Source organism: Martelella mediterranea, assembly GCF_021021415.1.
GTDB classification, from domain to species: Bacteria; Pseudomonadota; Alphaproteobacteria; order Rhizobiales; family Rhizobiaceae; genus Martelella; species Martelella mediterranea_C.
Genome location: NZ_JAINWJ010000015.1, coordinates 57,672 through 114,721 on the forward strand (window position 1 = coordinate 57,672; position 57,050 = coordinate 114,721).

The 57,050-nt window shown below is 63.2% G+C and carries 52 protein-coding genes and 1 tRNA gene (2 of these 53 cut by a window edge); 32 read left to right on the forward strand and 21 right to left on the reverse strand.

The annotated features are described in order from the left end of the window. Both K7H91_RS11470 and K7H91_RS11475 read left to right on the forward strand, forming a co-directional pair. Positions 1-119: the 3' portion of a 3-hydroxybutyryl-CoA dehydrogenase gene (locus K7H91_RS11470; RefSeq protein WP_269066170.1), read on the forward strand. The gene continues 865 nt to the left of window position 1, outside the view; the window shows 119 of its 984 coding nt (coding positions 866-984); its start codon lies beyond the left edge, outside the window; the stop codon is at positions 117-119. 160 nt (positions 120-279) lie between these two features. Further along, entirely contained in the window at positions 280-1,467 is a 1,188-nt protein-coding gene (locus K7H91_RS11475; RefSeq protein ID WP_230720368.1) for a multidrug effflux MFS transporter, read from the forward strand. Between the two features lie 76 nt (positions 1,468-1,543). Here K7H91_RS11475 and K7H91_RS11480 read toward each other — a convergent pair whose 3' ends face one another. Further along, the gene (locus tag K7H91_RS11480) at positions 1,544-3,169 is read right to left on the reverse strand and encodes an ATP-dependent acyl-CoA ligase (protein WP_230720369.1); all 1,626 of its coding nucleotides are present in this window, start codon (positions 3,167-3,169) and stop codon (positions 1,544-1,546) included. A gap of 519 nt (positions 3,170-3,688) precedes the next feature. Here K7H91_RS11480 and K7H91_RS11485 point away from each other — a divergent pair. Genes K7H91_RS11485 through K7H91_RS11500 form a run of 4 tightly spaced genes read left to right on the forward strand, consistent with a single transcriptional unit; the run spans position 3,689 to position 7,120 of the window. Next, entirely contained in the window at positions 3,689-3,889 is a 201-nt protein-coding gene (locus K7H91_RS11485) for a hypothetical protein (RefSeq protein ID WP_230720370.1), read from the forward strand. 8 nt (positions 3,890-3,897) lie between these two features. Next, on the forward strand, positions 3,898-5,079 hold the full coding sequence (locus tag K7H91_RS11490) for a thiolase family protein (protein WP_230720371.1): 1,182 nt from the start codon (positions 3,898-3,900) through the stop codon (positions 5,077-5,079). Next, entirely contained in the window at positions 5,079-6,323 is a 1,245-nt protein-coding gene (locus K7H91_RS11495; RefSeq protein ID WP_230720372.1) for an SDR family NAD(P)-dependent oxidoreductase, read from the forward strand. The genes K7H91_RS11490 and K7H91_RS11495 overlap by 1 nt, the downstream gene beginning before the upstream one ends. 14 nt (positions 6,324-6,337) lie before the next feature. Next, complete coding sequence (locus tag K7H91_RS11500; protein ID WP_230720373.1) at positions 6,338-7,120, forward strand: cyclase family protein; 783 nt, start codon at positions 6,338-6,340, stop codon at positions 7,118-7,120. Between the two features lie 24 nt (positions 7,121-7,144). On the opposite strand, the gene K7H91_RS11505 is transcribed toward K7H91_RS11500, so the two are convergent. Then, positions 7,145-7,852, reverse strand: coding sequence for a hypothetical protein (locus K7H91_RS11505; RefSeq protein ID WP_230720374.1), 708 nt, complete (start codon positions 7,850-7,852; stop codon positions 7,145-7,147). 85 nt (positions 7,853-7,937) lie between these two features. Here K7H91_RS11505 and K7H91_RS11510 point away from each other — a divergent pair, with 85 nt between their 5' ends. Beyond that, positions 7,938-8,870, forward strand: coding sequence for an NADP-dependent oxidoreductase (locus tag K7H91_RS11510; protein ID WP_230720375.1), 933 nt, complete (start codon positions 7,938-7,940; stop codon positions 8,868-8,870). 45 nt (positions 8,871-8,915) lie between these two features. On the opposite strand, the gene K7H91_RS11515 is transcribed toward K7H91_RS11510, so the two are convergent. Genes K7H91_RS11515 through K7H91_RS11530 form a run of 4 tightly spaced genes read right to left on the reverse strand, consistent with a single transcriptional unit; the run spans position 8,916 to position 12,797 of the window. Beyond that, positions 8,916-9,680, reverse strand: a complete 765-nt coding sequence (locus K7H91_RS11515) for an Asp/Glu racemase (RefSeq protein ID WP_330166001.1) — start codon at positions 9,678-9,680, stop codon at positions 8,916-8,918. 5 nt (positions 9,681-9,685) lie between these two features. Further along, the gene (locus tag K7H91_RS11520; RefSeq protein WP_230720376.1) at positions 9,686-10,600 is read right to left on the reverse strand and encodes a fumarylacetoacetate hydrolase family protein; all 915 of its coding nucleotides are present in this window, start codon (positions 10,598-10,600) and stop codon (positions 9,686-9,688) included. 15 nt (positions 10,601-10,615) lie between these two features. Continuing rightward, positions 10,616-11,737, reverse strand: coding sequence for a cupin domain-containing protein (locus tag K7H91_RS11525; RefSeq protein WP_230720377.1), 1,122 nt, complete (start codon positions 11,735-11,737; stop codon positions 10,616-10,618). A gap of 13 nt (positions 11,738-11,750) precedes the next feature. Then, a complete protein-coding gene (locus tag K7H91_RS11530; protein ID WP_230720378.1) occupies positions 11,751-12,797 on the reverse strand; it encodes a carbon-nitrogen hydrolase family protein in 1,047 nt (348 codons plus the stop codon). Positions 12,798-13,219: 422 nt separating this feature from the next. Between K7H91_RS11530 and K7H91_RS11535 the strand changes: the two genes are divergently transcribed. The 8 genes from K7H91_RS11535 to K7H91_RS11570 all read left to right on the forward strand — a co-directional run bounded on the left by K7H91_RS11535 (position 13,220) and on the right by K7H91_RS11570 (position 24,962). Further along, positions 13,220-15,376 carry an indolepyruvate ferredoxin oxidoreductase subunit alpha gene (locus K7H91_RS11535; RefSeq protein WP_230720379.1) on the forward strand — a complete coding sequence of 719 codons (2,157 nt, stop codon included), beginning with the start codon at positions 13,220-13,222 and terminating at the stop codon, positions 15,374-15,376. 7 nt (positions 15,377-15,383) lie between these two features. Then, positions 15,384-16,949 carry an indolepyruvate oxidoreductase subunit beta family protein gene (locus tag K7H91_RS11540; RefSeq protein WP_230720380.1) on the forward strand — a complete coding sequence of 522 codons (1,566 nt, stop codon included), beginning with the start codon at positions 15,384-15,386 and terminating at the stop codon, positions 16,947-16,949. Next, the gene (locus K7H91_RS11545; RefSeq protein WP_230720381.1) at positions 16,946-17,434 is read left to right on the forward strand and encodes an acyl-CoA thioesterase; all 489 of its coding nucleotides are present in this window, start codon (positions 16,946-16,948) and stop codon (positions 17,432-17,434) included. Before K7H91_RS11540 ends, K7H91_RS11545 begins: the two co-directional genes overlap by 4 nt. A 41-nt stretch (positions 17,435-17,475) precedes the next feature. After that, positions 17,476-17,985, forward strand: coding sequence for a MarR family winged helix-turn-helix transcriptional regulator (locus K7H91_RS11550; RefSeq protein ID WP_230720382.1), 510 nt, complete (start codon positions 17,476-17,478; stop codon positions 17,983-17,985). Positions 17,986-18,205: 220 nt separating this feature from the next. After that, positions 18,206-18,943 carry a DUF1223 domain-containing protein gene (locus K7H91_RS11555; protein WP_230720383.1) on the forward strand — a complete coding sequence of 246 codons (738 nt, stop codon included), beginning with the start codon at positions 18,206-18,208 and terminating at the stop codon, positions 18,941-18,943. A 197-nt stretch (positions 18,944-19,140) separates the two neighbouring features. Continuing rightward, the gene (locus K7H91_RS11560) at positions 19,141-23,145 is read left to right on the forward strand and encodes a peptidoglycan-binding protein (protein ID WP_230720384.1); all 4,005 of its coding nucleotides are present in this window, start codon (positions 19,141-19,143) and stop codon (positions 23,143-23,145) included. A 117-nt stretch (positions 23,146-23,262) separates the two neighbouring features. Next, on the forward strand, positions 23,263-24,189 hold the full coding sequence (locus tag K7H91_RS11565) for a sulfite exporter TauE/SafE family protein (protein ID WP_230720385.1): 927 nt from the start codon (positions 23,263-23,265) through the stop codon (positions 24,187-24,189). Next, positions 24,186-24,962 (forward strand): TIGR02186 family protein, encoded by a 777-nt coding sequence (locus K7H91_RS11570; protein ID WP_230720386.1) that lies wholly within the window; start codon positions 24,186-24,188, stop codon positions 24,960-24,962. The genes K7H91_RS11565 and K7H91_RS11570 overlap by 4 nt, the downstream gene beginning before the upstream one ends. Here the strand turns inward: K7H91_RS11570 and K7H91_RS11575 are convergent. The 6 genes from K7H91_RS11575 to K7H91_RS11600 form a co-directional block, all read right to left on the reverse strand. Continuing rightward, positions 24,943-25,845, reverse strand: coding sequence for a phosphotransferase (locus K7H91_RS11575; protein WP_230720387.1), 903 nt, complete (start codon positions 25,843-25,845; stop codon positions 24,943-24,945). The two genes, K7H91_RS11570 and K7H91_RS11575, sit on opposite strands and share 20 nt — an antisense overlap. Next, positions 25,845-26,555: a ligase-associated DNA damage response endonuclease PdeM gene (gene pdeM, locus K7H91_RS11580; protein ID WP_230720388.1), complete on the reverse strand. Its 711-nt coding sequence runs from the start codon at positions 26,553-26,555 to the stop codon at positions 25,845-25,847. Before pdeM ends, K7H91_RS11575 begins: the two co-directional genes overlap by 1 nt. Beyond that, positions 26,552-29,080, reverse strand: a complete 2,529-nt coding sequence (locus K7H91_RS11585) for a ligase-associated DNA damage response DEXH box helicase (RefSeq protein ID WP_230720389.1) — start codon at positions 29,078-29,080, stop codon at positions 26,552-26,554. The genes pdeM and K7H91_RS11585 overlap by 4 nt, the downstream gene beginning before the upstream one ends. 52 nt (positions 29,081-29,132) lie before the next feature. After that, positions 29,133-29,768: a YitT family protein gene (locus K7H91_RS11590; protein WP_230720390.1), complete on the reverse strand. Its 636-nt coding sequence runs from the start codon at positions 29,766-29,768 to the stop codon at positions 29,133-29,135. A gap of 85 nt (positions 29,769-29,853) precedes the next feature. Then, positions 29,854-30,159: an XRE family transcriptional regulator gene (locus K7H91_RS11595; RefSeq protein WP_230720391.1), complete on the reverse strand. Its 306-nt coding sequence runs from the start codon at positions 30,157-30,159 to the stop codon at positions 29,854-29,856. Between the two features lie 89 nt (positions 30,160-30,248). Further along, on the reverse strand, positions 30,249-31,196 hold the full coding sequence (locus tag K7H91_RS11600) for a methyltransferase (RefSeq protein WP_230720392.1): 948 nt from the start codon (positions 31,194-31,196) through the stop codon (positions 30,249-30,251). Positions 31,197-31,327: 131 nt separating this feature from the next. Between K7H91_RS11600 and K7H91_RS11605 the strand changes: the two genes are divergently transcribed. Further along, positions 31,328-31,594 carry a DUF6460 domain-containing protein gene (locus K7H91_RS11605; protein ID WP_230720393.1) on the forward strand — a complete coding sequence of 89 codons (267 nt, stop codon included), beginning with the start codon at positions 31,328-31,330 and terminating at the stop codon, positions 31,592-31,594. Continuing rightward, entirely contained in the window at positions 31,591-32,082 is a 492-nt protein-coding gene (locus K7H91_RS11610; protein WP_230720394.1) for a CAP domain-containing protein, read from the forward strand. Before K7H91_RS11605 ends, K7H91_RS11610 begins: the two co-directional genes overlap by 4 nt. 3 nt (positions 32,083-32,085) lie before the next feature. On the opposite strand, the gene K7H91_RS11615 is transcribed toward K7H91_RS11610, so the two are convergent. After that, positions 32,086-33,171, reverse strand: a complete 1,086-nt coding sequence (locus K7H91_RS11615; protein WP_230720395.1) for a quinone-dependent dihydroorotate dehydrogenase — start codon at positions 33,169-33,171, stop codon at positions 32,086-32,088. Further along, a complete protein-coding gene (locus K7H91_RS11620; RefSeq protein WP_230720396.1) occupies positions 33,168-33,518 on the reverse strand; it encodes a DUF952 domain-containing protein in 351 nt (116 codons plus the stop codon). Before K7H91_RS11620 ends, K7H91_RS11615 begins: the two co-directional genes overlap by 4 nt. A gap of 255 nt (positions 33,519-33,773) precedes the next feature. Between K7H91_RS11620 and K7H91_RS11625 the strand changes: the two genes are divergently transcribed. The 4 genes from K7H91_RS11625 to K7H91_RS11640 all read left to right on the forward strand — a co-directional run bounded on the left by K7H91_RS11625 (position 33,774) and on the right by K7H91_RS11640 (position 37,716). Continuing rightward, positions 33,774-34,421 (forward strand): response regulator, encoded by a 648-nt coding sequence (locus K7H91_RS11625; protein WP_230720397.1) that lies wholly within the window; start codon positions 33,774-33,776, stop codon positions 34,419-34,421. A 95-nt stretch (positions 34,422-34,516) separates the two neighbouring features. After that, the gene (locus tag K7H91_RS11630) at positions 34,517-35,191 is read left to right on the forward strand and encodes a S24 family peptidase (RefSeq protein ID WP_230720398.1); all 675 of its coding nucleotides are present in this window, start codon (positions 34,517-34,519) and stop codon (positions 35,189-35,191) included. A gap of 24 nt (positions 35,192-35,215) precedes the next feature. Continuing rightward, positions 35,216-35,632 (forward strand): tellurite resistance TerB family protein, encoded by a 417-nt coding sequence (locus K7H91_RS11635; RefSeq protein ID WP_018064394.1) that lies wholly within the window; start codon positions 35,216-35,218, stop codon positions 35,630-35,632. 206 nt (positions 35,633-35,838) lie between these two features. Continuing rightward, positions 35,839-37,716, forward strand: a complete 1,878-nt coding sequence (locus K7H91_RS11640) for a glycosyltransferase family 2 protein (RefSeq protein WP_230720399.1) — start codon at positions 35,839-35,841, stop codon at positions 37,714-37,716. 8 nt (positions 37,717-37,724) lie between these two features. Here K7H91_RS11640 and K7H91_RS11645 read toward each other — a convergent pair. The 3 genes from K7H91_RS11645 to K7H91_RS11655 form a co-directional block, all read right to left on the reverse strand. Beyond that, positions 37,725-37,798, reverse strand: a tRNA-Gly gene (locus K7H91_RS11645). A 71-nt stretch (positions 37,799-37,869) separates the two neighbouring features. Beyond that, entirely contained in the window at positions 37,870-39,246 is a 1,377-nt protein-coding gene (locus tag K7H91_RS11650) for an FAD-containing oxidoreductase (RefSeq protein WP_230720400.1), read from the reverse strand. Further along, positions 39,243-39,701: a DUF4126 family protein gene (locus tag K7H91_RS11655; RefSeq protein WP_026173401.1), complete on the reverse strand. Its 459-nt coding sequence runs from the start codon at positions 39,699-39,701 to the stop codon at positions 39,243-39,245. Before K7H91_RS11655 ends, K7H91_RS11650 begins: the two co-directional genes overlap by 4 nt. 334 nt (positions 39,702-40,035) lie before the next feature. Here K7H91_RS11655 and K7H91_RS11660 point away from each other — a divergent pair, with 334 nt between their 5' ends. Next, entirely contained in the window at positions 40,036-41,088 is a 1,053-nt protein-coding gene (locus K7H91_RS11660) for a DUF475 domain-containing protein (protein WP_230720401.1), read from the forward strand. A gap of 16 nt (positions 41,089-41,104) precedes the next feature. Here K7H91_RS11660 and K7H91_RS11665 read toward each other — a convergent pair whose 3' ends face one another. Beyond that, a complete protein-coding gene (locus tag K7H91_RS11665; RefSeq protein WP_230720402.1) occupies positions 41,105-44,608 on the reverse strand; it encodes a PAS-domain containing protein in 3,504 nt (1,167 codons plus the stop codon). 185 nt (positions 44,609-44,793) lie between these two features. Between K7H91_RS11665 and K7H91_RS11670 the strand changes: the two genes are divergently transcribed. Next, on the forward strand, positions 44,794-45,960 hold the full coding sequence (locus tag K7H91_RS11670) for a pyridoxal phosphate-dependent aminotransferase (protein WP_230720403.1): 1,167 nt from the start codon (positions 44,794-44,796) through the stop codon (positions 45,958-45,960). 205 nt (positions 45,961-46,165) lie between these two features. Further along, positions 46,166-46,432: a leucine zipper domain-containing protein gene (locus K7H91_RS11675; RefSeq protein WP_230720404.1), complete on the forward strand. Its 267-nt coding sequence runs from the start codon at positions 46,166-46,168 to the stop codon at positions 46,430-46,432. 130 nt (positions 46,433-46,562) lie between these two features. Here K7H91_RS11675 and K7H91_RS11685 read toward each other — a convergent pair whose 3' ends face one another. Then, on the reverse strand, positions 46,563-47,357 hold the full coding sequence (locus K7H91_RS11685; RefSeq protein ID WP_230720405.1) for a DUF1206 domain-containing protein: 795 nt from the start codon (positions 47,355-47,357) through the stop codon (positions 46,563-46,565). Between the two features lie 415 nt (positions 47,358-47,772). On the opposite strand from K7H91_RS11685, the gene K7H91_RS11690 reads away from it, so the two are divergent. From K7H91_RS11690 to K7H91_RS11715, 6 genes are all read left to right on the forward strand, one after another. After that, positions 47,773-49,116: an ABC transporter substrate-binding protein gene (locus tag K7H91_RS11690; RefSeq protein ID WP_230720406.1), complete on the forward strand. Its 1,344-nt coding sequence runs from the start codon at positions 47,773-47,775 to the stop codon at positions 49,114-49,116. Between the two features lie 106 nt (positions 49,117-49,222). Beyond that, positions 49,223-50,521 (forward strand): carbohydrate ABC transporter permease, encoded by a 1,299-nt coding sequence (locus tag K7H91_RS11695; protein ID WP_230720407.1) that lies wholly within the window; start codon positions 49,223-49,225, stop codon positions 50,519-50,521. Next, the gene (locus tag K7H91_RS11700) at positions 50,521-51,768 is read left to right on the forward strand and encodes a carbohydrate ABC transporter permease (RefSeq protein ID WP_230720409.1); all 1,248 of its coding nucleotides are present in this window, start codon (positions 50,521-50,523) and stop codon (positions 51,766-51,768) included. Before K7H91_RS11695 ends, K7H91_RS11700 begins: the two co-directional genes overlap by 1 nt. A gap of 2 nt (positions 51,769-51,770) precedes the next feature. After that, the gene (locus K7H91_RS11705; protein ID WP_230720410.1) at positions 51,771-53,060 is read left to right on the forward strand and encodes an MGH1-like glycoside hydrolase domain-containing protein; all 1,290 of its coding nucleotides are present in this window, start codon (positions 51,771-51,773) and stop codon (positions 53,058-53,060) included. Position 53,061: 1 nt separating this feature from the next. Then, positions 53,062-54,114, forward strand: coding sequence for an ABC transporter ATP-binding protein (locus K7H91_RS11710; protein WP_230720412.1), 1,053 nt, complete (start codon positions 53,062-53,064; stop codon positions 54,112-54,114). Positions 54,115-54,159: 45 nt separating this feature from the next. Further along, the gene (locus K7H91_RS11715; RefSeq protein WP_230720413.1) at positions 54,160-54,519 is read left to right on the forward strand and encodes a VOC family protein; all 360 of its coding nucleotides are present in this window, start codon (positions 54,160-54,162) and stop codon (positions 54,517-54,519) included. A gap of 3 nt (positions 54,520-54,522) precedes the next feature. Here the strand turns inward: K7H91_RS11715 and K7H91_RS11720 are convergent, their stop codons facing one another. Further along, complete coding sequence (locus K7H91_RS11720; RefSeq protein ID WP_230720415.1) at positions 54,523-54,978, reverse strand: thermonuclease family protein; 456 nt, start codon at positions 54,976-54,978, stop codon at positions 54,523-54,525. A gap of 56 nt (positions 54,979-55,034) precedes the next feature. Next, a complete protein-coding gene (locus K7H91_RS11725) occupies positions 55,035-55,325 on the reverse strand; it encodes a DUF1674 domain-containing protein (RefSeq protein ID WP_230720417.1) in 291 nt (96 codons plus the stop codon). 138 nt (positions 55,326-55,463) lie between these two features. Here K7H91_RS11725 and htpX point away from each other — a divergent pair, with 138 nt between their 5' ends. Together htpX and K7H91_RS11735 are read left to right on the forward strand one after the other, a co-directional pair. Beyond that, positions 55,464-56,411, forward strand: a complete 948-nt coding sequence (htpX, locus tag K7H91_RS11730) for a zinc metalloprotease HtpX (protein WP_230720419.1) — start codon at positions 55,464-55,466, stop codon at positions 56,409-56,411. Next, on the forward strand, positions 56,402-57,050 hold the start of the coding sequence (locus tag K7H91_RS11735) for an RsmB/NOP family class I SAM-dependent RNA methyltransferase (RefSeq protein WP_419197479.1). 716 nt of this gene lie beyond the right edge of the window; the window shows 649 of its 1,365 coding nt (coding positions 1-649); it begins with the start codon at positions 56,402-56,404; its stop codon lies beyond the right edge, outside the window. Before htpX ends, K7H91_RS11735 begins: the two co-directional genes overlap by 10 nt.

The following is a 57,050-nucleotide window of genomic DNA, read 5'->3' on the forward strand; positions in this document are numbered from 1 at the left end:
AGGGCTTCTACAATTTCAAGGACATTGATCCCGAGGCCTACAGGGAAAAGCGCCTCGGCGATTTTGCGGCGGCACTCAGGAATATGGGGCTGGCCCGCTCACCCGTACTGGATGGCTGAGCGCGTCGGCCCATTCGCCAGCGCGGAAGAGCCCCTCTCCCGAGACGAAACAGGCTTCTTCCAATATTTTATTTTATATGTATAACAATATCTCGGCGTATGGACCGGTCCTGTTGCTATCCTCGCCGGGTGACGCTTGTTTTCCGGGGGAGGCACGCCATTGGCGCAGACAAACAATCCAAATCCGCTGGTCATCGTCGCCACGCTAGGACTGTCGGCTGGCCTTGGTCCCGCCAGCATGACGCTGGTCACCCCATCGCTGCCAGCCATCGAGACGGCGCTGGGCGTGTCGTCCTTTATGATAGCTCTGGCGCAATCGGTGTTTCTATTTGGCCTCGCCGTGCCGCAACTGGTGTTCGGCGCATTTTCCGACCGGTTCGGCCACCGGCCTCCCCTGATCGTGGGGATGATCCTGTTCGCCCTGGGAAGCCTGATCTGCATGGTGACGCCGAACTTCGAATGGCTGGTCGCGGGACGGATTCTTCAGGCGGTCGGAGCGTCGTCGGGCATGGTGACCTCGCGGGCGCTCATGCGCGAACTCTACCCGACGGAACGCGCCGCCGCCATGCTCGGCTACATGACGGTCGGCATCATGGTGATCCCGATGCTCGCGCCGGTGGCGGGCGGATACATTCAGTCGAGCATCGGCTGGCGTGGGAACTTCGCACTGCTGTCGGCCATATCGATACTGCTCGTGGTGACGGTGAGCGCCATGGTGCCCAACGTCGTCTCCCGACGTCCGCCGCGGCCCCGTTCGACCGTCGAGATCTATGGCCGTCTGCTGCAGTCGAAAGCATTCCGCTATTTCACCTGGCAGGTCATCCTGCCGAGCTTTCTGGCGCAAACCTTCTTTGCAGCCGCACCGTTCGTGCTCGAACAGCATTACCGCCTGAGCCCCAATTCCTATGGCGCGCTCTTCGCCATCCCGGCAGTTGGCTTCATGCTGGGAAATCTCACCTCTGGCCGGCTTGCCGAGCGGTTGGGCGTCAACAGGATGATGGGGTTCGGCACTGCGCTCGCCTTCACGCTGTCGGTGCCGCTCGCCGCGATCTATGTGGCGGGATCACTCTCGGTGTTCTGGCTGTTCCTGCTTGTCGGCACTCTGACCTTGGGGCACGGACTGGTTGTGCCAAGCGCGACCGCCAGCGCCACCAGCGCGCTGGACACATCGTTCGGCAGCGCCGCCGGCATGCTGGGCTTCCTGCAATTCGCCCTGTCAGGCCTTGGTGTGCTCGTGCTCGTGCCGGCCGCAAATTTCGGACCGGCCTCGATCGTCTGGTCCTATGTGCTGGTAAGCGTGGTGACCTTCGGCATGTATCTGATGCGTGCCGTCACGCGCGACACTTGAGACAATGACACGCCGGAGAAGATCCGGTCGCCGCAATCTGACAGGCGACTGAACCTTACCCTGCGCGTTCAAAAGATCAGGCCTTTGCGGCCTTCTCGCGATCCCAGATGCCCTCCACAAGCCCCTGATCGCGGAACACGGTTTTCTTGATCTTGCCGTTTTCGGTATGCGGCATTTCGTCGACGAAGCGGATGAAGCGCGGGACTGCGAACTTCGCGAGCCGCATCTGTGCATAAGCGACCAGTTCTTCCGGTTCCAGCGCCTTGCCCGCCTTGATCTTGACGGCAACGGCCACCTCGTCCTCCCCCAGTTCCGAAGGCAACGGAAACACCGCGCAGCTATCGACGGCGGGATGCTTGTGCAGTTCCTGCTCGACCTCCCAGGAGGAGATGTTTTCGCCGCGACGGCGGATGGCGTCCTTCATCCGGTCGATGAACTTGAAGCTGCCGTCCGGTTCGCGCAGCACCCGGTCGCCCGAGTGAAACCAGAAATTCCGCCACGCCTCGACGGTCTTGTCCGGCATGCCGAAATAGCCGGTGGCGAACGAATAGGGCTGGGTCGGCCTCAGCAGCAGTTCGCCGGCCTCGCCGTCCGGCACCTCGCTGTCGTATTCGTCCACGATGATGGCTTCCGCGCCACTGCTCAGATAGCCCATGCCGCCCGGTCGATCCGAAGGAATGCGGCTCCAGAACACGAAATTGGTCTCGGTAGACGCGTAGCCGTCCACCAGCGGCACGTTGAAGCGCTCGCGGAAGGGCTCGTGGAGCGGGCCGGGAACGCCGCCGCCAAGGGCCACGCGAATGCTGTGACTGGTTTCTTCCGGACGTTGCGGCTGGGCCATCAGAATGGCCGCCATGGCGCCAAGCAGATAGGTGACGGTGGCCTTGCGTTCCTTGCATATCCGCCAGAAACCGGACGCCGTGAACTTGGGTTCCAGCACATATTCGCAGCCATTGATCAGCGCCTGGTAGAAACAGTTCAAGGCATTGGTGTGGAAGACCGGCAGCATGGTCATCAGCACGTCGCCTTCGCGCACGCCGAGAGCCTCAGCGGAATAGACGCCCCACCAGAACATCTGGGCCTGCGGGCAGCAAACGCCCTTGGATGGGCCGGTCGTGCCGGAGGTATAAAGGATGACGGCGGTGTCGCTGACTTTCACCGGCGGCGGCGTCATATCCGCCACGGTTTCGGGCGCGGTGATCAAGGCGTCATCGGGACCGTGAATGCCGTCCTTGCGGATCGTCCATATCTGCGGTGGGACCGCCGTTCCGTTCTCGAGCCCTTCCAGAACACCGAGATTGTCTTCCTCGATCACCAGAATCCTGGCGGTGGAATTGTTCATGACGCCTTCGAGCTGCGCGCCGCGGAACGCCGTATTGATCGGTGTCGCAATGGCGCCGAGCCACGCGCAGCCGAGATAGATCTGCATGAATTCGGGTCGATTATTGCAGTGGATGGCAACCCGGTCTCCGGCGACGATACCTGCCTCGGCAAGGCGCTGCGCCCAGCCAGCGGCAACGACCGGGGTCTCGGCAAAGGTCCAGCGCGTATCACCAAAGGTGAACAAGATCCTGTCGCCGTATTTCTCGGCCTGGCGCAGCAGCATGGTCGAGAGAATCCGGTCGGACGGCGGGAACGCGGCTAAGGCCCGGTCGTAGGCGCTATCCTGCGTCTGGGCGGCGTTTTCATGAGCTTTTGGCATGATCGTATCCCGGAAAATTCAAACGAAACTGCAATTATTTTAGATGTATAATACTCTCAAGCCGACGTCAAACCGTCCGTGTCGTTTTGCCTGTCCGACCGCATTTCCCCACAGAAACATGGCGCGGCGGGCGGTCCGGGGCCGGAACAGCAGGACCGGCTTCAGGCTGGCATAGCGTTGGGGTCCTGGGGACGAAAATCGCGCCATCGCAAATTACCATTGCGGGCAACAAATTTTCTTTATATATAAAATAAACATTGGCTGAACTGGTTCGGTTCTGGAGCCGCACCCTCAGCCTTGGGGAAGTCAGGCAGATATCTCGGCCTGCAATCCTCACGGCCCAATTGCCCGCCAGAGCATTTCCGGTGAAGGCCGGATCATCAGAAATGCGCTGTCTTATTGCTGTTGGCGCTTTCCGGACGGAAAACCGGTGTCCACGCTGCGGGAAGCGCCTTATAAGCTGAGAAAGTCACGCCGCGCATAGCCCGGCAGAGTTTCATCGATACGGAGATCGGGAGGATGACGGACAAGAAGCTGAAGCGCCACCTGCCGATGCAAACGGCTTTCGGCGGCCGGGACGGCAAAGGGCTCCTTCTCAGCGTCTCGCCGCCCGAGCATGGCGGGGCGAGTACAATTCAGATCATCGCGGACGCGCGCAAGCTATGCCCGTCTTCCAATGCAACCAGAGGCAATGACGATATTGCCCCGAACCTCTGCTGATCCCCTCCATGACGCATTCCACAAGCAATCGACGCCCCTATGACAACGTGGTGATCACCACGCCGGTAACGATCCCCTATGAGCGATTTTCCAACAAGACCGCCCATTGGTGGATCGGTCGCGCGGTGCGATCGCTGCTGGACGATTCCGGCATCGACAAGGCCGATATCGACGGCTTCTGCCTGTCGAGTTTCACCCTCGGCTCGGATGCCGCCATTGGTCTCACCGAACATTTGGGCCTGTCCGTTCGCTGGCTGGATCACATTCCGCTCGGCGGGGCCAGCGGCATCAGCGCCATCCGCCGCGCGGCAAGAGCGGTGGAAGCCCGCGACTGCGACGTCGTCGTCTGCGTTGCCGGCGATACCAACCACACGGATAGCTTCCGCCAGACCCTGTCGAACTTTTCGCGATTTTCCCAGGACGCGGCCTATCCCTATGGCGCGGGCGGCGCCAATGCCAGCTTCGGCATGATTGCGCGCCACTATATGAAGACCTTCGGCATCGAGCGTGAGGATCTCGGACGGATCGCCGTATCGCAGCGTCAGAACGCCCTGCGCAATCCCAATGCGCTGATGAAGAAGCCCCTGACGCTCGATCAGTACATGAATGCAAGACCCATCTCGGATCCGATCCACCTGTTCGACTGCGTGATGCCCTGCGCCGGCGCAGAAGCGTTTCTGATCATGCGCGAGGAGACGGCGGCGGCGAACGGGCTGGCCGGCGCAAAGATCCTCAGCACCATCGAACGGCACAATGTGCGCACCGACGACGTGGTGCAGACCCATGGCGGCTGGGTTGCCGATATCGACGATCTTTATGCCATGGCCGGGCTGAAGCCGGACGACATGGACTTCGTGCAGACCTATGACGACTATCCCTTCATCGTGATGATGCAGTTCGAGGATCTCGGCTTCTGCAAGAAGGGCGAAGGCCCCGAATTCGTTCGCAGCCACGACCTCACGATCGACGGCGATTTCCCCCATAACACCACCGGCGGCCAGCTCTCGTCTGGACAGGCGGGTGCGGGCGGCGCCTATATCGGACTGACCGAAGCCGTGCGACAGGTGCTCGGCACCGCCGGGCCGACGCAGGTCAAGGATGCAAAGGTCGGCCTCGCATCCGGTTTTGGCATGATCAACTACGCGAGAGGCCTGTCCTCCGGCGCGGTCATTCTCACGGGAGACAGATGATGGTCGAGCCTCTCAATCCCCCGAAGCGCAAAAACCCGCTCAAGCGGACACAACAGCAGACCCTTCCGCCCGCAGCCCGCAGCCGGTCGGCGCAACTGCTGACCCAGGCGGCGGCCGAGGGACGGTTCGCGCTGCAGCGCTGCGCGGAATGCAAGGATTATATCTATCCTCCCCGCGAAGTCTGCCCCAACTGCCTGTCGGTCGATCTGGCGCTGACCGATGCGCCCGATGGCGGCGTGATCGTCTCGGAGACCACCACCCATGTGACCTCGGACAGCTATTTTCGCGAGCGGATGCCCTGGCGGATCGGCATGGTGAAGCTCGACTGCGGCCCGATCGCCGTTGCGCACCTGCATGGCGACTGCCAGGATGGCGACCGCGTGCGGGCGACATTGCGGCTCGACAAATCCGGCCAGGCCGTCTTCTTTGCGATACCCACAGAACCCACCCCAAATATGGACCAAGACAGGCAGTGGTACGAAATGGTTGCGAAACCCCAATTCCGCCGCGTGCTGGTGACCAACGGCCGTTCCGCCATCGGTCAGGCCGTGGCAAGCGCCCTGGCCGAGACCGGGGCCACCGTCTATGTCGGCATCGCCGAGCCCTGGAAGCCCTTTCCCGGCGAGGAAAAGCTGCGCAAGGGCAATTTCAAGATCGTACCGCTCGATGCGCCAGACGAACGCTCGGTTCGAGAACTGGCGGCCGATATCGGCGGCAAGATCGATATTCTGGTCAACACCTCGGAGTTCATCCGTCCCGGCGGTCTTCTGGACCGTAGCCGCACCACCGTCATCCGCGATGAAATGGAGCAGCTCTATCTGGGCTTCGTGAACCTCGCCCAATCGTTTGCCCCCGCCATGCTGGGGCGCGGCGCGGACCAGATCAACAGCGCGGCGGCCTGGGTCAACATCTTCTCCGTTCATGCGCTTGCCAATTGGTCGGCGTTCGGCACCCACAGCGCCGCGGAGGCCGCCTGCCTTTCGCTTTCTCACTGCCTGCGCGGCGAACTGCGCAGCGGTGGGGTGCGCGTGATAAATCTGTTCACCGGGCCAACCGACACGGAATGGTTCCAGACCCTGCCACCCCCGAAGGTCGCGCCCAAGGCGCTTGGCAGCGCCGTGGTCAAAGCTCTCAACGAGGGCGTCGAGGAGATGTTCGTTGGCGATGTCGCCAAGGAGATACAGCAGAACCTCGTCGACAATCCGAAGAGCGTTGAGCGCGAATTCACCAACCGGCACACCTGAGTGGAACATCGACAATGGCATTGACCGACCCGACCGAACTTGCAGTTGCGATCGCCTCCGGCGCCCTGCAGATCGTTGATCTCACCTTCACGCTGTCGCCGGACTTTCCCGTTCTGGTGCTGCCGCCGGAACTCGGGCAGGCCGCGCCGGTGCGCATACGCACCATTTCGCGCTATGACGAGGCCGGTCCGGGCTGGTACTGGAACGAGATTTCGCTGAGCGAGCATACCGGCACCCATTTCGATGCGCCGATCCACTGGCATACCGGCAAGGACGTGCCCAATGGCTCCGTCGACACCTTGCCGGTCAAGCATATGATCGCCCCCGCCTGCGTGATCGACTGCTCGGCGGAAGCCGCAGCGGACGAGGATTTCCTTCTGACCCGCAACCATGTGATCGCATGGGAGCAGCAACACGGCAAAATCGAGCCGGGTGAGTGGGTTCTGCTGCGCACCGACTGGTCGAAGCGCGACTTCCGCGACTATGCAAACCTGAAGGAAGACGGCGCTCATACCCCCGGTCCGGACGCCGATGTGATGAAATGGCTGGTGGAAGAGCGCGGCATTCTCGGTTTCGGCACAGAAACCATCGGAACGGACTGGGGACAGGCCAACCATCTCAACCCGCCGCACCCGGCCCACTATTATCTGCATGGCGCGGGCCGGTACGGGCTGCAATGCCTGTGCAATCTCGATCAGTTGCCGCCAAGAGGCGCAATCGTCTTTGCCGCGCCGCTGAAGATTCTCAATGGCTCGGGAAGTCCGCTTCGGGTTCTCGCGGTCGCCCCCGGCCAATAGAGGGCGACCGACCGAAAAAAGGCCCTACGGCAAAAATTCCTGCGTTGTCAGGGGGTAATGCGCGTTGCCGCCGCTGAAGGGCGGGAACGCGACGAAATCGGCGCGCATCTCCTCGCGCACCGGCGAGTTCAGCGCGGCAACCAGATCCTCTCCGCTGTCGAACACGACCTTGTTGCGTTGCATATAGTCGACCCTGGGCCATGGCAGGAAGCCCAGCCAGTCCATGCGCGAGCACACTTCGGCTTCCCGCACTTTGGGAAATTTCGCCATGATCGGCGGGTGTTCGCGCACATAGTGGTCGAGCCAGGCGTTCAGATCCTCGGCGGGGCCTGGATAGTGCACGAGATAGGTGCAGAAAGGCTCGGATACGGGCTGGTCGCGCGCCGGTTCGGGCACCGCGAAGCGCCGCACGATCATGGCCTGCTGCTCGGCCTCGGCGGCAGCGAGGTCCGGCAGGGTCTGCGGCAAGGCCAGTTGCTGGAGATGGCCGTCGCGCGCGACCGCGCTCTCCAGATGCGCGATTTCATCGAAATAGAGCTGCAGCGCCAGTTGAGGCGGCGCGTCGTCGGCGGGATAATGTTGTCCCGCGCTCTGATCGGCGTGAAACACAAGCCCGCGCTTCAGGTAGGGCGTGGAGCGCACAATGTCGCCAACCCGGTCCAGGGTTGCGCGATCCACTTCCCTGCCGGGATTGTCGCGGTCGAAGAAGGACAGAAAGTAGGCAAAGCGCATCAATTTCTCCCGGCGGATCGAGTTGACAGGCCGCACAATGTGCGACACATATTATTTTATTCCTAAAACATATCCTCGGTGAACCATGCGCGCAATAAGATATGACTCCTATGGCGACCTGAGTGTGCTGAAGATGGTCGAAATTGCCGATCCCCGGCCAGGCCCCGGCGAGGTGCTCGTGGGCCTTAAGGCGGCGAGCGCCATTCCCGCCGACTGGAAAGTGCGCTCTGGCATGCTGCAAGACATGCTCCCTGTCACCCTGCCGAAGATACCCGGCCGCGACGGCGCCGGGATCGTGCTCGAACTCGGAGACGGCGTAGACTATGCAAGCGTCGGCGACGCGGTGTGCGTGGTGGCGCAGCATGCCGAAGACGGCACCTATGCGGAAAAGATCGTGCGCGATCAGGACAGCATCGTGGCCATGCCCGAAACGCTGGAGTTCGGCGAGGCGGCTTCGCTGATGCATGCGGGTATCTGCGCCTGGATATGCCTTGTGGAGACCGCCGATCTGAAGGCCGACGCGCGCATTCTGGTGCATGCCGGCGCCGGCGCGATCGGCGGACTTGCCATTCAACTCGCCCATCATCTTGGTTGCCACGTGACGACCACCTGTCGCGCGGCCAACGCCGACTATGTCACCGGGATGGGCGCGGATGAGGTGATTGCCTACGACAGAGACGACTTCACCGCGGTCGAGGAGCCCTTCGACATCGTTCTCGACCTGATGGGCGGCGAGGTGCACCGCCGCTCATACGATGTTCTGAAACGCGGCGGCCACATGGTGTGCCTGCGCGCCGCGCCTTTCGAAGACCAGTCCGAGCGATATGGCGTCCGGATCAGCGTGCCTCACATCCATGACAGGAAATATGCCATCGAGGCAGTGGCGAAGCTGGCGCGCGACGGCGTGTTTCGTCCGCAGGTCGCCCGCCGCCTGCCCCTTGCGCAAGCGAGCGAGGCGCATCGGATGATGGAGGCGGGCAAGGTGTCGCGCGGCCGCATCGTTCTCGACATCGCCTGACCGCGTTGGTCTTTCGTCCGGTGAGGCGTACTCACCGGACGCTCTCTAGCTGTATTTGCCCGAAAGCAGCGCGCCTGCGTTCGGCACCCGGGCCTCAAGGCCGAGGCCCTTGAGCATCTGGTGCGTGGTGGCGACGGATGCGGACAGGACAGGGATACCGCACTCGTCCTCGACCTTCTGGATCGCGGCCAGGGACGGCATCTGCACGCAGGCGGATAGCACCAGCGCATCGATGTTCTTCAGATTGACCTTCTTGTAGATGTCGAGAAGATTGTCGGTGTTCTGTCTCGACACCTCGAGATTGTCCGGAATCTCGAGCGCGACATAATCGCTGACCTCGATCTCCTCGCTCTCGATATAGTCGGCCACCATCTGGGTAAGCGGCTTCATATAGGGCGCGACGATCGAAATGCGCTTCGCCCCCATCAGGTGCAACCCATCGACAAGCGCGCCCGCCGAACTGACCACCGGCGCGGGATGCCCGTTTTCCACGGTCAACTTGTGCAGGCGAGCCTGGCTTTCGCGGTGATAGCCCTTGCCCATAGCCATGATGGCCACGAGGCAGGCATATCCCATAACATCGACGGCGGCGTCGGACAGCTCCAGGGCGCATCTGTCGCTGTCGCAATCCATCGCCTTCAGCTCCTCGGCCGTCACCTTCTTCATGCGCATGCGCGATGAGTGGAAGGAAAAGCGCTCCGGCAGGATCTGCTCGCGGGCGCGCAGCATCGCCGGGATCTCCCGTTCCATCGTCAGGTTCGACGACGGAACGATCTGACCGATCTTGATGGTATTGTTGAGGTTCTCCATGACGCTCATCCGATCCTGACGACGGGATTGCGCAGAACCCCGATGCCATCCACGCCGCACTCGATCACGTCGCCGGGCCACATCCATTCCTGCGGATCACGGCCGGCGCCCACGCCCGACGGCGTGCCGGTCGCGATGATGTCGCCGGGCTCAAGCGTCATGCCGCTCGAAAGGTCGGAGATCAGGGTCGGAATGTCGAACAGCAGGTGCTTTGTGTTGGAGCGCTGCTTTTCCTCGCCATTCTTCTTCAGCCAGAGGTCGAGATTATGCGGGTCGGCGATCTCGTCGGCCGTCACGATCATCGGTCCGAACGGGCAATAGGTGTCCTGCCCCTTGGAGAAAATCCACTGGCCGGCGCGACGGTTGTCGCGGGCGGATACGTCATTGATGACCGAATAACCGAAGACGTGGCTCATCGCATCGTCCTTGGCGATCCGGGTGGCGCGCTTTCCGATGATCACCGCCAGTTCGACTTCCCAGTCGAGCTGTTGGGTCATCGCGGCATTGTGCTGGATGCCCTCGCCATCGGCGATCACCGCGGTCGGCGGCTTGGAGAAAACCACCGGCTGCTTGGGAAGATCCTTCGACGTATCCAGCGACTTCGCGGATTCCGCTACATGCTCGACGTAGTTGAGGCCAATGCCGAAGATGTTCTTGCGCGGGCGCGGGATCGGCGCCAGCAGCCTGACGTTTTCCAGCGGCACCGCGATCCCGGGCGGACGGGCGCCGTCGGTCTCCTTCAGGGCGGACCGGAGCGCGACCAGGGCATCAGGACCCTGGTCGATCAGTTCCAGCATCGAGTCGGCGAAAACTTCGCCGACCGCCTCGCCGAGGCCTTCAACGTCGATGACGAGGCCATCCTGGACGACGCCCAGACGGCCCTCCGCGGACACGTGTCCGCGATAGGTTACCAATTTCATAATGCAGTCCTTGATTTAGTTCGTTTTGACGATCTGGTGACCGTCGTTTTCGTTCAGGCCCTGTTCGGCATAGAAACCCAGTTTGGTAATGGTCGGCAGGTCGTTGAACTGGAAAAGGCAAGCGTCGTCGCCGGACGACGTGTTGCAGTGTTCGTGCCACATCCAGGCAGGAACGCAGAAGATGTCCTTTTCCTTCCAGTCGAAGCGCTGACCATTGATGACCGAATAGCCCTCGCCCTTGGCGACCTGATAAATGGCATTGCCGGTATGGCGGTGCGCCTTGGTGTGTTCGGAAGGACGCAGGAGCTGCATCGCAGCGCCCATGGTGAGCATCGGATCGCCGCCCGTGATCGGGTTGGTGTAGCGCATGATGATGCCGTCATAGGGCGAACCGTCGGAGACCTTGGCATAGTTCGTGAGCGCTTCGTATGTCGGCTCCCAGCGATACTGCATCAGGGGCGAATAGGGCTTGTCCCACTTGTCCATGAGCGGCAGCAGCCCGGGACCGCCATAGGTCAGCGGGCTGTCATTCAGCGGCAGATTGGTGGTCTGGTAATCGTCCGGGTGAACGGCGTAGAAATTGGCCTCCAGCGCGTTGGTCAGCGGAATGTCGAGCCCATCTTGCCACATGCTGGTTTCGCCGTCTTCGGCAATGCCGTGCTCATGCCAGGTGCCGTTCGGGGTGATGACGAAATCGCGAGCGCCGAGATTGATCTTGTGGCCATCCACGATCGTGTAGGCGCCGGCGCCTTCCATGATGAAGCGCAGGGCCGAGGCGGCATGCTTGTGCGCCCCTGCCCGCTCGCCCGGCCGCATGACCTGAATGCCGGAGAACAGCCAGCCGCAGGCGGCACTGACTTCGGTGCGCTTGGGGTTGCGCAGATAGACGACGCGGCGGCCGGCATCTTCCGGGCGAACCAGATCGAGCGCGCGCAGAACCTGATCGCGCAATTCCGAATTCTTCCAGAGAACCGGCGCCGAGGCCGGCGTCGGCTGCCAGGGTTCGATCGAGTTGGCGACCGTCCACAGGGCTCCCGTGTCGAGCTTGGCAAGATCGTTGTAGTAGGCTTCGAGTTCCGCATTGTCCTTGACGCGGGCGCGGCCCAGGACGTCATCGCTTTGTGCTGTATCAGTCATGACTTCAACCTCCTCATTTATGGATCTTGATGGGCCCCAAATCCTCAGGCGAAGCTTCGCTCTTTTCCCGCTCCACCTCGTCGGCGGGCGCGCGAAGCGTCTCGATCGGATTTCTGACCGTCTGGTTCACATTCAGCTGGAAAACATCGAACCGGTTGTAGTGGCCGATGATATCGTGCATCTGCTTGGGCTGAATGCACTTGCCGAGGTCGATCTCGGCATAGACAATCCCCTCGTCGTCGATCAGGGCGTCCCCGATGACGCGGCCGTCCGGGCCGATAATGCCCGAGAAGGCGCTGGACTTGCGCTCCAGCAGTGCCCGCGCGTCAGGCCGGACCTTTTCCATTTCGGTGATGATCTCGTCCGAAACGGTCGAGGTGGAGATGATGGTGAATACCTTGCCCTCGAAACTGTGCGACTGACCGCGCAGCTTGATCGCCTCCGCCATATCGTAATCCGGCGGCGCGACGGGCAGGGAAATGTAACTTGCGGCATGCACCAGCTCGCCCTGGGCCAGCAGCGAGAAACGCGCCAGCGTGTTGGTGTTTTCGCCGCAGGCGAGACCGCCGAGGGGCCCGATCTCGGTATCGTAAACCTTGAGGCTGGATCCGTCGCCGCCCGTCCAGGTCAGCTTTTCCGCCCATGTCGGCACCAGTTTGCGGTGCTTGCCGATGATCGCCCCGTCGGGGCCAATGAACACCAGCGTGTTGTAAAGCGCGCCAAGCGATACCGGGCTGCGCTCGTTCACGCCCAGGATGACGTAGACGCCGTGGGTGCGGGCCGCCGCGCGGACCGTGTCGATTTCCGGCCCCGGCACGAACACCGATGCGCGCACCAGCTTGTCGAACCAGGCGCTGCCGGTCACCGGATCGGTGATCCAGTTCCAGTACGGATAGCCGGGAACGAACACCTCCGGAAACACGATCAGGCGCGCGCCGTTGCCGGCGGCCTCCGCGATCAGATCCGCAGCCTTCTCCACCGTCGCTGCGGCGTCGAGATAGACCGGGCTCGCCTGCACGGCAGCCGCCTTGAATTTGGGAAAATCACGTAGTGGAAGCATTCAACCGTTCCCTTGCGAGCCAAGAATTTGCACCTGAGATGCCTCTGCGCGCCCTGCTTGCCACGAAAGCCTGCCGTTGCAGGCCACTCCCATGTCAAGCCAGAACCGGATGCGATCTATTTATTTGATTTCGCTTTCTTTTTCTGGGTTCTCGGTGCCCGGAAATGCGATAGAGATCGCCACAAATTCATCTCTTATGCCAAGGTATTTTACATATAAAATTATATTTGGCTACCCTTTTCTTTGCGATCTCTACAGCGCGTGCCAGCTTATCGGGATGCCGTCCCTCCGTTTTAAGTATCACGCTGAAACGATCGCATTCGCGGCCAGGGAAAGGCCTCGGCAGATACCTCGACCGGAAAAACCCGTTGACATATTTTACATATAAAATTATTCTTGGCGCATATTTTTTGGAGACTTTGATGGCCGAACGCTCATTTGCGAAAGAAGTACAAGACCTCAAGCTGGGAGAGGGCGACGTTTTCCGCGGCGAGGGTATTCTTGCAATCACGAAGGCCCTCCTGCAGTCCGGCATTTCCTATGTCGGCGGCTATCCCGGCTCGCCGATTTCCCACCTTATGGACGTGCTGGCCGACGCCGACGAAATCCTCGAGGAACTGGGCGTCAACTTCCAGAGCATGGCCAACGAGGCGACCGCGGCGGCGATGCTTTCCGCATCGGTAATGTATCCCTTGCGGGGCGCGGTGGCGTGGAAGTCCACGGTCGGCACCAATGTCGCATCGGACGCGCTGGCCAATCTCGCCTCGGGCGGCGTCACCGGCGGCGCGATGGTGATCGTCGGCGAGGATTACGGCGAAGGCTCCTCGATCATGCAGGAGCGCACCCACGCCTTTGCGATGAAGTCGCAGATGTGGCTTCTCGACCCCCGCCCGGATCAGGAATGCATCGTCAACCTGATCGAGAAAGGCTTCGAACTCTCCGAGGAATCCAACACGCCGGTTCTGCTGCAGGTGCGCGTGCGCTCCTGCCACATGCATGGCAGCTTCGTCTGCAAGGACAATGTCCGCCCGGAATTCACGCTTGCCGATGCGATGAACAACCCGAAGCGCGATCTCGACCGGATCGTTCTGCCGCCGGCTGCCTATGAGCACGAGCAGGAAAAGATCAAACGCCGGATGCCGGCCGCGATCGAGTTCATCACCAAGCACAAGCTCAACGAATTCTTCGGCGAGAAGAGCGGCAGCAAGACCGGCATCATCGTCCAGGGCGGCACCTATAACAGCACGATCCGCGCCCTTCAGTTCCTTGGCATGGCCGATGCCTATGGCGATACCAATGTCCCGATCTACGTGATGAATGTCGCCTACCCCACGATCGTCTCGGAGGTCGACCGGTTCTGCGAGGGACTTGAGTCCGTACTGGTGATCGAGGAAGGCCAGCCGGAATATATCGAGCAGTCCATTTCCACCACCCTCGCCCGCGGCCGATCGGCCACCACCGTGCATGGCAAGGATTACCTGCCGATGGGCGGGGACTACACCGCAGAAGTGCTCACCGACGGACTGCAGCGCTATTTCGAGGATCATGAGCCCACCCGCCTTGGCAATCGGCCGCCCGTGCCAAGCGCCAAGCCAACACTTGCCTTGCCGGAAGTGGCAAAACTAAAGGAAGTGGTGCCGTCGCGCCCCCCCGGTCTTTGCACGGGCTGTCCCGAGCGCCCGATCTTTACGGCGATGAAGCTGGTTCATGAGGAAATCGGCGAGCATCACGTCTCGGCCGACATCGGCTGTCACCTGTTCTCGATCCTGCCGCCGTTCAACCTCGGCGCCACCACCATGGGCTATGGCCTTGGCGGGGCATCGTCGGCGGCCTTCAACGTCAAGGGCGCGAAACGGTCGATCTCGATCATGGGCGATGGCGGTTTCTGGCACAACGGCCTGACCAGCGGTATCGGCAACGCCGTCTTCAACAAGCATGACGGCGTGTTCCTGATCATCGACAATTTCTATTCCTCCGCCACCGGAGGACAGGACATCCTGTCATCGCGCGCCTTCAACAAGCGGCGAAACACCAACAACAGCATCGTCAAGGCGGTCAAGGGCATCGGCGTCGAATGGGTGCGCGAGATCGACCGCACCTATGACGTCAACAAGATGCGCGCCGTCCTCAAGGAGGCGCTGACAACGCCATTCGAAGGGCCGAAGGTTATCGTTGCGTCCTCGGAATGCATGCTCAACAAGCAGCGCCGCGTAAAGCCGCAGATCAGAAAGGCCATCAGCGACGGCAAGAGGACGGTCACCGCGCGATTCGGCGTCGACGAGGATGTCTGCACCGGCGATCACGCCTGCATCCGGCTTTCTGGCTGTCCATCGCTCTCGGTGAAACAACTCGACGACCCGCTGCGCGACGACCCGGTGGCCGCGATCGACAACACTTGCGTGGCATGCGGCAATTGCGGCGAAGTGGCGGACGCAGCCGTTCTCTGTCCGAGCTTCTATCGCGCGGACGTCATCAATAACCCATCGAAGTGGGACCGGTTTTCCAACAGGCTTTCGATGAGCATCATCGGTTTCCTGCAGAACACCCGCGAACGTTTCGCCGTAAGCTTCGAGGCCTGACACCGACATGAGAGATGATACTGTAAAACTGAGCCTCGCTCCGGCGGGCGAGGCCACGGAACGACCGATTTCCATCGCCATCGTGGCAATGGGCGGCCAGGGCGGCGGCGTGCTGACGAGCTGGATCGTCGAACTGGCGGAAAGCCAGGGCTGGATCGGTCAGTCCACATCGGTTCCGGGCGTCGCCCAGCGGACCGGCGCGACGATCTACTATGTCGAAATGATGAAGGCCCGCGAAAACGGCCGGCATCCGATTCTTGCGCAGATGCCGACGCCAGGCGATGTCGACGTGGTGATTGCGTCCGAGTTCATGGAGGCCGGGCGCTCGATCCTGCGCGGCCTGGTGACGCCAGACCGGACGACATTGATCGCGTCGAGCCATCGCGCGCTCGCGGTGACCGAGAAGATGCCGCCCGGCATGGGCGTGGCGACCAGCAGCACGGTTGATGAGGCCGTTGGCGTTACCGCCAAGCAAAAGATCATTTTCGACATGGATGAACTGGCGGTGCGCAATGGCAGCGTCATTTCCGCGTCGATGTTCGGCAGCCTTGCTGCATCCGGCGCCCTGCCCTTCGAGCGGGAGGCCTATCACGATGTCATCCGCAAGGGTGGCAAGGGCGTGGAGGCGAGCATCCGCGCGTTCGACGCCGCCTATGACCGCACCCTCAAGGGACCGGACCCGGTCGACGAATCCAGTGATGACGTCGCGGTGGCGACGGTTCCATCCAGGCTGGCCTCGCGAAAGGCCGACCGTCTGTTGCAGCGGCTTAGAAACGAACTGCCCGAGGCGGCGCAACCGATGGCGTTTGCGGGTCTCAAGAAGGTGGTGGCGTTCCAGGATGTCGCCTATGGCGACGAGTATCTCGACCTGCTGGCGAACCTTCATGCCGCAGACCGGCAGGCCGGCGGCGACGGCCATGACTGGCTGTTCACCAGCGAAGCGGCGAAGTATCTCGCCAACGCCATGGTCTATGACGACCTGATGCGCGTCGCCGACCTGAAGACCCGCAAGGCGCGCAAAGACCGAATTGCCGGCGAGCTCAAGGTCAAGGACAACCAGATTTTGAAGACCACCGAATTCATGCATCCGCGCATGGAGGAAGTCTCGTCGGCCCTGCCCGCGGGCTTCGCCCGCTGGCTCAGGTCGCGCAAGGGATTTTATGCCTGGCTCGACCGGCGCGTGGACAAGGGCCGGCATGTCAACACCTACTCCCTGCACTGGTTTGTCGCGCTCTACTGCGTGGCGCGCTGGAAACGTATGCGGCGGGTCTCATTGCGGCACGTGACAGAGGTGGCGCATCGCGACGAATGGCTTACCAACGCAAAGCGCGGTCTCACGGCGAATTACGAGCTTGGCGTGGAAATGCTGCGTTTCCGCCGGCTGATCAAGGGATATTCGGACACGCATGTGCGTGGACACGCCAAGTTCGACAAGGTTATGAACACCACACTACGGCTGCTGGACCGTGACGATGCGGCGCAGTGGGCGCGGCTGTTATTGCTTGCCGCCGTCAAGGATCCCGAACAAAAATCTCTCAATGAGACCATACAGACGATTGAAACACATCTATGAATGACCAGAAGACAGCGCGCCAGCAAGAATTTTCCTCTCCCCTTGACGCCAAGGCCATGCCGCCATCATGCTGGTCGTTCAAGGTGGCGATCCGGCACGGGCATTGCGATCCCGCCGGCATCGTCTACACGCCCAAATTCTTCGATCTGTTCAATCACGCCATTGAAGGGTGGTTCATCGAAGCTTTGGGAATCGACTATTACGACGTCATTGGCGAACGCCGCACGGGTCTCGGCTATGTGACGGCATCGGCCGATTTTTTCACGCCGTGCATGATGGGCGACAAGCTTGAGATATTCGTGCGCGTCGTTCGGGTCGGGAGCAAATCCTACACATTGATGCTGCACGCCATGAAAGACGGTCGTGAGGCCCTGCGTGGACATTTCACCACGGTCACGACCGCGCTCGATCACCACAAGTCCATCGTCATTCCGGCGGATATCAGGGCCGCGATAGTTGCCTATTCTGAAAAATGGTGTCAGTAGATGCTTCCTCAATCGGTGCTATCGAGGGAGGCTTTGCGGCGATGATTGACGGTCTGGAACACGAGAGCGATACGTCCCTGGAAGCCAGTCTCTCCCGTCGGCAGAAGGCGGAGACCCGATTCTGGCTTCAGATCCTCAATGTCCATCACCTCATCTATAATGACCTGAACGCGCGCCTGATCAACGAGGCCGGTCTGAGCATCGCCAAGTTCGACGTGATGGCGCAGTTGTATCGTTACCCCGAGGGAATTTCGATGGGCGCGCTTTCCAAAAAGCTTAAGGTGACGAACGGAAACGTCTCCGGCCTCGTCACCCGGCTGGAGGCGGACGGCTATGTCAGGCGATCGGTCGAGCCCAATGACCGGCGTTCTTTCAGAGCTTCGATCACACCCGAGGGCAAAACGGTATTCGAAAACGCGGTGGCGAAACACCAAACCGAGATCAGCAAGAAGCTCTCCGGCATCGATTTGCGCGCTATCGAGGAAATGACTGTAAGCCTGAAGCAGATCACCGATCAGATGAGAAGTACGGACACGGAGTCGTCCGACTGATCCTCCAGAAGCCACGGCAGGATAGAACTGTCCAGGCCGGGGCCGGCTGCTTTTGCCCGCGCGCGGATACATCCCATTAGACGGCACCAATACGCATCACATCCCGCTCACGCCACGCTTCCGCTTTTTCACCCCATCGTGACTTTCGATTGATGTGCGTTGGCGCTAGATTGCCTTCCAGTTCAGCGGGCGCTGTGCCCGACGACCAAGGTTTTGAGCGGTGTTTAAACAGACTGTCATATTGAGTGCCTGCCTTGCCGCTTTCTCGCTTGCGGGTGCTGAGGCAGGCGAGATCAAAAGCCCGCTCGGCGTGGTGGAGCTGTTCACTTCGCAGGGCTGCTCCTCCTGCCCGCCGGCCGACAAGACCGCGGCGACGCTTGCGGACGAGGGCGATGTGATCGTGCTCAGCTATCATGTCGATTACTGGAACTATCTCGGCTGGACCGACACGATGAGCAGCCCGGAAAACACCAAGCGGCAGTATGATTACAGCGCCGCGATGGGCCGTTCCGGCGTCTACACGCCGCAGGCCGTGGTCAACGGGCGGGCCGAGATGGTCGGCACCAGCCTCGACAAGCTGCGCGGAACGATTGCCGATCTCAAATCCGATGACAAGGGCCTGACCGTGCCGGTCAGCCTGCGCAAATCCGGCGACGAGGTGATCATCGATATCGGCAGCGGCAAGGGCAAGGCCGATGTGCTGGTGGTCTATTTCAAGAGCCGGGAACAGGTCGCGATCAAGGACGGCGAGAACGAAGGCCGGACCATCGACTACCGCAATATCGTCACCGATGTGCAGACGGTGGGCATGTGGCACGGCGAGGCCACCAAGGTGACGCTGCCGGCGCGCGTGCTGGAACCGCGCGAGAGCGATGGCTGCGCGATCCTGCTGCAGGCCACCGACGCAGACGGCAACCCCGGCGCAATCTTCGGCGCAACCATGGTGACCGCGGACTAAGCCGCCGCAACCGCGCCCCCGAAAAACCGGAAAAGCCGCCGCTCCAGCACTTTCCGCCCGCTTCAGCGCGGAAAATTAACAACTTCTTTACCATGTTGCGCGAATCCTTGTGCCAGGATTTTTGATGCGGTTCTGCGCGCCGGGGGATGTGCGCGCAGCCGCCAACATTTTGGGGCAGCGGTATGGCGCAGGCGCGGATGGCACAGGAGAGGGTAGAGGCAAGACCCGGTCTCGACGCGCTCAGCCAGACGATCGAAGGCCTCGAGGCGCGGCTTTCCGAGATGATGGAAGCCCGCGCATCCGGCATCGCGCCGCGCGGGCCTGCCAGATCGCCCGACTACCGCGACCGTGCCCCCCGCGAGCGCCGACTGCCGGCCGAGCCCGCCAATGCCCGCCTCGATGCCGAACTGCGCGACATTTCCCGCACTCTGAAGGATCTCCGCCAGTCGGTGCGCGACGATTTCACCGCGAGCCTCAGGGACGAACTCGCCGGCCTGCACACCATGCTCTCCCAGATCGAGCGCCAGACCGATACCCGCGACATAGATGACGACACCCGCAGCGAACTGCTCCGCATTTCCGAGGGCGTCGACTGGCTCTTGAGCAATGCCGCCGCCGATGACGACAGCCGGCTAATGGCCGAGTTCGATCATCTGCAGACGCTGCTGCGCGGGCTTGCCGATGCCAAGAGCGTCGCCCGGCTGGAAAGCCGTTTCGACACTCTCGAACGCCAGATCGCGCCCTTCGATCCGGCCCGGCTCGATCTCGAACTGACGGCGCTGGCGCGCGGGCTCGACGATGTGCGGCGCTTTCTCGAGAACGATGATAGCGGCCACAGCCTTCAGGAGATCGAAGCCCGCATGGCGGGGCTTGCCGAAGCCATGGAGGTGCTGTGCGCGCGCATTCCCGCTTCCGGCGACCGGCTCGACGGCCAGATGCACGCGATCGAGCGCCGCATCGACGATATCGATCGCAACCTGGAGCGGATCGGCCGCCGCCAGAGCGAGACCCCGCGCGACCCGGCGGTGGAGCGGCTCGAAGCCCGCCTCGGCGACCTTTCGAACGCCGTTGCCGCCGTCGTCTGGCAGATGCGCGACCAGAGCACCAAGCAAGCGACACTTCTGGAAAACCTCGACGCGGTTGCCCGCCGCATCGAAAGCCATAACAGCGCCGATGCCCATACCAGGCTCGAAGCCCGCATCGAGGCGCTCGCGGGCGCTGTCGAGCGGATCGGCACCGAGCGCAATACGCTCGGCAAGGCCGTCGCCACGCTTTCCGACAAGGTCGGCGATATTGATCTCACAAGCCTTGAGCGCCGGATCGCGGCGAAGCTGGACAGTGTCGGCGCGGGCGGACTGAGCGAGGCCGATCGGCGTGAAATCAAGGACCAGATCGGCCATCTGGCGGGCCTGATCGAGACCCGCGATCCCCGCGCAATCGAGGATGCGGTCAACCGGCTCAACGACAATATCGCCGGGCTCGACCTCAAGGGCGCCGAGCGCCGCCTTGCGCAGAAGATCGAAACCGCAGGCTCGGATAGTTTCAGCGCCCATGACCGGCGCGAGCTGAAGAGCCAGCTTTCAAACCTTGCGACGCTGATCGAGAACAGGCGCGGCATCGAGCCGGCAGCGCTCGAAGACGCCGTCTCCCGCATCACCGGCAAGATCGGCCAGATCGACTTCTCCGCCGCCGAACGCCGGCTCGCAGCCCAGATTTCCGCAATGCCGGTTGCCGGCGCGGACCCTGAACTGCGTCGCAAGATTGAAGCCAACCTTGAGACCGAAAGCCGGGTCGTGGAGCGTCTTGACGCCCTCGACATCGCCGGTCTTGAGGAGCGGCTGTCGCGCAAGATCGCCGCCGTGGAGCAGAACGGCGCGGAAAGCCGCCTCTCCGCCCAGCTGACGGCGCTTGCCAACCGGCTGGAGGAGAGCCGCCGCGACAAGAGCGGTCCCGAACTGCAGAAGCTCGAGCGCCAGATCGCCGAACTCACCACGCTGATGAACCGGCCGGAGCCGAAACTGCCGATCGGCGAGCTTGAGGAGCGGATCGGCGCGCGCATCGAGGCGCTGTCGGCCAGCAATGACGATCTGGTGATCGAGGCCGCCCAGCATGCGGCGGAAGAAGCGCTGAAGAATTTCGAGGCCGGGCGCAAGGGCGAGAACGACGAACATATCGAAATCATCAAGGGTCTCGCGGCCGATCTGAAGGCGCTCCGGATCCCGGCGAACGCCGATCAGGACAAGGCGAGCGCGGGCCTGCACGACACATTGAAGACGATCGCGAGCCGGCTCGATGCCATGCCCGGCGTCAAGGCCCAGGAGGCCCCGGACACCGCCGGGACGCCGGAAACGCGCGAGAAGCCGCTGCCGCGTCCGCGGGTTCAGCCGACTACCCCCCTTGGCCCGCCGCCGTTCGAAACCCGTTTCCACGCCGGTTCTTCCGATGCGAAACCGGAGGAAGACGGTAGCCAGGACGTTCTGGATATCCTGTCGCGGGTGCGCGCGGGACAGAAGAATGACGCGATGCCGAGCCACGGCCCCGTGCTGCCGGTGCATGAACGCCCGGCGGCGGAGAGCCGGAAAGGCGCGCGCTCCAAGCCCGCCGGCGTCATCAGCGAAGGCCTCGGACCGCGCACGCCGCGCGCCGATCTGATCGCCGCGGCGCGGCGCGCGGTCCACACGGCGGTCGAAGAAACCGGCGAAACGGAAACGACCGAGACGGCCGAGCCGCCGAAGGACAGGTTCTCCCGCCGCCCGGTCTATCTCGCAGGCGGCGCGATCCTGCTTGCGATCATGGCCTATCCGCTGCTGACAGGCATGGGCCGCGACCGCGACGCCATTCTCCAGGCGGCGCAATCGCTCGACGCCGCCACGATCAGGCGGGAAGCGCCGGCGCCCGCGCCGGTCAAGGTCAGCAACGCCGCCCCGGCCACGATCGATCTCACCATGACGCCGGTGGTGAAGAACAATTTCGCCGCCGAAGCGCCCGAAGAGGTCGCAAGCGCGCCGGTGCGCGCCTTCAGCATGATCGAAACCGACAATGTGGTGACCGGCAGCATCGAGCCCGATGCGACTACGGACGCCGCCGGTCCTTCGCCCGTGGCGGAAAAGCTCAAGAAGGCGGCTGCCGCGCTTGAAGACAAGACGGAAGAAGCGGTGGAGACCGCTGCCGTCACCACACGCGATGTGCTCGACGTCCTGAACACGCCGGCCAAGGCATCTCCCGAAGCGGTTGAAGCGAAAACGTCCGTTGCCACCGCCCCGGCAACAGATACTGCGTCTCCGCAGACGAACGTCGTCACCGAGGCATCAGAAACCGGTTTCCGGCCGATCACGGCCGATCTGCCGGCCGGCCTTGAAACGAAGCTCCTCGCCGATGCCGCCACGGCCGGCGATCCGGCAGCGCTCTACGAGATCGGCCTGCGCTATCTCGACGGCCTCGGCTTCAAGCAGGATCTTTCAAAGGCCGCCTTCTGGTTCGAGCTGGCGGCCGAGCGCGGCTCCGCGCCCGCCGCCTTCCAGCTCGGCAGCCTTTACGAGAAGGGCACAGGGGTTGACGAGGATGCGGGCAAGGCCGTGTCGCTTTATCGCGAAGCCGCCCAAAAGGGCAATGTCAGCGCCATGCACAACCTCGCCGTCATGCTCGCCAACGGCGCGGACGGCGGCAAGCCCGATTTCACCGAGGCGGCCGAATGGTTCCAGAAGGCCGCTGACCACGGGGTCGCCGACAGCCAGTTCAACCTCGCCATCCTGCATGCCCGCGGCGCGGGCGCCGATGCCGATCTGGTGCAGTCCTACAAATGGTTCGCCGTCGCCGCCAGGGAAGGCGATGCCGAGGCCGCCAAGCGCCGCGACGAAGTGGCCGAAGCGCTCGGCAATGCCGATCTCAACCGCGCCCGCAAACTCGCCGAAAACTGGAAGGCCGAGCCGCTCGATGACGCCGCCAACCGCCTGACAAGCCCGAAAGAGTGGACCCCGGCTGATCTCGTCGCCGCCAGCGCGCCCGTCGACAAGGAAACCGTGGTGCGCGATATCCAGACCATCCTCAACAAGAACGGCTACGATGCCGGCCCCGCAGACGGCGTGCTCGGCGCCAAGACCGATGCCGCGATCAAGGCGTTTCAGAAGGCAAACGGCTTTGCCGCCGACGGTGCGATCACGCCCGAACTGGTAAAGGCATTGCTGGCCCGCAACAGCGCCTGAAAAGAATTGCAATATCACGGCTTTGCGAATTGACTTGCAAGGCTTTGAGTCGCAGAAAGAAAGCACACTTAATAAGGCTGGATTCAACATCCGGCCCAAATGCTATTGGGGACACGCGTGTCGATCTACCTGCCGATTGCCGAACTTTCGGTCAATATTTTCGTTATACTCGGCATGGGCGCGGCAGTGGGTTTCTTATCGGGCATGTTCGGCGTCGGCGGCGGATTTCTGATCACGCCGCTTTTGATTTTCTACCAGATCCCGCCGGTGGTGGCGGTCGCAACCGGCGCAAGCCAGGTGGTGGCCTCCTCGGTCTCCGGCACGCTGACCCATTTCCGGCGCGGCACGCTGGACATGAAGCTCGGCACGGTTTTGCTGACGGGCGGTCTGGTCGGGGCGACCATAGGCATCTGGCTGTTCTCGCTGTTGCGCGATCTCGGCCAGCTCGATCTGGTGATCTCGCTGCTTTACGTCGTGCTGCTATCGTCAATCGGCGGGCTGATGCTGGTGGAAAGCATCCGCGCCATACGGCGCAGCGCCAAGCAGCAATCCGTCTCCTTGCGAAAGCCGGGGCAGCACAACTGGGTGCACCGCCTGCCGATCAAGATGCGCTTCAAGAAATCGAAGCTTTATCTCAGCGTCATCCCGGTGTTCACGCTTGGCGGCATGATCGGCGTTCTCACCTCCTCGCTTGGTATCGGCGGCGGCTTCATCATGGTGCCGGCGATGATCTATCTGCTGCGCATTCCGACCAATATCGTGGTCGGCACGTCGCTGTTCCAGATCATCTTCGTCTCCGCCTACACCACCGTGATACAGGCAACGACCAACTATTCGGTTGACATCGTGCTCGCCACCATCCTGATGCTGTCGAGCGTGATCGGCGCACAATACGGGGTGCGCGTCGGCCAGAAGCTCAAGGGCGAGCAGTTGCGCGCGCTGCTGGCGGTCCTGATCCTGGCCGTCGGCGTCCGCCTCGCCTTCGGTCTGGTCGTCACGCCGAGCGATGTGTTCTCGGTCGTCTTCGAGGGAGCGCCGCAATGATCCGCAACGTCCTCCTCCTCGCCGCGCTTTTGTTTCCCGCCGCAGCCCTTGCCCAGGGGCCGCAGCAAGAGACGCTCGAAATCGGCACCTCGACCAACCAGATCGCGATCACCTCGGATTTCTCCGGCGCCGACCTCACCGTGTTCGGTGCGATCAACGATGCCGATCCAATGCTGCTTTCCAAGGGCGCCTACGACATCGTGGTGATCCTCGAAGGCCCGAAAGCCGAGGCCGATGTGCGCCGCAAGGAGCGCGTCTTCGGCATCTGGGTCAACCGCGAGACGGTGACCTTCGAGCATGTGCCGCGCTCCTATTCGATCTCGAGCACGCGGCCGCTGGATGAAGTGACCACGCCGCAGGCGCTCAATTCGGCCGGCATCGGCGTTTCGCATCTGCGGATTTCGCCCGTCGGCTATTTCGGCGATGCCAGCGACGTCGCCACCTTCCGCGAGGCGATGCTGCGGCTGAACGCCACGGACGCGCTTTACGACAGCGAACCGGACGGAGTGTCCTTCGTTTCCAACAGCTTGTTCAGGGCAAGCCTCAGGCTTTCGGTGAACATTCCCCAGGGCACCCACACGGTGCGCGCCTATCTGTTCAAGAACGGCCGCCAGATCGCGACCGAGACCCTGCCGCTGAAGGTCGTGAAGACCGGGCTGGAAGCCCGGCTCACCGTCGCCGCGCACGAATATCCGCTGTTCTACGGCCTCGGCGCGGTGGCCATCGCGCTGTTTTCGGGCTGGTTCGCCAGCGTCATGTTCCGCAAGAGCTGATCTCGTCTTCAACAAGGCGGGCGAGCGTGCTGCGGCCGAGCGCCGCCATGTCGGGATTGCTCACCTCGTAATACCAGACGAGCCCGATTGCCTGTGCAAACGCCCAGGCGGCGCCCCTTTGCCATTCCAGCGCGTCCGAGCCGAGGCTCTGCCTGATGCGCGCCCGGCGCCGCGCGTCGAAGAGATGCCAGCAGGCCACCAGATCGAGCGACGGATCGGCCGGCCCGAAGGTGCCGCCATCGAGCACGCCCGCAAGCCGATCCCCCTTCACCAGCAGGTTGCCCGGGATCAGGTCACGATGGCTCATCACGTCGGGGCCGCCCGGCGGCAGGAGCCGCAAGTTTTCCCACAAGGCTGAAAGGCGCGAAACATCGAGCAGGCCGCGGCTGTTTTCAAGGCAGGTCGCGATCCAGGCATCGTGATCCGTCAGGCGACCGCCCCGCCCGCGCCCGTCAAAACGCCGCTCTTTCGTGTCAGCCTGCCTGAGCGATGCGATCAATCGGGCGATATCATCGGCACATCCATCGGATCGGGCGAGCCCGGTGGGCGTCGCGACCGCGCCCGGCAGAAAAGTCTGCAGCGTCCAGTACATCGGGTAGGCGTCGCCCGGCCGACCGAGGCCGAGCGGCTCCGGGCAGGGCACCGGACAACAGGCGGCCAGTTCGGCAAGCGCGCGCGCTTCAGCCTCAAGCCGGATGCGGCACGCTTCGGCTTCCTCCCTCCGCCTGGGAAAACGCGCCGCGATGTTTTGCCCGACGCGAAAGATCGCATGGTCCGTCCCGCCCGCAAGCGGGCTTACCGGCAGATCGCGATACCGGGGAAACTGGGCGGAGATCAGCGCGCGCGCCGCCGGGAGGCTGACGGGCACTTCATCGGCGTGCATCAGCAGCCAAGTGCCGCAAAGGGCAGCGAATAAACCCGGTCCGGCCCGAGCATGTGCACGTTGAGCAGCTTTCGGTTGAACAGCCCGGCAAAGGCGCGATGGCGCAGGTCGAGTCCGCCGCGCGTGGTGGCGAAGGCCGGCAGCATCAGCCGCGTCTCGTCGGCGGCGAAGCATGGACGGCGGACGGATTTGCCCGGGCGGTGCAGCACGGCGGAGGGGTGGAGATGACCGCAGATTTCGGCTTCGGCCCTGCGGGTCGGCTCGTGGCGGAAAGTCAGTCCCTCGAATTCCCAGACATCGAAAACCCGCCCCGGAAGGCCGCCGACGCCGTCCGGGTCGTGATTGCCGTTGATCCAGACCCAGTCGCAGTCTTCGGCCAGGGAAGCGAGCTTTTCCCGCGTCTCCGCCGGCATTTCGCGAGCCCCGACACGATCGTGGAAATTGTCACCGAGCGAGACCACGCGGGCGGGGCGATAGCGGGTAATCACGGCTGAAAGGGCGGCAAGCGTGCGTCCGGTATCATAAGGCGGCAGGAAGAAGCCGCGGCGCGCATGGGCGGCACCACGTTCCAGATGGAGATCGGAGACGACGAGAAGGCCGAGTTCAGGGAAGAAGGCTGCTCCGGACGCATCGAACTGAACGGCATGGCCCGAAAACCGGCGCGCGCGGCCGGCCTGCCCTTCCCGTTCGATCGACGTCTGCACGTTCATTCGCCTGCCTCTTCATGCATCATTTCCGCCGCCTCGAGCGCTGCTGCCAGTTCATCGGCGGCTTCCTGAAGCACGGCATCGCCGGCGCCGCCATTGACGCTTTCGCGGCCGATCTCCAAGAGCACCGGCACTGCCAGCGGCGAGACCCGCTCCAGCCGGTAGTGCACCAGATGGCCCTTGATTCGTTCCAGCATTGTGCCAAGGCGGGCGATGTCCAGCAAGCCGGCCGCCGCGTCCGCGCGCGTTGCCTGCAGCAGGATATGGTCGGGTTCGTGGCTTCGGAGCACGTCATAGATCAGATCGGCGGACACCGTCATCTGCCTTCCGGTTTTCTCCTTGCCGGGAAAGCGCCGCTCGATCAGGCCGGCAATGGTGGCGCAGGCGCGGAAGGTGCGCTTCAGCATATAGCTTTCGTCGAGCCAGGCCTCGAGATCGTCGCCGAGCATGTCCTCGTCGAACAATTCCTTCAGGTCGAGCGTGCCATCGACCAGCATCGCCCCGATATCCTTCAGCCCCCAGATCGCCAGCGAATAGTCTGTCGAGACGAAACCGGTGGGCGCGGCGCCCATGCGCTCCAGCCGCCGAGTCAGGAGCATGCCGAGCGTCTGGTGCGCCAGCCGCCCCTCGAAGGGATAGGCCACCATGTAGAACCGGTTTTCGAGCGGGAAGGTCTCCACCAGCAATTCGCCGCGCTTCGGCAGGTGGGAGTGGAGCTGTTGCAGCGACAGCCACTCGCGCACAGGCGCCGGCAGCGCCTTGCGGCGCTCCGGATCGGCGAGCATCGCCCTGACCCCATCGGCGAGATAGGTCGACAGCGGAAACTTGCCGCCGGCATAGGCCGGGATCTTGGGATCGGTATCGAAGGCGACCGAGGCCAGGCATTCGTTCTCGCGAATGCCCTCGAAGCGCAGCACCTTGCCGGAAAACAGGAAGGTGTCGCCGGGCCTGAGCATCTCGATGAAATATTCCTCGACCTCGCCCAGCGTCGGCCCGCCCCGCAGCGGCCCGCTGCGCTTGCCTGCCCTGACAAGCCTGATCTTCAGCATTGGCATCTCGACGATGGTGCCGAGGTTGAGGCGGTACTGACGGGCGACATCGGGATGGGAGATCCGCCACAGCCCGTCCGCCATCTGGCGGATCTTGGCGTAGCGCTCATAGCTGCGCAGCGCATAGCCGCCGGTGGCGACGAAATCGACGACGCGCGCGAAGGTATCGCGATCGAGGCCGGTATAGGGCAGCGCGGTGCGGACTTCGTCGAACAGCGCGTCGATGTCGAAGGGCTCGGCGCAGGCCATGCCGAGCACGTGCTGGGCCAGCACATCGAGCGCGCCCTCGCCGATTGGCGGGCTATCCTGCGCGCCGACATAATTGGCGTCGAGGGCGGCCTGGCATTCCATCACCTCGAACCGGTTAGCGGGCACCAGAATGGCGCGGCTCGGCTCGTCCATGCGGTGGTTGGCGCGGCCGATCCGCTGGGCCAGCCGGCTCGCCCCCTTCGGCGCGCCGATATGCATGACGAGGTCGATATCGCCCCAGTCGATGCCGAGATCGAGCGTGGAGGTGGCGACGACCGCGCGCAATTTGCCGGCGGCCATCGCTGCCTCCACCTTGCGGCGCTGGCCGACATCGAGGGAGCCATGATGCAGCGCGATCGGCAGATTGTCGTCATTGATGCCCCATAATTCCTGAAACACGATCTCGGCCTGCGAGCGGGTATTGACGAAGATCAGCGTCATCCGCCGCTGTTTCAGCTCCTCGTAGATATCGGGCGCGGCATAGCGCGCCGAATGGCCGGACCAGGGGATGCGCGCGGACGCCTTCAGGATGGTGATTTCCGGCCGCGCTCCCCCCGTGACCGTGATCAGCCCGGCATGGGGCGGATCGACCTCGCCGGTCTGGGCCACCAGCCACCGCTGCAACTCCATCGGATCGGAGACGGTGGCGGACAGGCCGATGGCGGTCAGTTCCGGCCTCAACCGCCGAAGCCGCGCGAGCCCGAGCGACAGAAGATGGCCGCGCTTGGAGGTGACCAGCGAATGCAGCTCGTCGAAGATCACATAGCGCAAATCCTCGAAGAAGCGGTCGGCATCCTTGCCGGCAAGCAGCAGCGCGAGTTGTTCCGGCGTCGTCAGCAGGATATCCGGCGGCTTCAGGCGCTGGCGCTGGCGCTTGGCCTGGGGCGTATCGCCGGTGCGGGTCTCCATGGTGATGGGAAGTCCGGTCTCGACCACCGGGCGCTCCAGATTGCGCGCGATATCGACGGCGAGCGCCTTCAAGGGCGAGATGTAGAGCGTGTGAACCCCGCGCGGCCTGAGACCGGGCTTTTGCGGCCCGCGCCGGTCGAGATCGGAAAGGGACGGCAGGAAACCGGCAAGCGTCTTGCCCGCGCCGGTCGGCGCGATCAGCAGCATGTCCTCGCCAGCGCCCGCGCGCGCCAGCAGTTCAAGCTGGTGCGGGCGCGGCTGCCAGCCGTTTTCGGCAAACCAGCGGCGGAAGCGCTCCGGCAATGTTTCCGTTTCGTTCATGAGCGCAAAATGGCAATTATCGGCGGGAAACGCCAGCGGATATTTTGTCGTCCTACATCGCGATATAGCGATCGCGCCGGTGATTGATGGCGAGCACCAGATTGATGACCACAGCACCCGCGACGGAACAGGCAATGATGAAGGGCGTCGCGACGAAGAACGACAACAGTAGCACACAACCGTCCAGCATCAGCTGCACATAGCCCGCCTTCCAGCCGAACCGGTCCTGCAGATAGAGCGCCAGAATGCCGAAACCGCCGAGGCTTGCCGAATGGCGAAACAGGATCAGCAGCGCCGCCCCCACCAGAACGCCGCCGAACAGCGCGCCAATGAGCGGGTCGGTCTCGCCGATCGATATGAAATCCGGCACCACCGCCGTTAGAACCGAGGTGAGCGCCACCGCGACAAAGGTCTTGAGCGTGAATTTCAGCCCCAGCCGCTTCCAGGCGAAATAGTAGAACGGCAGATTGACGATGAAGAAAGCGAGGCCGAAATCAAGCGCGGTCGCATAGGTCAGCAGAAAGGCGAGACCGGCCGTGCCGCCGGTCAGCAGCCCGCCGGCCTTCAGCACCATCACGCCCAGGCAGGCAAGCATCGACCCCGCGATGATGCCTTGCGCATCCTCAAGCGCCGAATGGCTTTCGGACGTCGAACTGACGATCCCGGCGAGAAAGCGGTTTTCGGACAAGCTATCGAGCTCCGGACATGAAAAATCGGGACCGGACCGGCCCCGATAGTTCCATCGCTCAAATCGCCGCGCACGTCAAACCGGCTTAAACCACGTCATCCTGATTGACGCGGCCGCCCTCACCCTCCCAGTTCAGGATGCGGCGGGTTTCGCTGCCGGTGAATTTCAGGCGTATGCCGACGCCGCCCTCCTTCTCCTCGGGCAGGAAAATCACGCCGAGCGCTTCGAGCGTCATCTTCAGTTTCTCGACCGAATTATCGCCCAGATCGGCTGTGCCGTTCTCGAATCCCTCGATCCGATCCTCCGCAATCCCGCTTTCGGCGGAAAGCGTCGGACGGTCGATCCGGGCGAGAATACGCGCGGCGTGGCAAAGTTCAGGCGTGAAGGTCATGGTCAGCCTCCTTTCGGTCTGTTGGACAAGTTTGCAGGATAAACGCGTATGTCCGTCTCGGAGTTCCGCCCGCCGACATGCCGGCAGCATCAGGAGAGAAGTTTGACCGCCAGAAACAGGATGCCGGGAACCGGTTCACCCGCATCCTTGCGCAAGGCCGCCCGTTCATGGCGCTTCAGCGCGAAACCGGCCTCCGACAACAGGCCCTCGACATAGGCGAAGGCGTGGGCGTAGCGCAGCGACGGCAGCAGGGTATAGGCCTCGGCCTCCCCGCCATCCTCCACCGAAAACAGGAACAGGCCGCCGGGCGCGATCAGGGCCGCGACATTCGCCATCAGGCTTTCAAGCGCGCCGAGATACATCAGCACATCGGCGGCCACGACAAGATCGGCGCGGTGATGCGCAAGCACCGGCGAAAACAGCCCGCTTTCCTCCGGCGCAAGCAGAAGATCGGCCTGGGCGAGGTGCTGATACACCGCCTTCTCCTCCGCCTTGGCCAGCATGTTGGCCGAGAGATCGAAGCCTTCAAGGCGGTCGACCCGCGCGCAAAAGGCAGCGCCCGAGAGCCCGGTTCCGCAGCCGAGATCGGCGCAAAGCCTGAAGCGGCGCGCCGCGCCCTCGCTCTTTTCCAGAAGGGCCGCAAGCCTTTCCGGCGCGTTGTAATCGAGCCGCTCGGTCAGCGCCGCGTCGAAATGATCGGCATAGGAATCAAACAGCGCCTCGACATAACGGCCCGGCGGATGGGCGGGCGGCTCGGACGCGCCGAGAACGGCAAGCTTCAGGCTGGCGGCAAACAGGTCGTCGTCGTCCTCGCCCTCGAGCCTTTCGAGCGTTGCGATTGCCGCCGCGACATCGCCGGCATGCTCGCGATAGGCGGCGAGCAGGGCGAGGCCCGCCGGCCAGTCCGGCACAAGCGTCATCGCCTGCTCCATCACCTCCGCAGCGGCGGCATGGTCGCCGGCCTCGTCCAGCATGCGGGCATAATCAGCGCGGCGATCTGCAATCAGATCGCCCGAGGAAAGGGAAAGAAGGCTCATGTCTCGAAAACCGGTAGGGAACTGAGCGCCAATGTCGCTTTTCCATTCGAAAAGCAAGCGGAATCGCATCGCCGCTTTTTTCTTGAATGCGCCGCAAAGCCTCTTTATCTAGCCGGGTAAAGGAGAGCGGCATGAGCAACGGCATAAACAGGTTCCTGGGCGGCACGGTCGTCGGCACCATCGTCCGCCTGCTGGTGGTATCGCTGATCGTCGGCTTCATCCTGTCGGCGCTCGGCATCCATCCGCTCGACATCTATTACGGCATCATCGATTTCCTGCGAAATATCTGGAATCGCGGTTTTGCCGCCCTTGGCGAGGTTGGCCATTATTTCGTGCTGGGCGCGATCATCGTCGTGCCGGTCTTCCTGATCATCCGCATCCTGAGCTATCGCCGTTGACACAGATCGCCACCACCCGCCGCGTCCTCCTGCTGGGCGCGCTTGCCGCCGGCGTTGCCGCCTGCAGCCCGTTTTTCGGCAGCGACCTTCCGCGCGGAGATGTCGACAGCGAGGCGATGACGTCCACCTTCCTGCCCTGGGTCAATGAGCTGCGCAAAAGCCGGGGGCTTTCGAAGCTTTCCTATTCGCGCGCCTGCGAGCAGGCGGCGATCGATCAGGCAAGCCGCATGGCGCTGGCCGACAAGATGAACCACATCACCGGCGGCGAGAGCGTGCTGGCCCGGTTCAAGCGCATGGGCCTGCCGCTGCCGGCCGCCGAAAACATCGCCATGCAGCAGCGCACGCCCGAACGCGCCTTCCAGGCCTGGGTCAATTCGCCGGGGCATTTGAAGAACATGTTGGGAAATTATTCCCATATCGGCGTCGCCCGCGCCGTCAGCTCGAATTCCGGCAACCAGCCGTTCTGGGCGATGTGCCTCAGCCAATAACGCTCAAAACGGTTTTGAAGCCCATTCCGCAACGCCGCTGTCGCGCAACTGGCGCGGCGAACTTGCTCCGGCCTCGCGCATGGCGGCGATGATGGCCGTCAGGCTGTCCTCGATCAGTTGCGGGCCCTCATAGGTCATGCCGGAATAGATCTGCACCAGATCGGCGCCGGCGCGGATCTTCTCCACCGCCCGCGCGCCGGAATTGACGCCGCCGACGCCGATGAGCGCGAGATCGGGGCCGAGGCGCTGGCGCATGCGAGCCAGAAGCGCGGTCGATCGCTCGAACAGCGGCGCGCCGGACAGCCCGCCGGCCTCGCCCGCCAGTTTTTCTTCCCTGAGACCCGCGCGCGACAGCGTGGTGTTGGAAACAATGACGCCGTCGAGCGCGCTGTTCAGAACTTCGGCGACGATATCATCGAGGCCTTCCTCGGTCAGGTCCGGCGCGATCTTCAGGAACACCGGCACCTTGCGGGCCGCCTTTTCCCGCGCCTCGGCGACCCTGCCGAGAAGCCGCGCAAGCTCCGCGCGCGCCTGCAGATCGCGCAGGCCCGGCGTGTTGGGCGAGGAAATATTGACGGTGAGGTAGTCGGCGAGCCCTGAAAACCGCGTAATGCCGGCAACATAGTCGGCGATCCGATCCTCCGACGTCTTGTTGGCCCCGATATTGACGCCGATGATGCCCGGGCCCACCGATCTGTCGCGGCGCTCGAGCCGGGCGGCAAGCGCGTCGTGGCCGTCATTGTTGAAGCCCATGCGGTTGATGACCGCCTCGTCCTTGACCAGCCGGAACAGCCGCGGCTTCGGGTTGCCGGGCTGCGGGCGCGGCGTGACCGTGCCCGCCTCGACATGGCCGAAACCGAGCTTCAGCAATCCGTCGAGCGCCTCGCCGTTCTTGTCGAGCCCGGCGGCAACGCCCAGCGGGTTCTTGAAAGAGAGGCCGGCCACCGTGGTATGAAGGCTCTTGTCGCCGGCATGGCGGGCTCCGGGCAGGAGGCCGGTGCGGATCGCCTTCAGCGTCAGGCCGTGGGCAAGCTCGGGATCGAGCGCGAAGGCGGCGCGGCGGCCACCGCAACGGTAGAGGTCGATCATGAAAGCAGTCCCGCAAAATCGTGCCGGCCGTTTCCGTCCACAGGCAGCGGCTTTTCCCAAAGAACGGCATCGAAAGACAGATCGCCGTAGAGGTGGGGAAACAGCGCTCCGCCGCGCGATAGCTCATATTTCAGAGCGTCGCCCAGCGCCGCGGGGTCGACCGCGACCAGCAGCAGATCCGTCTGGCCGGCGAAATGCCGGGCGGCGGTCTCTTCCACCTGGTCGGCGGTCGAGAAGTGGATGAAGCCATCCGCGAGATCGACCGCCGCACCCTTGAAGAGGCCGGCGGACCGCGCCGCCTGCCATTCGCCTTCGGTAACGATCTTGTAAATCGGTTGCTGGTTCATATCCGTCCCGTCGCTGTGCTGTCCGGCTCCGGGTTTGGCAAAGAGTCACGCAAATGTCCATCACCACGCGGTTTCAGCGGCCGAAAGCAAGGGGAAATCGCCTATTTCCGGGCATCATGCGCTTTTTTGGGTTGCTAATGGGGCGTGGCGGCGATCATAAATAGCAGGACCACCATTGTTGTGCCGTCAAACAGTTGCAGCAGCGCGAGGTCGAATGTTAAGGGTTGTGAAACTGCCTTTGGGAGGAGGCCAGGAATGACCGGACAAACCATTCTGATCGCGGACGACCACCCGCTGTTCCGCAGCGCGCTGAAACAGGCGATCGGCGGCATGGCGACGCCCTATGCCGTGGTCGAGGCGGGCGATTTCGAAAGCGCCCAGCAGGCCGCGCGCGACAATCCGGAAGCCGAACTGCTTCTGCTCGACCTCGCCATGCCGGGGGTGAGTGGCCTGTCTGGCCTGATCACGCTGCGCTCCGAATTCTCCAGTCTTCCGATCGTGGTGATCTCCGGCAGCGACGATGACGACACCATCCGCCGCTCGCTCGCGCTCGGCGCCTCCGGCTTCATCTCGAAATCGGTCGGGATCGACGAATTGCGCAACGGCATCCGCAAGGTGCTCGCGGGCGAGGTCTACACGCCGGAAAATTACGGCGGCGGCGAGGAAAGCGATCCCGACATCGCCGACATGCTGCAGCGGCTGCAGACGCTGACGCCACAGCAGTCGCGCGTGCTCAGAATGCTGTGCGAGGGGCTGTTGAACAAGCAGATCGCCTATGAGCTCGGCGTTTCGGAGGCGACCGTGAAGGCGCATGTCTCAGCGATCCTGCTGAAGCTCAATGTCGACAGCCGGACCCAGGCCGTCATCCAGCTCGGCAAGGTCAACATGGCGATGGTTGCGTGATGACATGTAAAAGACAGGATTTTATTCCTGTCCGCCTTTACGCTGCGATATCCGTTAAGCTATAGGTTAAGTGGATATCAACCGACCCGACGGCGATGTTTGAAAAACTCACCCATAGCGAGATCTGGAGCGCGATCGACCGGCTTGCCGCGCGCCACAAGCTCACCCCGTCGGGTCTTGCGCGCAAGGCCGGTCTCGATCCGACCACCTTCAACAAGTCGAAGCGGCGCGCGCCGGACGGCCGCGAGCGCTGGCCGTCGATGGAATCCTTCGCCAAGATACTGGCGGCCACCAACACATCGATGACGGAGTTCGTCAACGACAGCCCGGCGGCTGTCGGCGGCGTTCCGGGACCGATCGGCAGCTTCCCGCCGCAGCCGTCGACAATACCGCTTCTGGGGCTCGCGCGCGCGGGCGCCGGCGGCTTCTTCGATGATGGCGGTTATCCGGTCGGCCAGGGGTGGGACGAGGTCGACTTTCCCGTTCCCTCCCGCAGCGCCCAGGGGATCTACGCCCTCGAAGTGCAGGGCGACAGCATGATGCCGCTTTACCGCGACGGCGACGTGCTGATCGTCGAGGCCAATGCCGAAACCCGCAAGGGCGACCGCGTGGTGGTGCGCACCCGCGAGGGCGAGGTTCTGGCCAAGGTTCTGGTGCGCCGCACCACCCGCCAGATCGAACTGATGTCGATCAACCCCGCCCATGCCAATATCGTCTTCGACCTTTCAGACATAGAGTGGATTGCCCGCATTCTCTGGGCCAGCCAGTAATTTTCCAAACCCGAGAGATCGTTCATGTCCCGACCCGAGCTTACCCATTTTGACGCGCTGATCTATGTGATGGTGATGGCGTCCGCCGTCGACAGCGCGATGAGCGACACGGAGATGGCGCGGATCGGACATATCACCCGCTCGCTGCCGGTGTTCGAGGGGTTCGACGAAAACGATCTTACCCGCATTGCCCATGACTGCGCCGGGATCGTGTCCGGGCCGGAGGGCATGGATATCGCGCTGGAGATCATCCGCGACACGCTGCCCAAGCGGCTCTACGACACGGCCTATGCGCTGGCCGTCGAGATCATGTCCGTCGATCAGGTCATCCGCGCCGAGGAAATCCGCCTGCTGCAGCTTCTCCGCGACCGGCTCCACTTGGACAAGCTGACCTGCGCCGCGATCGAACGCGGCGCGATCGCCCGGTACCGCACTGTTTGAGGCGGTTTTCGCTGGCGTGAATAACTCAACTTCGCTTGATTAGATAAAACTAAAGTATTTCTTGAATATATCCTCATAAAACGCCGTGCACATGGCTGCACGGCGCAGACCAAAATCTAGAAACAACATTTCTATCTTGCCTTTCCCTTCACCCTGAGTCTTTACTTGTAAAAAACAAAAGAGGGCGCGCGGTAAAGAGGGGTATCATGTCCGTGTTCAGGCAGGCCGCCATCCGCACGCCGGATCGCGCCTCTGCTGCCCTGCGTTCGCTCCCGAAAGCGATCCGGAAGGAGCGCCAGATGTTGCACCGTCTCGGCTTTGACGAAAGCGTCATCGAGGAGGGGATCAAGGCCGCGCTCGCCAACAATACCACGATCGAGAAGGAGCTTCTGTTCAGCGGCGCGGTCGCTTCGGACGACTATTACAGGAGGCTCGCCCGGTATCTCGTGCTGCCGTTCGAAAGCCGCATCGATCCGGATTGCGTCACGGACCGCCCCGGGATCGACCGCCTGCTGGCGGACCCGCGCGGCCTACGGCTCGACAGCGGAGAGGCCGAGCGCCGCTTCGCCGTGGTGCCCACCGCCGGCGATCTTGCCGACCTCCATCTCCGCCTGTCGTCCCGGCCTGAAGTCAGGCGCTGCGTCATCATCACGACGCCGGAGGCCGTGCGGGCGGCGGTATGGAAGACCGGCGAGGGCCGGCGGCTCACCAACGCTGTCAACGACCTCATGGTCTGGGAGCCGCGCTTTTCCGCACGGATCGTGTTCTGGGGCAAACAGGGCTTCCTGCTCGGGGGAAGCGCGGCGACGCTTTTGGCCGGTCTGTTGTTCTTTCCCGCCGAGACCCTGCTGCTTGCCCATATCGCGTTCACGACGCTCTATCTGTTCGCCCTGCTCGTCCGCATTGCCGCCACGCGGGCAAGGCCCCGCCAGCGCGCCCCGAGACCTGAAAGCGAACCGCCGGACCTGCCGGTCTATACCGTCCTGATCCCGCTCTACCGCGAGGCCGGGATGATCGCGCAATTGTCGGAGAGTATGCAACGCATCAACTGGCCGGCCTCCAAGCTCGATATCAAGCTGGTTTGCGAGGCGGATGACGCGGAAACCATCAACGCCATTAAGCGGGCGCGGCTGCCGGCGCAATTCGAGCTTGTGGTCGTGCCAGCCGGCGGCCCTCGCACCAAGCCGAATGCGCTCAACTACGCGCTTTGCGGCGCAAAGGGCCGGTTCGTGGTGATCTATGACGCCGAAGACCGGCCGCATCCCGACCAGTTGCGCGAAGCCTGGAACACGTTTCGACAGTCGCCGCGGGAGCTTGCCTGCCTTCAGGCGCCGCTGACGATCTCCAATGTCGGAAAGAACTGGATCACGGGGCTCTATGCCTGCGAGTATTCAGGTTTGTTTCGCGGCATCCTGCCGTTTCTCGCTCTTCACCGGTTTCCGATACCGCTCGGCGGCACCTCCAATCATTTTCGCATTCAGGCGCTGCGCGCCTGCCGCGGCTGGGATCCCTACAACGTTGCGGAGGACGCCGATCTCGGCCTTCGGATGCACCGGCTCGGTTATTATTGCGGGGCCATCACCGCGGAAACGCTGGAGGACGCGCCGACAGCGATCCGGCCCTGGATTGCCCAGCGATCGCGCTGGCTCAAGGGATGGCTGCAGACGGCGCTGGTGGCGCTGAGGGAACCGGGGCGGCTGCGCGACGAACTGGGCCTGCTCGGCTTTGCCGTTTTCCTGGCCAATACCGGCGGGATGATCCTGTCATCGCTGCTGCACCCGTTATTGTTCCTGTCGGTGCTGACGACCAGTTGGCTGCTGCTCCACCCGGGCTCAAACCCTGGACCGCTGCAGCAGATCCTGACCGGCATCGACCTGATCAACATTATCGCCAGCTACTGGATATTCCTGCGGCTGGGCGTGTCGAAAATGCGCAAGGGAGAAATGCTCGGTATGCGCGCAAGCGCCTTTTGGCTGCCGCTCTACTGGCTGATGCTGTCATTTTCGGCGTGGAAGGCGTTCGTGGAACTCTACCACGCGCCCTATCTGTGGCGCAAAACCGAGCACAAGCCATCGGAAAAGTGAAGAGACCCTGGAGCGGGTAGCGGGAATCGAACCCGCGCGTTCAGCTTGGGAAGCTGACAGGCTACCATTACATCATACCCGCCCGTCCGACCGCGTCGGAGGCCGTTCCATACCACTGCCCGCGCACCGGCGGCAAGCTGAAAAAGCGAGAGGTCAGCGAACCGGCTCCAGGCCGCCGGCAAGGGTGGGCAACAATTCCGAAACCGTCGGGTGAATGGGCACCGCCCATTGCAGGTCTTTGGCTGTGGCGCCCATATTGATCAGGTTCAGGACGGCGTGGATCGCCTCGTCCCCGCCAGGGCCGAGAATGGCGCCGCCGAGGAGCTTGCCGCTATCGGCGTCGGCGATGAGCTTCATCAGCCCCGCCGTCTCGCCCTTTTCCTTGGCGCGGGAGACATTCGTCATCGGACGGCTGGCGACCGCGACATTGTAGCCGGCCTTTTTCGCCTCCGTCTCGCTCATGCCGGCGCGGCCGAGCGGCGGATCGGTGTAAAGCGCGTAGCCGGAGACGCGATCGTCGACCGAGCGGCTTTCGCCATCGAAAAGATTGGCGGCGACGATCTCGTAATCATTATAGGACGTGTGGGTGAAGGCCCCGCGGCCATTACAATCGCCGAGCGCGAAAATGCCGGGTTGGCTGGTCTCAAGGCCGGACCCGACGGTCACGAAGCCCCGGCCATCGGTGGCGACGCCCGCCGTGTCGAGACCGAGGTCATCGGTATTGGGCTTGCGGCCAAGCGCCACCAGCAGGTCCGAGCCGGTGGCGGTCCGGGTCTCGCCGCCGCAATCGGCATGCATGACGATGCCGTCGCCGCGCCGCTCGACGCGGATGCACTCCGCGCCGGTCATCACCGTGATGCCTTCATCCTCCAGAAAGCCGCGCACCGCCTCGCTGACCTCCGGATCCTCGCGGCCGATCAGATGCGCGCCGCGCTCCACCACCGTCACCTTGGAGCCGAACCGCGCGAACATCTGGGCGAATTCCAGCCCGATATAGCTGCCGCCCAGCACAAGAAGATGCTCCGGCAGGCGGTCGAGGCCGACCATGTCGCTGTTGGTCAGATAGGGGATATCGGAAAGCCCCTCGATATCCGGGATCGCGGCCCGACCGCCGACATTGATGAAAATCTTCGGCGCGGTCAGCACTTCATCGCCGAGCGCAACCCGGTCGGGACCGATGAAACGGGCATGGCCGCGCAGCAGGGTGACATTGTCGAGACCGGAGAGCCAGCTCTCGAGGCCGGACCGCGACGCCCCGGCAATCTCGGCCGTGCGCGCCTGGACCCGCTTCATGTCGACGCTGATGCCGCCGCCGATATCCACGCCGAAATCGGCCGCGCGCCGTGCCACGTGCGCGGCGCGGGCGCTGGCGACCATCGTCTTCGTCGGCGTGCAGCCGGTGTTGACACAGGTACCGCCGACCTGATGACGTTCGATCAGCGCGACTTTCCGGCCCTCGGCGGCAAAACGCGCGGCAAGCGGCGGCCCCGCCTGCCCTGCCCCGATGATGATGGCGTCGAATGTCCTCATAGGCTCCACACGATACCCAATGCGGCAAGGATGGCAACCGCGTCCTCGATGAGGGCAGCCGGCAGATCGCGGCCGAACCGGGCCGCGAGCCGCTGCCGGACGGCAGCGCCGCCGAGCGTGCCGACCACCGCGCCGGCAATGCCGAGCACGAGACCCGCGATCCAGACGCCCGAGGCCGATCCGATCGCCGCGCCGCAGACCGCGCCCATGAAAATGCGCGCCCCGAATTGCGGAGGCACCTTGCGGCTGGGGGTGGAGGGAAGCTGATCGGTGACGAATTCCGCGAGCGCCAGCACGCTCAATATGCCGACCGCCCAGGGCGAGGCCAGAAAGGAGAGCCATGAGCCGGAGAGATCGAGAAGACCCAGATAAGCGGCCCAGCTGATCGCAGCCGGCGCCGTCATCGCCCTCAAACCCGCAACAATACCGATTAATAACGCCAGAAGATAAAGCATGCCGCCAACTCCCAACCCGGTTGTGATTTGTCAATCTATCACGCCCTGTCCGGCGTGCAATCTGGAAAGCCGATTCGACGCGGCACTTGACGCCGGCGATTTTGCGGCTAAGTCTGGTGCAGTCCGGCGCATCCTGGAGGAGCCGCGACGAACCCGGTGCCGGGCCCCTCTGGCGAGAGTTTGACGGCGCTCTCGTGATGTCGGTACCGCCCGCAAATTAGCCGGCGGACATGGTTACCATGCTTCAAAATCTGACGTTTCGGACGCGTGCGCGTAATCTTCGTGCATGCGTGCTTTTCTTTCATCGCTCCCTGCCGACAGGGGAGGCCCGTCCATGAAAACCTCCACGATTTCCTATTTCAAATGGGCGTTCATCGTCACCATTGCAGGGCTCGTGGCCAGCACGCTTTACGGCTATTTCAGCTTTGGGCTGAGCGGCGCGCTCGCCTTCCTGTTCATCACCGCCGTGCTTGCGGTGCTGGAGATTTCGCTGTCCTTCGACAATGCGGTCGTCAACGCCAACAAGCTCAAGACCATGAGCCATGTCTGGCAGCGGCGCTTCCTCACCTGGGGCATATTGATCGCCGTGTTCGGCATGCGGCTGGTGTTCCCGCTGGTGATCGTGGTGCTTGCCGCCAAGGTCGGACCGCTTGCCGCCATCCACCTGGCCTTTGCCGAGCCCCGCGCCTACGCCGAGATTATGCATGACGCTCATCTGCCGATCGCGGCCTTTGGCGGCACGTTTTTGCTGATGGTGGGCCTTTCCTACTTCTTCGACCACGAGAAGGACGTGCACTGGTTCGCGCCGCTGGAAATGCCGATGGCAAAGCTTGCCGCGGTCAAGGGCATCGAAACCGGCATCGCGCTGGTGCTGGTGCTGGTCTTTTCCACGCTGGTCGAGGATGGTCGGGCGGAGGAATTCTTCTATTCCGCGATTTACGGCCTGTTGACCTATCTGGCAATCGAGGTGCTGAGCGGCCTTCTCGATGCATCCCAGACCCAGACCGCCAAGGCGGCGGCGCAGGGCGGCCTCGGCGCCTTCATCTATCTCGAAGTGCTCGATGCCAGCTTCTCCTTCGACGGCGTTATCGGCGCCTTCGCGCTGACCAAGAACCTGCTGGTAATCGCGATCGGTCTCGGCATCGGCGCGATGTATGTGCGCTCGCTGACCATCATGCTGGTGGACCGCCAGACGCTGTCGCATTTCCGCTTCCTGGAGCACGGCGCGTTCTACGCCGTCCTGGTGCTGGCGGTGATCATGTATGCCCAGACGCTGCTGCACATTCCCGAGGCGATCACCGGGCTGGTGGGCGCTGGCCTGATCGCGCTTTCGCTGTGGTCATCGATCCGGTGGCGCAAGCTGCAGGAGCTCGCCGAAACGCTTTGAAAGCCGAGCCGTCGGGCTATTCGGCAGCGGCCTTGTGGAAGATCGCGATCTGGTTGAGGAAGGCGCGCACCAGCGCGGGCTTGAGCGGCTTGTGCTGAACGGCGATGTCCTCTTCCTCGGCCAGATCGCGCACCTCCTGCGTGCGGTCGGCCGTGATCAGCAGCGCCGGGATATGGCGCTGGTAATGTTCGCGCAGGATCGTCACCGCATCGACGCCGCTTGCGCCATTGTCGAGATGATAGTCGGCAATGATCACGTCGGGAACAATATGGATGGCGCGCGCCTCCTCATGCCCCCGCGCCACGTGAACCTCGGCGCCCCAGCCGCCGAGCAGCACCCGCATGCCCTCCAGGATCGCCTCCTCATTATCGATGCAGAGCACCTTGAGCCCGGCGATCGCCTGCCCGGGCAGCTTGCCGGCCGGTTTGGCCGCGGGCTGAGCGCTGTCGACGCCCGCCTCGGCCAGCGGAACGGACAGGCGAAACACCGTCCCCTCCCCTGGCGCGGAGGTCATCGAGACCGGGTGCTCCAGCATCCGCGCCAGTCGATCGACGATCGACAGGCCAAGCCCCAGCCCCTGCGCCGCGCGCGCGCCCTCGTCCAGCCGCGTGAACTCCTTGAACACGCTTTCAGCCTTTTCGGCGGGAATACCGATGCCGGTGTCATGAACCTCGATCACCGCGTGATCGCCCCTCAGCCTGGCGCCCACCAGCACCTTGCCGCTGACCGTATATTTGATCGCGTTGGACACGAGGTTCTGCACCAGCCGCCTCAGCGCCTGCGCATCGGAGCGCACCTTGAGCGAAGACGGCACCACAACGAGTTCCAGGCCCTTCTCATCGGCGAGCGGCCGGAAATCGGTCTCGACCCGCTTCAGCGTGTCGCCGAGATTGACGGTGGTGAAATGCGGCTTCATCGCGCCGGCATCGAGCCGCGAGATATCCAGCACCGCGCCGAGAATATCCTCGACCGATTGCAGGGCGGAATCGATCTTGTCGGAGAAGTCGCGGACCTCGCTTGCCGCCGGCAACCGCTCGCCGAGCGCGGTGGCATAGAGGCGGGCGGCGTTGAGCGGCTGGAGAATGTCGTGGCCGGCGGCGGAGAAGAACCGGGTCTTGCCGATATTGGCCTCGTCTGCCGCCGCCCGCGCCAGCCGCAGCGCCTTGTTGACCTCGGTAAGCTCGGCTGTGCGGGCCGCAACGCGCTGCTCCAGCGTCTCATTGGCCTGTTTGAGCGCGAGGTCGCCCTCGACGCGACGGGTGATATCAGTGAAGGTCACCACCATGCCGGCATCGGGCATGGCGCGCGACTGCACCTCGATGATCCGCTTGCCGCTTTCCAGCACCAGCGGAAAGGCGGTTTCGTGGGCGCGCAGCTTGCGCAGCGCCTCCTTCGCCTCATCGCCGGTCAGGTCGCCGCGCGAGGACAGACGGCCGATGATGTTGATCAGAGGATAGCCGACCTGACCGACCTCCTCCGGCAGGTCGAGCAGCGCGCGAAATCGCTTGTTCCAGACGGTGAGCCGGTTGGCGGCGTCGAAGACGGCGATCCCCTCATCCATCTGCGACAGCGCGGTCTGCAGCAGGCCCTGATTATACTGCAGCGCCTCGCTCGCCTGATCGAGCAGGAAGGCGGCGTCGCCGGAGGCCGCCTCGGCGCGCTGCAGTACCAGCGACAGCACCAGCCGCGCCGATGACGAGCCGATGGCGGTGCCCAGCAATTGCTCGGAGAAATGGATAAGGGCCATATCGGCCTGCTCGTCATCGGTCATCCTGCGCCCGGCCGTGCGTTCGAAGGTGGCGAACGACCGCGCCGTTCTCTCCGAGCCGAGATAGCCTTTCAGCGTCTCCCGCAGCACGCCAACGGACACGCCGGTGCCGATGCCGCGCGCGGTCGACTGCCAGCGCGCCTGGCGCTTGACGAAAATGCCGGACTGAATGCGCTCCAGCGGTCGCGCCGGGCGGCTGAGCGAGCCGATCACGAGGCCGGCAATATTGACCAGCAGCGACAGGCAGGTGACGTTGAGCAGGATATCGGCGTCCGGGCCGGTGAACAGGCTTGTCCCCGGAATGAGGAAGTTCATCACCATGCCGGCGACGGCGGATTGATCCGGCCCGCCGAGGCTCGGCACGAACAGCAGATAGACCCAGGTGACGAAACCGAGCGACAGGCCGACGATCGCGCCGCGCGCATTGGCGTTGCGCCAGACGAGCCCGATGAACAGCGCTGGCGCCACCTGCGCAATCGCCGCGAATGCCAAAAGCCCGATCGAGAACAGGCCGCGATCGCTGTCGATATGGCGGTAATAGGCATAGCCCAGCAGCATGACGCCGAGGATCGAGGCGCGGCGGACATTGAGCAGCAGCGCGTAGAAATCATGCCGTCGACCCTCACCCGACATCATCCGTCGCCTCAGGAAGATCGGGTTGACGATATCGTTCGACAGCATGATCGCCAGCGCCACGGAGGCGACGATGACCATGGCGGTGGCGGCCGAAAAACCGCCCAGAAACGCGATCAGCGAGATCAGCCGCTGGCCGGCGGCGATCGGCAGTTGCAGAACGTAGAGATCGGGATCGGCGCCGGGACCGAGCGTCATCGCCCCACCGATCGCCACCGGCAGCACCAGAATGTTGATCGCGATCAGATAGAGCGGAAACAGGAAGCGGGCGAGGTTCAACTCGCCTTCCGAGCGGTTTTCGACCACGGTGACATGAAACTGGCGCGGCAGAAGCAGGATGGCGCAGGCCGAAAGCCCGGTCAGCAATATCCAGCGGCTGATCGGCGTCTCATAGCTGAGGGCTGCGGCCGTCACCGCGTTTTCGCGCGCCTGGGTCAGAAGATCGGCAGGCCCGTCAAACAGAATGAACAGCGCGAACAGGCCGACCGAGGCGAAGGCCACCAGCTTGATCACGGATTCCATCGCGATCGCCAGGATCAACCCGTCCTGATGTTCCGTGGCATCGGTGTGGCGGGTGCCGAACACGATGGCGAAACTTGCCAGCGCCAGCGTGACCGCGAGCGGCAGGCCGACGCCATAAGCGGCGCCCGCCGACAGGAACCCGGTTTCGCCGCCGACCATGACCGAGACCGAATCCGACACCGCCTTCAATTGCAGCGCGATGTAGGGGATGGCGGCGGCAAGCGAAATGATCGCCACGAGAGCCGCGACGATCGGGTTCTTGCCGTAGCGGGCGGCAAGGAAATCTGCGACCGAGGTCAGCTTTTCCGCCTTCGCCAGCGCCACGATGCGCCGGACCACCGGCATACCGACGGTAAACACCAGGATCGGGCCGATATAGATGCCGAGGAATTCCAGCCCGCGCGTCGACGCCAGCCCGACGCCGCCGAAATAGGTCCAGGAGGTGCAGTAGACCGCGAGCGAGAGCGCATAGACCATATTGCGCCCGTCGCGCGGCCGCATCTGCCGCTTGGCCTGCCGATCGCCAAAACTGGCGACGGCAAACAGCAGCAGGATGTAAAGCAGCGCCGACAACAATATCAGCCAGCCGGGCAACATCCGTTCATTCTCCCGTTTCCGACTGCGGCAATCACGGCCGCAGGCCATCACGATATGCCATGGGCCGCTTTTTTCAAATGCGACTGTCGCAGCACACCCATCAAAAGAATCAATTGATCAAAGCTTGAAATTCATGGCATTCACCATCCGCGCCGTTTTATGACTGGCGCGACAGGAGACTCCGCATGCGCCTTACCGAAAGCCTCAGCCGCCGCGCCCTCGAAGCGCCGGAAAGCGGCATCGTCGAGATCATCAATCACGCTCGCGGCCGCGACAACCTGCTGCCGCTGTGGGCCGGCGAAGGCGACCTGCCAACACCCGCCTTCATCAGCGACGCCGCCAAGGCCGCGCTCGACAATGGCGAGACTTTCTACACCTATCAGCGCGGCATTCCCGAACTCAGAAGCGCGATCGCCGACTATTACGCCCGCCATTTCAAGGCCCGGCTTTCGCCGGAGCACATCTATGTCACCGGCTCGGGCATGCATGCGATCAAGCTGATGGTCGAGGCGCTGACGGATGTCGGCGACGAGGCGATCTATTTCACCCCGTGCTGGCCCAATATCGCGGCAGCGCTCGGCGTTTCCGGCGCCCGCAAGGTCGGCGTGCCGCTGACCTTCGCCGACGGCCAGTGGTCGCTCGATATCGGTGAGGTGGAACGCGCGATCACGCCCAAAACGCGCATGATGTTCGTCAACACTCCCGCCAACCCCACCGGCTGGACGGCGAGCCTCGCCGATCTCAAGGCGCTGCTCGACCTGTCGCGCCGCCACGGCATCTGGATCCTCGCCGACGAGATCTATGCGCTCTATCATTATGCCGGCGGCCGCGCCGCCTCCTTCCTCGACATCATCGAGGAGGGCGACCGGGTGGTGTTCGCCAATTCGTTCTCCAAGAACTGGTCGATGACCGGCTGGCGCATCGGCTGGATCGTGGCCCCGCCCGAACTCGGCGACGCGATCGAAAACCTGGTGCAGTACACCACCTCGGGCGTCGCCCAGTTCATGCAGCGCGGCGCCGTTGCGGCGGTGACGGAGGGTGACGATTTCGTTGCGGAGAACATCGCGCGGGCGACGGCCGGCCGCGACATCTTCTGCGACCGACTGCTTGCAACCAACCGGGTCGAAACGCTGAAGCCCGCCGGCGCGATCTATGCCTATCTCAAGATCGACGGCATTACCGACAGCCGCCAGGCCGCGCTCGATATCGTCGACAAGACCGGCGTCGGCCTTGCTCCCGGCTCCGCCTTCGGCAATGCAAGCGACCCCTTCCTGCGCGCCTGCTTCCTGCGCAATGCCGACCAGCTTGCCGAGGCCGCCGACCGGCTTGCGGATTATATTGCGAAGCTTTGAGGGGGTTGCGCGCAGAGTTAGCCGCATAGCCCCCAATCTTCTAGCCCCGGCGGCGAAGATGTCGCGATAACTACAGTGAGGCGAGAGGTTTCTGAAAGAGCCCACCACTCTCCATGCTCGGGCTTGTTGTGCGGCCTTGATACATACCTGACAGATGTTCGGAGAGATGCCTGACACCTCCCGGATAGCAATCTGGGAGGTTTGGATGGGGTGGGAGACGAGGTCTGTGGTGGATCAACGGTTGGAGTTTTGCCGACTTTGTGCGCTTGAGGATGCGAATGTTTCGCAATTGTGCCTGCGCTTCGGGATATCTCGCCAGACGGGCTATGTCTGGCTGAAGCCTGTCAGGTCTGGTGAGGCGGCGCAGGGTCGCTCGCGGCGTCCGCACAGCAGTCCATGCCATTCTGGTCCGTCACAAGCGGATCGCAACGCCCGAGGGCGCGGGGCCGGCTTATGGACGTTTCGAGCGTGAAGCGCCAAACCTGCTGTGGCAGATGGACTTCAAGGGACGGTATCAACTCGTCTCGGGGGACTGGTGCCATCCGCTCACCGTCCTCGATGATCATTCGCGGTTTGCCCTCGGACTTGAGGCCTCCCCGGCCTCAAGCATCCTCGATATTGATCTCCCGCCAGATCGCCTCGGCGAAGGAATAGGCGGCGAACATGATGACGCCGGCGCCCATGGCGGCAAGCAGGATGGCGCCGAAGGGGAGCCCCTGTATGAACTCCATGGCCTCCTTGATGCCGGGCGTGCCGGAGGCATCGTCGGCGGTGAGGCCGCGAAACACCAGCATGACCGACAGGATCGCGAACACGGCGCCGCGCGCCATCAGCCCGGCGATCGAAATCGGATGGACATAGGCCATCACCTCTTCCGACGCCCTCAGGTGATCGGCGTATTTCCGCTTGAACGCCTTGACCCAATGGGCGATCGCAACGCCGGCGAAGATCGCCGCAAGACCGAGCGATACGGGCCGCGAGCCGATGAAACCGGCGATATATTGCGCCGGCGACTGCCCACTGCCCTCGCCGCCGGAGCCTGAAAACGCGATCAGCGACAGCGCGTAGAATGCCAACACGGTATAGGTGAAGGCGCTGGCCAGAAGCCCGGCGCGCACGGCAAGCCCGGTCGGCTTGGTGCCATGCTCGTCGGGATCCATGATCGACTGGAACAGCCGCCAGACCGCATAGCTGACGAGGCCGATGATCAACAGCGCGATCAGCACCGTCCCGAAGGGCTGACCCAGCAGTGTCTCCAACGCGCCCTTGGTATCCTTGTTCTCGCCGGAGCCGATGGCGGCCAGCACCGCGAACAGACCGATGATGGTGTAGACCATGCCCCGAGCAAAATAGCCCGTGCGGGCCAGCGGTTTCAGCCATCTCGCGCCTTGCACCATGCGACGCTCCCCAATCCTGTTTTGCGTGGATAGACAGTGAGCCAACGTGCGGCCCGTGGCTTTGTTCCTCGCGCGGGCGTCGGTCCCAAGCCCCATCAGACCAAAGTGGCAAAGGGCAGAAATGCCGCCGCGTCTTGACCCCGAGTCGTTTTCGGCGCTACATTTTTGCCTAAGAAGCGGTCAGGCGTATTTTTTGTGCAACAAAAGACGCGCCCAACGCGTTAGGGAGGGTGCTTCACCTTCAGTGAAGTCTGATAGTTTCTTTTCAAAGCGAAATGCCGACCCGGTGCTCCGGGCCGCGACTGATGGATTTTGCCAACGACGCCGGGACAGGGGCCGCCCCGGTCAATCGCCTTTTTGCCCCGCAGGAGTTCGGTCCCGGCACGCCGCCGGTTGAAAATGAGGGAGGACTTACATGTCGACTTTGAGCAAACTGACCGCCGCTCTGGCGCTTTCCGCCAGCACCGCCACCATGGCGCAGGCGGATACGATCCGCTTCTGGACCACGGAGGAGCAGCCGGAGCGCCTTGCCAAACAGCAGGAAATCGCCGATCAGTTCCAGGAAGCGACCGGCCACGAGGTTCAGGTCATTCCGGTGACCGAGACCGATCTTGGCACCCGCGCCACCGCAGCCTTTGCCGCCGGCGACCTTCCCGATGTGATCTACCACACCGTGCAATATGTCCTGCCATGGGCCGAAGCCGGCATTCTGGACGTCGAAATCAACGATGAGATCGTCAACGATCTCGGCATCGACACCTTCGCGCCCGGCGCGATCGAGATGGCGCAGTTCGAGGGCATGACCGCTGCCGTGCCGGTCGATGGCTGGACGCAGATGATCATCTACCGCAAGGACCTGTTCGACGAGAACGGCCTTGCCGCGCCGGATTCCTATGAGAACATCGCAACGGCGATCGAGGCGCTGCACAATCCGCCGGAAATCTACGGCTTCGTCGCCGCCACCAAGATCGACGAGAACTTCATGAGCCAGGTTCTGGAACATGTCTTCCTCGCCAACGGCGTGACGCCGGTCGATGAAAACGGCTTCAAGCCGCTGGATGAGGCGAAGACGATCGAAGTTCTGGAATTCTACAAGACGCTCGCCGATGCATCGCCCGCCGGCGAACTCTACTGGGACCAGTCGCGCTCGCTCTATTTCGACGGCAAGGCGGCGATGATCATCTGGTCGCCCTTCATCCTCGATGAGCTCGCCGGCCTGCGCGACAGCGCGCCGCCGACCATCAATGACGACCCGACCTCCACCGAACTGGCCCAGAAGACCGATGTCGTTACCACCTTCTCCGGCCCCTCCAATCCGGATGGCGCGGCCTGGGCCGATATCCGCTATCTCGGCGTGACCGCGGACGCCAATATCGATGTCGCCGCCGACTTCATCAAGTTCTCGATGGATGAGGGCTATATGAGCACGCTGTCGATGGCGCCGGAAGGCAAGTTCCCGGTCCGTCGCGGCACCGCGGATGAACCCACAGCGTTCGTCGAGGAATGGGCGACGCTGCCGGTCGGCGTCGACCGCAAGGCCCCGCTTGCCGATCTCTACCCGGAAGCGACGGTGGACAAGATCGTGACAGGTCTTGAAACCGCCAATCGCTGGGGCGTGAAGGAAGGCCAGCTCGCGCTCGCCTCCAAGATGATCAACAGCCAGATCATCAATCAGGTCGTGCGCCAGTATATCGACGGCGAGATTGACGGGCAGCAGGCCGTCGAAAGGCTCAACACGGAGCTAGGCGCAATCAACTGATTGCCCTTTCGGGAAAACCGCCGGGCGGGTCTTCTGAACCGCCCGGCCGCTCCTGCAGCGCGTCCCCGCCGGGCGCGCGAACAGTCTCCAGGCCGGAAACGATCGCATGACAGACACAACCGAAACGACGCCGAAGGGGCCGCCCAAGACCATAGGCCGCATGGCCAGGCGCGAAATGCGCTTTGCCTATTCCATGCTGGCGCCGACCTTTCTGATCGTGCTCGCCGTCGTGCTGATGCCGCTGATCGCCAATTTCTGGATCTCGTTCAAGCCGGTTCAGCTTTCCGACCTGCGCCCGCCGCAGCTCAACATCAATGAGCGCATTCGCGGCGATATCGAAAACGCCGGCGATGCGGTCGAACTCGAATACCGGTTGCGCAACACCTCTCAGGATGCCTCGATCTACGAGGCCGGCTTCGTCGATATCGTTCCCGACGGCCTGACGGTGACCGGCGCTGATGAGCGCTGCGTGGTCGAGGACCGGCAGGTGAGTTGCACGCTTGGCGATCTGCCGCCGAAATTCCGGGACAGCATCCGTCTTCAGGTGATCGCCGACCCCGCCTATCTGCAGACGCCGGTGAACCCGCGCGACAGCGATCCGGCCGCCTTCGGCAGCGCGGAAAACATCCTGACCAATTTCGAGTTCACGCTCGACAATTTCGTGCGCATCTTCTCCTCGCAGGATTTCTGGAAGGTTCTGCGCGTCACCTTCTACTACACCGTGTTCGGCACGGCGAGCGCGCTGGTGCTGGGCCTGTTCGCCGCGCAGCTTCTGAACCAGAGCTTTCGCGGGCGCACGGCGCTGCGCGGCCTGTTCCTGTTTCCCTATGTCGCCCCGGTCATCGCCGTCGCCTTTACGTGGGTCATTCTGCTCGATCCCTATTCGGGCACGCTCAACGCGCTGCTGGTACGCTCCGGCATGATCGGCGCGCCGGTGGATTTCTTCGGCCAACGCGACATCCCGATTTCCGTGTTCGGTCTCACCTTCAATTTCCCGGTGGCGCTGACGACGGTGATCGCGTTCGAGGCGTGGCGCTATTTCCCGCTGTCCTTCCTGTTCATCCTGGCGCGCATGCAGGCGCTTTCCACCGATGTCTACGAGGCCGCCGAGATCGACGGCGCGACGCCGCTGCAGCAATTCTGGTACATCTCGCTGCCCCAGCTTGTCGGCATTCTGGCGGTGCTGTTCCTGCTGCGCTTCATCTGGACCTTCAACAAGTTCGACGACATCTTCCTTTTGACCGGCGGGGCTGCGGGAACGCGCACGCTGACGGTCGATGTCTATGAGCAGGCTTTCGCCGTCTCCAATCTCGGCGCGGGTGCCGCAGTCGCGGTGGTGGTGTTCGTCGTGCTTCTGGCATTCGCGCTGCTGTTCTTCAAATTCTCACCGCAGGACGAGGGATGATGCGTATCGGAACCGGTTTCATCGCCGCCATCCTTCTCGGCGCCTTCTGGGGCGCGGTCTGGATGGTCGTCATCGGCCTGATCTACACGCTGTTCGCCGGCGAGCCCAGCGCGCCGCAGGTTTGGGTGGCAGCCCTTGCCGGTGCGATCGGCGCGGCGATCTACATCCTGTCGCCGGTGAAGACCCGCGACCGTCCAAAGGCGCGCGGCACAAGGCTTCAGGCCGTCATTGTCATTGCCATCTTCGCGGTGCTGATGCTCGTGACCTTCGGTGAGCCCTTCGGCCTGTCGCTGCTCTACACCACACTCTATCAGCTTGTGGCGCTCGTCGCCTTCATCGCCGCTCTGTGTTGGTCGATCGTGGCGGCGCTTCACGACCAGCCGGCCGGCAATATCGGCCGCTATCACCTGGAAGTCGTGTTCCTGCGGTTCATGAAGGGGCTGGGGCTGACTCTGTTCACCATCGTCGTGGCCCTGCCCTTCTATGTGATGGTGATGACGAGCTTCAAAAGCCAGCAATCGCTGGTCTCCAACCCGCTCGATCTTTCGATCGATCTGTCGCAGGGGCTTTCCGGCCTGTTCAGCTCCTATATCGAGCTGTTCACCACCTATCATTTCGGCACGTTCCTGATGAATTCGGCGATCGTCTCGGTCGCCACCGTCGTGATCACGCTGGTGTTCGCAGTGCCGGGCGCCTATGCGGTGGCCAGGCTGCGGTTTCCCGGCCAGAACTTCCTGTCGCGCTCGATCCTGCTGATCTACATGGTGCCGGCCATCGTTCTGGTGATCCCGCTCTATTCGGCCTTTTCGCAGATCGGCCTCAGGAATTCGCTATTCGGCTTGATGATCGTCTATCCGGCGACCACCATCCCCGTCGCGCTTTACATGCTGCAGGGCTATTTCCGCGGCCTGCCGTCCGAGCTGGAAGAGGCCGGGTTGATGGACGGGCTGAAACGGCCGGGCGTGATCATGAAGATCACCCTGCCTCTTGCCCTGCCAGCGCTCGCCTCCGTCGCGCTCTACGTGTTCATGATCGCCTGGAACGAATTCCTGTTCGCCTTCATGTTCCTCGATGACATCAACATGTTCACGCTCTCGCGCGGCGTTGTCTCGCTCAATTCGTCTGAGGTGCCGCGCCAGCATCTGATGGCGGGCGCGGTGATCGCGACCGTGCCGGTGCTGGTCGTGTTCCTGTGGTTCGAACGCTTCCTGGTGGCGGGGCTGACCGCCGGCAGCGTGAAAGGATGAGCATGCATAGCTCGCTGAAACAACAGGCCATCGACATTCTCCGCATGAACGACCGCGGCGGCTATACCGTGCCGACCGCGCGGCTATACCCCTACCAGTGGGAATGGGATTCCGTGTTCGCCGCGCTCGGCTTCGCGACCTTCGACCGCGACCGGGCATGGCAGGAGATCGAGACACTGTTTTCCGGCCAGTGGGCCGACGGCATGGTGCCGCACATCATCTTCCACAAGACAGACCCGGACTATTTCCCCGGTCCCGAGATGTGGAAATCCAACACTGTGCCCCCCTCCTCCGGGCACTCCCAGCCACCCGTCGCCGCAAGCGCGGTGCTAACGATGATGAAGACCGGCGGCGCAATGGACCGCGTGCGGGCAAAGGCGCTGTTCGAAAGGCTTGTCCGTTGGCATCGGTGGTTCCACACCTATCGCGATCCCGATGAAACCGGGGTGGTGGGCATCATTCACCCGTGGGAATCCGGCCGCGACAATTGCCCGGACTGGGATATCGGCATGGCTGAGGTGGCCGTGCCCGAGGACCTCGGCGACCTGCCGCGCCGCGACATCACCCATGTCGACCCGTCCGAACGGCCGACGGCGGAGCAATATAACCGCTACCTCGCCATCGTGAAATTCGGCCACGAATGTCAATGGGACCACCTGGAGATCGCCCGCAATGGCCCGTTCTTCATGGTCGACCCGTGCGTCCAGTTCGCGCTGATGCGCGGCGACCGCGACCTTGCCGAACTCGCCGGCGAATTCGGCGAGCCGGGCATTCGCGACGAGGCGGAAAGCTGGCTGAAGCATTCCAAGGAAGGCTGCGAAAGCTTCTGGAGCGAGGAGGTCGGCGGCTTCGTGGCCAAGGACTTGCGCTCCGGCGGGCTCTCCACCGCCTTCACCAATGCGTCGGCCATGGCGCTCTACGCCGATGCCGGCACGCCGGACCAACAGTCGCGCTCGGTCGCCGAAATCGTCGCCATTCTCGACAACTGCACCTATGGCTTTCCGAGCTGGGACCCGCGCGACGAGCAGTTCGAAAGCCGGCGCTACTGGCGTGGGCCGATCTGGTCGGTCGTGAATTACATGATCGCCATCGGCCTTGCCGAAAAGGGCGAGACGGCGCTTTCCGAACGGCTTCGGGCCGACACGCGCAAGGCGGTGGAAAAATCCGGCTTCTACGAATATTTCGACCCGCTTTCGGGCGAGGGTCTGGGCGGCAAGCTATTCACCTGGACGGCGGCCATCCATCTGGCCTGGGCCATGGGCGACGACATGCTGCAGGCTGAAGGAGAATGATATGGGCTCCATAAAGCTCGATAACGTGGAAAAATGGTTCGGCGACCTGCAGGTCATCAAGGGCATCGACCTTGAGATTGCCGACGGCGAGTTCGTGATCTTCGTCGGCCCATCGGGCTGCGGAAAATCGACGCTGCTCCGGATGATCGCCGGGCTCGAGGAAACCAGCCGCGGCCGCATTCTGCTCGACGGCGACGACGTGACCGACCGCCTGCCATCCGAACGCGGCCTTTCGATGGTGTTCCAGTCCTACGCGCTCTATCCGCATATGGATGTGCGCGACAATATGGGCTTTTCGCTGAAGACGGCCGGCAGCCCGAAATCGGAAATCGAGGAAAAGGTCGGCCGCGCCGCCGAAATCCTCAAACTCGACGATTATCTCGACCGCCGCCCCAAGGCACTTTCCGGCGGCCAGCGCCAGCGCGTCGCGATCGGCCGCGCGATTGTGCGCGAACCCAAGGGTTTTCTGTTCGACGAACCGCTCTCCAATCTCGACGCCGCGCTGCGCGTCGAAATGCGCTTCGAGATCGCCCGCCTGCACGAAACGCTCGGCACGACAATGATCTACGTGACCCACGACCAGGTCGAGGCGATGACGCTGGCCGACCGGATCGTGGTGCTGAAGGACGGGAAGATCATGCAGATCGGAAGCCCACGCGACCTCTACGAAAAACCCGACAATTTGTTCGTGGCGCAATTCATCGGCTCGCCGAAGATGAACATCCTGCCGTGTACCGGCGGCGACGGAAAATATGCCATCGAAGGCCATGGCGGCGGCGCGCTGCCGGATGGCACCGGTGACGCGCCGACATCGCTCGGCATCCGCCCTGAACACATTGAAGTCGTCGCCCCCGGCGAGGGCCAGGTCACCGGCACGGTCGAGATCGACGAGTATCTTGGTTCCGACACGTTTCTCTATGTCGATTGCGGCACCGCCGGCCGCCTGATCGTGCGCGTCGCGGAGATCGAGGCCGGGATGCGCCGCAAGCAGGTCGGCTTGAAATTTCGGCCGGAGAAACTACACTTTTTCAACGATGCGGGCGCCTCGATCTGAACCGGACTTTGACCCGCGCGCAATCGGAAAAGCCGAAGGGAAGCCATGACCGTCAAACGCATCGTCGCCAATATCGCCACTCAGTCGATCCCGGAGCGCCGCCGTTTCTATGAGGAACTGCTGGGGCTGAAGGCGGTGATGGATCACGGCTGGATCGTCACCCTGGCGTCGGACGAACGCGCGCGGGTCCAGATCGCATTCGCAAGCGAAGGCGGTTCCGGCACGCCGGTACCCGATCTTTCCATCGAGGTCGATGATCTTGACGAGGTCCTTGCCCGGGCAGAGGCGATGGGCCTTGCCCTCGCCTATGGCCCCGCCGACGAACCCTGGGGCGTGCGCCGTTTCTTCGTGCGCGATCCCGATGGCCTGCTGCTCAACATCCTCACCCACGCGGACGCGACGTGAGCCTCAGGAAGACGGGCAGACAAACGGCGTCTTGCGGCCGCCGTCATAGGGCACCCCATAACCGCCGGTCAGCAGCAATGTTGTGAGATCGCCCTTCTCAGGCACGCCGACATCGGCCACCACACGACCGAAATACTTGTCGCCCGCGATCGCGCGCAGTTCCACCCGGTCGCCCTCGTGCAGCAGCGAGATCACATAATCTTTCGCGATGTTGGCCGCTTCCTTCTCGGCCCCGCAGGACGAGCGGAGCTCCGGCGTATCGACGCCGCGCACCCGAACAAGCGTCTCGATGATCTGCCCCGGCCATGGCCGCGCCTCGACCGCAATCGTATCGCCATCGACCACCCGCACGACCTCCGCGCTCACCGGCCCGGCGAATATCTCGACGGCGCCGGCGACAGGCGGCAGCGACAGGAAAACGGCGCAGAACAGCGCGCATGTGGAAAAGGAGTGATTCATGACAAAGGAATTTATTCCTTTGTTTCCGTAGCATCAATAGGAATTTTTACCCATAGTTAAAAATCGATTGCCCGGCCCTTGATCTCCCAGTCACCAAACCGGGCCGGATCAAGTCCGCCACGCCCCCCGAGTTCGGTTGCCGGCTTGCCAGCCGGGCGTGCGGCGTCGCGGCGACGTTCCTCGGCCTCGGCAAGGGCCCGTTTCGCGGCCTCGGGCAGATCGCGGCGCGACGCATCGGGCGCGTCGGCGGGCTTTTCCGGCGTCGACGTCAGCGCCGCCAGATCGGCTGCCGATGGCAGGCCGGCGATATCGTTTTCGTTGCTGTTGCCGTCGTTTCCGTCTGTCATGCCACGTCTTTCGTCAATCAAATCCCGCAAAATCCCGCAGGCGCCGCAATATTGATATATGCGCGACCATGCCCCAATTATAGGGCAAGCTTCAACCAATCTGAAGAGTTCCTCTTTGTCGCTTCAGGAGACCTGGACATGAATTTCGTTCGCACCGCCATGCTGCTTGCCGCGATGACGGCGCTGTTCATGGGCATCGGTTATATGCTCGGCGGCCAGAGCGGCATGGTGATCGCCTTTGTCGTTGCCGCCGGCATGAACGTTTTCTCCTACTGGAATTCCGACCGCATGGTGCTGAAAATGTACGGCGCCCAGGAGGTCGATGAGCGCACGGCGCCGGAATTCTACGGCATGGTGCGCGAGCTTGCCGGCCGCGCCGGCCTGCCCATGCCCAAGGTTTACCTCTATGACAGCCCGCAGCCGAACGCCTTCGCTACTGGCCGCAACCCGCAAAACGCGGCCGTCGCCGCCTCGACCGGCATTGTGAAAATGCTCTCGCGCGAGGAGCTTGCGGGCGTGATGGCCCATGAGCTTGCGCACGTCCAGCACCGCGACACGCTGACCATGACGATCACCGCCACCCTTGCCGGCGCGATCTCGATGCTCGCCAATTTCGCCTTCTTCTTCGGGCGCGGACGCGACAATCCGCTCGGTATTGTCGGCGTTCTGCTGATGATGATCGTCGCCCCGATGGCGGCGGCGCTGGTGCAGATGGCGATCAGCCGCACCCGCGAATATTCGGCCGACCGGCGCGGCGGCGAGATCTGCGGCAACCCGATGGCGCTTGCCTCCGCGCTGCAGAAAATCCATCACGGGGCGCAGGCGATCCACAATGAACGCGCCGAGCGCAACCCGGCGACGGCGCACATGTTCATCATCAACCCGCTCTCGGGCCAGAACATGGACAATCTGTTTTCGACCCATCCCAACACCGAAAACCGGATCGCGGCCCTTCGCGATCAGGCTGCAAGCATGGGGCAGACCTCGACGCAGGGCTACCGGCCTGCTACAGCGACCCGCAGATCGCAGTCGGTTCCCAACACCGGCAACGGCAATGAACCGCCCTTCAAAGGTCCCTGGTCTTGAATAATGACATGAAGCGGACGGCCCCGAATAAGGACCGTCCGAACGACAAGCCCGGCTACGCAGCACGCGCCGCCGCCTCCAAAATCCTCGCAGCCGTGGTCGACCGCAAGACGCCGCTCGACGGCATGATCGACACCGAACACGGCAACCCCGCCTATCGCGCGCTCGGCCCCGCCGACCGGGCGCTCTGCCGCGCGCTGGTGCTGACCACGCTCCGCCACAAGCCGATGATCGATCAGGCAATCGCCTCGCTGCTCGACCGCCCGCTGCCGGGCGGCGCGCGGGCGCTGTCGCATGTGCTGGCAATCGCCGCCGCCCAGATCCTCTATCTCGACGTGCCCGATCACTCCGCCGTCGATATCGCCGTGGAACAGGCCAATGCCGATCCGCGCAACAAGCGGTTTGCCGGTCTCGTCAACGCCGTTCTGCGCGGCATGACGCGGCGCAAGGCGAAAATCCTCGCCGAACTCGAAAGCGTCAGCCCGATCCCCGACTGGTTCGCCGAGCGGCTGAGCGCCGTCTACGGCGCGGATACTGCTCACGCCATCGGCCGCGCCCAGCTTCAGCCGCCGACGATCGATATTTCCGTCAAATCCGATCTGGAAGGCTGGGCCGCGCGGCTTGGCGGCACGGTTCTGT

Bases quoted from the DNA above. Each gene is read 5' to 3' on its own strand.
- pdeM (WP_230720388.1), bottom strand. From the start codon at position 26,555: ATGAACGTGCAGACGTCGATCGAACGGGAAGGGCAGGCCGGCCGCGCG.
- K7H91_RS11620 (WP_230720396.1), bottom strand. From the start codon at position 33,518: ATGAACCAGCAACCGATTTACAAGATCGTTACCGAAGGCGAATGGCAG.
- K7H91_RS11500 (WP_230720373.1), top strand. From the start codon at position 6,338: ATGGCATTGACCGACCCGACCGAACTTGCAGTTGCGATCGCCTCCGGC.
- K7H91_RS11635 (WP_018064394.1), top strand. From the start codon at position 35,216: ATGTCCCGACCCGAGCTTACCCATTTTGACGCGCTGATCTATGTGATG.
- K7H91_RS11550 (WP_230720382.1), top strand. From the start codon at position 17,476: ATGATTGACGGTCTGGAACACGAGAGCGATACGTCCCTGGAAGCCAGT.
- K7H91_RS11640 (WP_230720399.1), top strand. From the start codon at position 35,839: ATGTCCGTGTTCAGGCAGGCCGCCATCCGCACGCCGGATCGCGCCTCT.
- K7H91_RS11510 (WP_230720375.1), top strand. From the start codon at position 7,938: ATGCGCGCAATAAGATATGACTCCTATGGCGACCTGAGTGTGCTGAAG.
- K7H91_RS11560 (WP_230720384.1), top strand. From the start codon at position 19,141: ATGGCACAGGAGAGGGTAGAGGCAAGACCCGGTCTCGACGCGCTCAGC.
- K7H91_RS11495 (WP_230720372.1), top strand. From the start codon at position 5,079: ATGGTCGAGCCTCTCAATCCCCCGAAGCGCAAAAACCCGCTCAAGCGG.
- K7H91_RS11660 (WP_230720401.1), top strand. From the start codon at position 40,036: ATGAAAACCTCCACGATTTCCTATTTCAAATGGGCGTTCATCGTCACC.
- K7H91_RS11520 (WP_230720376.1), bottom strand. From the start codon at position 10,600: ATGAAATTGGTAACCTATCGCGGACACGTGTCCGCGGAGGGCCGTCTG.
- K7H91_RS11695 (WP_230720407.1), top strand. From the start codon at position 49,223: ATGACAGACACAACCGAAACGACGCCGAAGGGGCCGCCCAAGACCATA.
- K7H91_RS11705 (WP_230720410.1), top strand. From the start codon at position 51,771: ATGCATAGCTCGCTGAAACAACAGGCCATCGACATTCTCCGCATGAAC.
- htpX (WP_230720419.1), top strand. From the start codon at position 55,464: ATGAATTTCGTTCGCACCGCCATGCTGCTTGCCGCGATGACGGCGCTG.
- K7H91_RS11675 (WP_230720404.1), top strand. From the start codon at position 46,166: ATGGGGTGGGAGACGAGGTCTGTGGTGGATCAACGGTTGGAGTTTTGC.
- K7H91_RS11530 (WP_230720378.1), bottom strand. From the start codon at position 12,797: ATGCTTCCACTACGTGATTTTCCCAAATTCAAGGCGGCTGCCGTGCAG.
- K7H91_RS11720 (WP_230720415.1), bottom strand. From the start codon at position 54,978: ATGAATCACTCCTTTTCCACATGCGCGCTGTTCTGCGCCGTTTTCCTG.
- K7H91_RS11605 (WP_230720393.1), top strand. From the start codon at position 31,328: ATGAGCAACGGCATAAACAGGTTCCTGGGCGGCACGGTCGTCGGCACC.
- K7H91_RS11525 (WP_230720377.1), bottom strand. From the start codon at position 11,737: ATGACTGATACAGCACAAAGCGATGACGTCCTGGGCCGCGCCCGCGTC.
- K7H91_RS11690 (WP_230720406.1), top strand. From the start codon at position 47,773: ATGTCGACTTTGAGCAAACTGACCGCCGCTCTGGCGCTTTCCGCCAGC.
- K7H91_RS11715 (WP_230720413.1), top strand. From the start codon at position 54,160: ATGACCGTCAAACGCATCGTCGCCAATATCGCCACTCAGTCGATCCCG.
- K7H91_RS11670 (WP_230720403.1), top strand. From the start codon at position 44,794: ATGCGCCTTACCGAAAGCCTCAGCCGCCGCGCCCTCGAAGCGCCGGAA.
- K7H91_RS11655 (WP_026173401.1), bottom strand. From the start codon at position 39,701: ATGCTTTATCTTCTGGCGTTATTAATCGGTATTGTTGCGGGTTTGAGG.
- K7H91_RS11625 (WP_230720397.1), top strand. From the start codon at position 33,774: ATGACCGGACAAACCATTCTGATCGCGGACGACCACCCGCTGTTCCGC.
- K7H91_RS11615 (WP_230720395.1), bottom strand. From the start codon at position 33,171: ATGATCGACCTCTACCGTTGCGGTGGCCGCCGCGCCGCCTTCGCGCTC.
- K7H91_RS11515 (WP_330166001.1), bottom strand. From the start codon at position 9,680: ATGGAGAACCTCAACAATACCATCAAGATCGGTCAGATCGTTCCGTCG.
- K7H91_RS11700 (WP_230720409.1), top strand. From the start codon at position 50,521: ATGCGTATCGGAACCGGTTTCATCGCCGCCATCCTTCTCGGCGCCTTC.
- K7H91_RS11710 (WP_230720412.1), top strand. From the start codon at position 53,062: ATGGGCTCCATAAAGCTCGATAACGTGGAAAAATGGTTCGGCGACCTG.
- K7H91_RS11485 (WP_230720370.1), top strand. From the start codon at position 3,689: ATGACGGACAAGAAGCTGAAGCGCCACCTGCCGATGCAAACGGCTTTC.
- K7H91_RS11595 (WP_230720391.1), bottom strand. From the start codon at position 30,159: ATGACCTTCACGCCTGAACTTTGCCACGCCGCGCGTATTCTCGCCCGG.
- K7H91_RS11650 (WP_230720400.1), bottom strand. From the start codon at position 39,246: ATGAGGACATTCGACGCCATCATCATCGGGGCAGGGCAGGCGGGGCCG.
- K7H91_RS11685 (WP_230720405.1), bottom strand. From the start codon at position 47,357: ATGGTGCAAGGCGCGAGATGGCTGAAACCGCTGGCCCGCACGGGCTAT.
- K7H91_RS11545 (WP_230720381.1), top strand. From the start codon at position 16,946: ATGAATGACCAGAAGACAGCGCGCCAGCAAGAATTTTCCTCTCCCCTT.
- K7H91_RS11630 (WP_230720398.1), top strand. From the start codon at position 34,517: ATGTTTGAAAAACTCACCCATAGCGAGATCTGGAGCGCGATCGACCGG.
- K7H91_RS11490 (WP_230720371.1), top strand. From the start codon at position 3,898: ATGACGCATTCCACAAGCAATCGACGCCCCTATGACAACGTGGTGATC.
- K7H91_RS11600 (WP_230720392.1), bottom strand. From the start codon at position 31,196: ATGAGCCTTCTTTCCCTTTCCTCGGGCGATCTGATTGCAGATCGCCGC.
- K7H91_RS11480 (WP_230720369.1), bottom strand. From the start codon at position 3,169: ATGCCAAAAGCTCATGAAAACGCCGCCCAGACGCAGGATAGCGCCTAC.
- K7H91_RS11665 (WP_230720402.1), bottom strand. From the start codon at position 44,608: ATGTTGCCCGGCTGGCTGATATTGTTGTCGGCGCTGCTTTACATCCTG.
- K7H91_RS11575 (WP_230720387.1), bottom strand. From the start codon at position 25,845: ATGCACGCCGATGAAGTGCCCGTCAGCCTCCCGGCGGCGCGCGCGCTG.
- K7H91_RS11725 (WP_230720417.1), bottom strand. From the start codon at position 55,325: ATGACAGACGGAAACGACGGCAACAGCAACGAAAACGATATCGCCGGC.
- K7H91_RS11570 (WP_230720386.1), top strand. From the start codon at position 24,186: ATGATCCGCAACGTCCTCCTCCTCGCCGCGCTTTTGTTTCCCGCCGCA.
- K7H91_RS11540 (WP_230720380.1), top strand. From the start codon at position 15,384: ATGAGAGATGATACTGTAAAACTGAGCCTCGCTCCGGCGGGCGAGGCC.
- K7H91_RS11585 (WP_230720389.1), bottom strand. From the start codon at position 29,080: ATGAACGAAACGGAAACATTGCCGGAGCGCTTCCGCCGCTGGTTTGCC.
- K7H91_RS11505 (WP_230720374.1), bottom strand. From the start codon at position 7,852: ATGCGCTTTGCCTACTTTCTGTCCTTCTTCGACCGCGACAATCCCGGC.
- K7H91_RS11535 (WP_230720379.1), top strand. From the start codon at position 13,220: ATGGCCGAACGCTCATTTGCGAAAGAAGTACAAGACCTCAAGCTGGGA.